Source organism: Enterobacter sp. SORGH_AS_0287 (assembly GCF_031453695.1).
Lineage (GTDB): Bacteria > Pseudomonadota > Gammaproteobacteria > Enterobacterales > Enterobacteriaceae > Enterobacter > Enterobacter ludwigii.
Map to the genome: position 1 here is coordinate 2123591 of NZ_JAVIZW010000001.1, position 57671 is coordinate 2181261.

At 55.0% G+C, this 57671-nt stretch carries 51 protein-coding genes, 5 tRNA genes and 3 pseudogenes (2 of these 59 running past the window's edge); 16 read left to right on the top strand and 43 right to left on the bottom strand.

From position 1 onward, the window contains the following. Positions 1-75 carry the 3' end of an ABC transporter ATP-binding protein gene (locus QE396_RS10080; protein ID WP_014169219.1) on the top strand. The gene continues 648 nt to the left of window position 1, outside the view, so the window shows 75 of its 723 coding nt (coding positions 649-723); its start codon lies beyond the left edge, outside the window; the stop codon is at positions 73-75. On the opposite strand, the gene bioD is transcribed toward QE396_RS10080, so the two are convergent. The 4 genes from bioD to bioB are packed head-to-tail and all read right to left on the bottom strand — an operon-like array spanning position 38 to position 3665. After that, complete coding sequence (gene bioD / locus QE396_RS10085; protein WP_032670604.1) at positions 38-739, bottom strand: dethiobiotin synthase; 702 nt, start codon at positions 737-739, stop codon at positions 38-40. The two genes, QE396_RS10080 and bioD, sit on opposite strands and share 38 nt — an antisense overlap. Beyond that, positions 732-1487, bottom strand: a complete 756-nt coding sequence (bioC, locus tag QE396_RS10090) for a malonyl-ACP O-methyltransferase BioC (protein WP_047357125.1) — start codon at positions 1485-1487, stop codon at positions 732-734. The genes bioD and bioC overlap by 8 nt, the downstream gene beginning before the upstream one ends. Next, a complete protein-coding gene (gene bioF, locus QE396_RS10095; RefSeq protein ID WP_279256756.1) occupies positions 1471-2628 on the bottom strand; it encodes an 8-amino-7-oxononanoate synthase in 1158 nt (385 codons plus the stop codon). The genes bioC and bioF overlap by 17 nt, the downstream gene beginning before the upstream one ends. Next, positions 2625-3665: a biotin synthase BioB gene (gene bioB, locus QE396_RS10100; protein WP_014169215.1), complete on the bottom strand. Its 1041-nt coding sequence runs from the start codon at positions 3663-3665 to the stop codon at positions 2625-2627. Before bioB ends, bioF begins: the two co-directional genes overlap by 4 nt. Before the next feature lie 86 nt (positions 3666-3751). Between bioB and bioA the strand changes: the two genes are divergently transcribed. Both bioA and QE396_RS10110 read left to right on the top strand, forming a co-directional pair. Continuing rightward, the gene (bioA, locus tag QE396_RS10105) at positions 3752-5041 is read left to right on the top strand and encodes an adenosylmethionine--8-amino-7-oxononanoate transaminase (protein ID WP_032677717.1); all 1290 of its coding nucleotides are present in this window, start codon (positions 3752-3754) and stop codon (positions 5039-5041) included. A gap of 72 nt (positions 5042-5113) precedes the next feature. Then, complete coding sequence (locus tag QE396_RS10110; RefSeq protein WP_014169213.1) at positions 5114-5590, top strand: kinase inhibitor; 477 nt, start codon at positions 5114-5116, stop codon at positions 5588-5590. Between the two features lie 42 nt (positions 5591-5632). Here QE396_RS10110 and hutH read toward each other — a convergent pair whose 3' ends face one another. The 5 genes from hutH to hutI all read right to left on the bottom strand — a co-directional run bounded on the left by hutH (position 5633) and on the right by hutI (position 11887). Beyond that, entirely contained in the window at positions 5633-7153 is a 1521-nt protein-coding gene (hutH, locus tag QE396_RS10115; RefSeq protein ID WP_041162502.1) for a histidine ammonia-lyase, read from the bottom strand. Further along, positions 7153-8838 carry a urocanate hydratase gene (hutU, locus tag QE396_RS10120; protein ID WP_044866435.1) on the bottom strand — a complete coding sequence of 562 codons (1686 nt, stop codon included), beginning with the start codon at positions 8836-8838 and terminating at the stop codon, positions 7153-7155. The genes hutH and hutU overlap by 1 nt, the downstream gene beginning before the upstream one ends. 136 nt (positions 8839-8974) lie before the next feature. Further along, positions 8975-9709, bottom strand: a complete 735-nt coding sequence (locus tag QE396_RS10125; protein WP_014169210.1) for a histidine utilization repressor — start codon at positions 9707-9709, stop codon at positions 8975-8977. Positions 9710-9728: 19 nt separating this feature from the next. Beyond that, positions 9729-10667: a formimidoylglutamase gene (gene hutG, locus QE396_RS10130; protein ID WP_279256755.1), complete on the bottom strand. Its 939-nt coding sequence runs from the start codon at positions 10665-10667 to the stop codon at positions 9729-9731. Beyond that, positions 10664-11887 (bottom strand): imidazolonepropionase, encoded by a 1224-nt coding sequence (hutI, locus tag QE396_RS10135; RefSeq protein ID WP_279256944.1) that lies wholly within the window; start codon positions 11885-11887, stop codon positions 10664-10666. Before hutI ends, hutG begins: the two co-directional genes overlap by 4 nt. A 224-nt stretch (positions 11888-12111) precedes the next feature. On the opposite strand from hutI, the gene QE396_RS10140 reads away from it, so the two are divergent. After that, on the top strand, positions 12112-13395 hold the full coding sequence (locus tag QE396_RS10140; RefSeq protein WP_014169207.1) for a putative acyl-CoA thioester hydrolase: 1284 nt from the start codon (positions 12112-12114) through the stop codon (positions 13393-13395). A gap of 91 nt (positions 13396-13486) precedes the next feature. Here QE396_RS10140 and pgl read toward each other — a convergent pair whose 3' ends face one another. Then, entirely contained in the window at positions 13487-14482 is a 996-nt protein-coding gene (gene pgl / locus QE396_RS10145) for a 6-phosphogluconolactonase (protein ID WP_014169206.1), read from the bottom strand. 140 nt (positions 14483-14622) lie between these two features. On the opposite strand from pgl, the gene QE396_RS10150 reads away from it, so the two are divergent. Continuing rightward, on the top strand, positions 14623-15441 hold the full coding sequence (locus QE396_RS10150; RefSeq protein WP_025204641.1) for a pyridoxal phosphatase: 819 nt from the start codon (positions 14623-14625) through the stop codon (positions 15439-15441). Here the strand turns inward: QE396_RS10150 and modC are convergent, their stop codons facing one another. The 4 genes from modC to QE396_RS10170 all read right to left on the bottom strand — a co-directional run bounded on the left by modC (position 15442) and on the right by QE396_RS10170 (position 18294). Next, positions 15442-16500 (bottom strand): molybdenum ABC transporter ATP-binding protein ModC, encoded by a 1059-nt coding sequence (gene modC, locus QE396_RS10155; protein ID WP_059305887.1) that lies wholly within the window; start codon positions 16498-16500, stop codon positions 15442-15444. It lies immediately after the preceding gene. A gap of 2 nt (positions 16501-16502) precedes the next feature. Next, positions 16503-17192, bottom strand: coding sequence for a molybdate ABC transporter permease subunit (gene modB, locus QE396_RS10160; protein ID WP_014169203.1), 690 nt, complete (start codon positions 17190-17192; stop codon positions 16503-16505). Continuing rightward, on the bottom strand, positions 17192-17965 hold the full coding sequence (modA, locus tag QE396_RS10165) for a molybdate ABC transporter substrate-binding protein (protein ID WP_279256754.1): 774 nt from the start codon (positions 17963-17965) through the stop codon (positions 17192-17194). The genes modB and modA overlap by 1 nt, the downstream gene beginning before the upstream one ends. 179 nt (positions 17966-18144) lie before the next feature. After that, positions 18145-18294: an AcrZ family multidrug efflux pump-associated protein gene (locus QE396_RS10170; protein WP_020884948.1), complete on the bottom strand. Its 150-nt coding sequence runs from the start codon at positions 18292-18294 to the stop codon at positions 18145-18147. Between the two features lie 127 nt (positions 18295-18421). Between QE396_RS10170 and modE the strand changes: the two genes are divergently transcribed. The 7 genes from modE to gpmA all read left to right on the top strand — a co-directional run bounded on the left by modE (position 18422) and on the right by gpmA (position 26173). Next, positions 18422-19210, top strand: a complete 789-nt coding sequence (modE, locus tag QE396_RS10175; RefSeq protein ID WP_025204643.1) for a molybdenum-dependent transcriptional regulator — start codon at positions 18422-18424, stop codon at positions 19208-19210. Between the two features lie 67 nt (positions 19211-19277). After that, entirely contained in the window at positions 19278-20750 is a 1473-nt protein-coding gene (gene modF, locus QE396_RS10180) for a molybdate ABC transporter ATP-binding protein ModF (protein ID WP_032677710.1), read from the top strand. A gap of 202 nt (positions 20751-20952) precedes the next feature. After that, entirely contained in the window at positions 20953-21969 is a 1017-nt protein-coding gene (gene galE, locus QE396_RS10185) for a UDP-glucose 4-epimerase GalE (protein WP_020884951.1), read from the top strand. A 9-nt stretch (positions 21970-21978) separates the two neighbouring features. Continuing rightward, positions 21979-23025, top strand: a complete 1047-nt coding sequence (gene galT, locus QE396_RS10190; protein ID WP_014169198.1) for a galactose-1-phosphate uridylyltransferase — start codon at positions 21979-21981, stop codon at positions 23023-23025. A 3-nt stretch (positions 23026-23028) separates the two neighbouring features. Beyond that, positions 23029-24177 carry a galactokinase gene (galK, locus tag QE396_RS10195; RefSeq protein ID WP_025204645.1) on the top strand — a complete coding sequence of 383 codons (1149 nt, stop codon included), beginning with the start codon at positions 23029-23031 and terminating at the stop codon, positions 24175-24177. Beyond that, positions 24171-25214, top strand: coding sequence for a galactose-1-epimerase (gene galM / locus QE396_RS10200; RefSeq protein ID WP_032677707.1), 1044 nt, complete (start codon positions 24171-24173; stop codon positions 25212-25214). Before galK ends, galM begins: the two co-directional genes overlap by 7 nt. 206 nt (positions 25215-25420) lie before the next feature. Next, positions 25421-26173: a 2,3-diphosphoglycerate-dependent phosphoglycerate mutase gene (gene gpmA / locus QE396_RS10205; protein WP_020884954.1), complete on the top strand. Its 753-nt coding sequence runs from the start codon at positions 25421-25423 to the stop codon at positions 26171-26173. 61 nt (positions 26174-26234) lie between these two features. Here the strand turns inward: gpmA and aroG are convergent, their stop codons facing one another. Continuing rightward, entirely contained in the window at positions 26235-27287 is a 1053-nt protein-coding gene (aroG, locus tag QE396_RS10210; protein ID WP_014169194.1) for a 3-deoxy-7-phosphoheptulonate synthase AroG, read from the bottom strand. A 304-nt stretch (positions 27288-27591) separates the two neighbouring features. On the opposite strand from aroG, the gene QE396_RS10215 reads away from it, so the two are divergent. Together QE396_RS10215 and zitB are read left to right on the top strand one after the other, a co-directional pair. Next, entirely contained in the window at positions 27592-27972 is a 381-nt protein-coding gene (locus QE396_RS10215) for a YbgS-like family protein (RefSeq protein ID WP_025204646.1), read from the top strand. Positions 27973-28078: 106 nt separating this feature from the next. Further along, positions 28079-29017 carry a CDF family zinc transporter ZitB gene (gene zitB, locus QE396_RS10220; protein ID WP_020884956.1) on the top strand — a complete coding sequence of 313 codons (939 nt, stop codon included), beginning with the start codon at positions 28079-28081 and terminating at the stop codon, positions 29015-29017. Here the strand turns inward: zitB and pnuC are convergent. The 20 genes from pnuC to mngA form a co-directional block, all read right to left on the bottom strand. Beyond that, positions 29014-29733 (bottom strand): nicotinamide riboside transporter PnuC, encoded by a 720-nt coding sequence (gene pnuC / locus QE396_RS10225; RefSeq protein WP_020884957.1) that lies wholly within the window; start codon positions 29731-29733, stop codon positions 29014-29016. The genes zitB and pnuC overlap by 4 nt on opposite strands. Positions 29734-29755: 22 nt before the next feature. After that, positions 29756-30799 carry a quinolinate synthase NadA gene (gene nadA / locus QE396_RS10230; RefSeq protein ID WP_020884958.1) on the bottom strand — a complete coding sequence of 348 codons (1044 nt, stop codon included), beginning with the start codon at positions 30797-30799 and terminating at the stop codon, positions 29756-29758. A gap of 235 nt (positions 30800-31034) precedes the next feature. After that, positions 31035-31110, bottom strand: a tRNA-Lys gene (locus QE396_RS10235). Between the two features lie 31 nt (positions 31111-31141). Further along, positions 31142-31217: transfer RNA gene (locus tag QE396_RS10240), tRNA-Lys, on the bottom strand. Positions 31218-31356: 139 nt separating this feature from the next. After that, positions 31357-31432: transfer RNA gene (locus QE396_RS10245), tRNA-Lys, on the bottom strand. 4 nt (positions 31433-31436) lie between these two features. Next, positions 31437-31512, bottom strand: a tRNA-Val gene (locus QE396_RS10250). A gap of 27 nt (positions 31513-31539) precedes the next feature. Further along, positions 31540-31615, bottom strand: a tRNA-Lys gene (locus tag QE396_RS10255). A gap of 161 nt (positions 31616-31776) precedes the next feature. Beyond that, positions 31777-32571, bottom strand: a complete 795-nt coding sequence (gene cpoB / locus QE396_RS10260) for a cell division protein CpoB (protein WP_068795095.1) — start codon at positions 32569-32571, stop codon at positions 31777-31779. Between the two features lie 9 nt (positions 32572-32580). Beyond that, on the bottom strand, positions 32581-33102 hold the full coding sequence (gene pal, locus QE396_RS10265) for a peptidoglycan-associated lipoprotein Pal (protein ID WP_003858578.1): 522 nt from the start codon (positions 33100-33102) through the stop codon (positions 32581-32583). A 35-nt stretch (positions 33103-33137) separates the two neighbouring features. Then, positions 33138-34430, bottom strand: a complete 1293-nt coding sequence (tolB, locus tag QE396_RS10270) for a Tol-Pal system beta propeller repeat protein TolB (RefSeq protein ID WP_025204648.1) — start codon at positions 34428-34430, stop codon at positions 33138-33140. A 130-nt stretch (positions 34431-34560) separates the two neighbouring features. Beyond that, positions 34561-35850, bottom strand: coding sequence for a cell envelope integrity protein TolA (gene tolA, locus QE396_RS10275; RefSeq protein WP_020884960.1), 1290 nt, complete (start codon positions 35848-35850; stop codon positions 34561-34563). A gap of 28 nt (positions 35851-35878) precedes the next feature. Beyond that, a complete protein-coding gene (gene tolR / locus QE396_RS10280; RefSeq protein WP_014169185.1) occupies positions 35879-36307 on the bottom strand; it encodes a colicin uptake protein TolR in 429 nt (142 codons plus the stop codon). Between the two features lie 3 nt (positions 36308-36310). Next, positions 36311-37003 (bottom strand): Tol-Pal system protein TolQ, encoded by a 693-nt coding sequence (gene tolQ, locus QE396_RS10285; protein WP_014169184.1) that lies wholly within the window; start codon positions 37001-37003, stop codon positions 36311-36313. Further along, positions 37000-37404 (bottom strand): tol-pal system-associated acyl-CoA thioesterase, encoded by a 405-nt coding sequence (gene ybgC, locus QE396_RS10290; protein ID WP_014169183.1) that lies wholly within the window; start codon positions 37402-37404, stop codon positions 37000-37002. The genes tolQ and ybgC overlap by 4 nt, the downstream gene beginning before the upstream one ends. A 148-nt stretch (positions 37405-37552) precedes the next feature. After that, the gene (gene ybgE / locus QE396_RS10295) at positions 37553-37843 is read right to left on the bottom strand and encodes a cyd operon protein YbgE (protein ID WP_020884961.1); all 291 of its coding nucleotides are present in this window, start codon (positions 37841-37843) and stop codon (positions 37553-37555) included. Beyond that, positions 37843-37956 (bottom strand): cytochrome bd-I oxidase subunit CydX, encoded by a 114-nt coding sequence (cydX, locus tag QE396_RS10300; RefSeq protein ID WP_014169181.1) that lies wholly within the window; start codon positions 37954-37956, stop codon positions 37843-37845. The genes ybgE and cydX overlap by 1 nt, the downstream gene beginning before the upstream one ends. 14 nt (positions 37957-37970) lie before the next feature. Next, positions 37971-39110 carry a cytochrome d ubiquinol oxidase subunit II gene (gene cydB, locus QE396_RS10305; protein WP_014169180.1) on the bottom strand — a complete coding sequence of 380 codons (1140 nt, stop codon included), beginning with the start codon at positions 39108-39110 and terminating at the stop codon, positions 37971-37973. Positions 39111-39125: 15 nt separating this feature from the next. Continuing rightward, positions 39126-40694 (bottom strand): cytochrome ubiquinol oxidase subunit I, encoded by a 1569-nt coding sequence (cydA, locus tag QE396_RS10310; RefSeq protein ID WP_020884962.1) that lies wholly within the window; start codon positions 40692-40694, stop codon positions 39126-39128. Positions 40695-41372: 678 nt separating this feature from the next. Next, a complete protein-coding gene (mngB, locus tag QE396_RS10315; protein ID WP_309950933.1) occupies positions 41373-44009 on the bottom strand; it encodes a mannosylglycerate hydrolase in 2637 nt (878 codons plus the stop codon). A 21-nt stretch (positions 44010-44030) separates the two neighbouring features. Beyond that, on the bottom strand, positions 44031-45947 hold the full coding sequence (mngA, locus tag QE396_RS10320) for a PTS 2-O-a-mannosyl-D-glycerate transporter subunit IIABC (RefSeq protein WP_309950935.1): 1917 nt from the start codon (positions 45945-45947) through the stop codon (positions 44031-44033). Positions 45948-46116: 169 nt separating this feature from the next. On the opposite strand from mngA, the gene QE396_RS10325 reads away from it, so the two are divergent. Then, positions 46117-46833, top strand: a complete 717-nt coding sequence (locus tag QE396_RS10325) for a GntR family transcriptional regulator (RefSeq protein ID WP_032681408.1) — start codon at positions 46117-46119, stop codon at positions 46831-46833. An 83-nt stretch (positions 46834-46916) separates the two neighbouring features. Here QE396_RS10325 and sucD read toward each other — a convergent pair whose 3' ends face one another. From sucD to sdhC, 8 genes and pseudogenes are all read right to left on the bottom strand, one after another. Beyond that, positions 46917-47786, bottom strand: a complete 870-nt coding sequence (sucD, locus tag QE396_RS10330) for a succinate--CoA ligase subunit alpha (RefSeq protein ID WP_014169173.1) — start codon at positions 47784-47786, stop codon at positions 46917-46919. Beyond that, positions 47786-48953: pseudogene (gene sucC, locus QE396_RS10335) on the bottom strand (ADP-forming succinate--CoA ligase subunit beta). Before sucC ends, sucD begins: the two are co-directional and overlap by 1 nt. Before the next feature lie 85 nt (positions 48954-49038). Then, positions 49039-50266 (bottom strand): annotated as a pseudogene (odhB, locus tag QE396_RS10340) (2-oxoglutarate dehydrogenase complex dihydrolipoyllysine-residue succinyltransferase). Between the two features lie 14 nt (positions 50267-50280). After that, positions 50281-53088 carry a 2-oxoglutarate dehydrogenase E1 component gene (sucA, locus tag QE396_RS10345; RefSeq protein ID WP_014169171.1) on the bottom strand — a complete coding sequence of 936 codons (2808 nt, stop codon included), beginning with the start codon at positions 53086-53088 and terminating at the stop codon, positions 50281-50283. 226 nt (positions 53089-53314) lie between these two features. Next, positions 53315-54031, bottom strand: coding sequence for a succinate dehydrogenase iron-sulfur subunit SdhB (sdhB, locus tag QE396_RS10350; protein WP_014169170.1), 717 nt, complete (start codon positions 54029-54031; stop codon positions 53315-53317). Positions 54032-54046: 15 nt separating this feature from the next. Beyond that, positions 54047-55813, bottom strand: coding sequence for a succinate dehydrogenase flavoprotein subunit (gene sdhA / locus QE396_RS10355; protein WP_014883036.1), 1767 nt, complete (start codon positions 55811-55813; stop codon positions 54047-54049). Then, positions 55813-56160, bottom strand: a complete 348-nt coding sequence (gene sdhD, locus QE396_RS10360; protein WP_010428702.1) for a succinate dehydrogenase membrane anchor subunit — start codon at positions 56158-56160, stop codon at positions 55813-55815. Before sdhD ends, sdhA begins: the two co-directional genes overlap by 1 nt. Beyond that, positions 56154-56559: pseudogene (gene sdhC, locus QE396_RS10365) on the bottom strand (succinate dehydrogenase cytochrome b556 subunit). Before sdhC ends, sdhD begins: the two are co-directional and overlap by 7 nt. Positions 56560-57200: 641 nt before the next feature. Here sdhC and QE396_RS10370 point away from each other — a divergent pair. Next, positions 57201-57671 carry the 5' end (the start) of a citrate synthase gene (locus tag QE396_RS10370; protein WP_014169167.1) on the top strand. Its footprint extends 813 nt past the window's final position, so 471 of the gene's 1284 nt are visible here — the first part of the coding sequence; its start codon is at positions 57201-57203; its stop codon lies beyond the right edge, outside the window.

The following is a 57671-nucleotide window of genomic DNA, read 5'->3' on the forward strand; positions in this document are numbered from 1 at the left end:
GTGGCCCAGGGCCACGTTAACGAGCTGGATGACGAGCTTATCGCCCACTGGATGTCGCTGGAGGCAAGACGCTGAGATCGAGGTAATGCCCGGTTTCAGCGCACCCGGCCGTGTCAGCCAGCCACGGGATCTCCCCAAGAAACGGCGCAGGAAGCACCCGCTTCAGCGTTGCCAGATACTCCTGATGTCGCCTGCCCGGCGCAACCACGTCGTTGGCTATCCAGCCGGCCAGGCGCAGCCCGGCCTGCTGAACGGCCTGGGCGGTCAGCATCGCATGGTTGATACAGCCGAGTTTGACCCCTACCACCAGGATTACCGGCAGCTGCTCGATTTGCACCCAGTCAGCAAAGGTCTGGTCCGCCGAAAGTGGCGTAAACCAGCCACCGGCGCCCTCCACCAGTACCCAGTCAGCCTGGCGTTCAAGGGCGCGTAACCCGGCAGAAAGCACGGCAAAATCAATCGGGCGACCTTCATCGGCGCTGATAATATGCGGTGAGGTGGGCTCGGCAAAGGTGTACGGATTCACCGCTGAATAGGCAAGTTCAAGCGTGCTGTTGCGCTGGAGCGCCAGCGCGTCGGTATTGCGTAACCCGTGCGCCGTCATCTCGCTGCCGGAGGCGACAGGTTTATATCCGGCGGTGGTTTTTCCCTGCATGCGCGCCGCCTGCAGCAGCGCTGAGCTGGCAACCGTCTTGCCCACTTCGGTATCTGTTCCGGTGACAAAATAACGTTCAGTCACGTTCAATAATCCCATGAAAAAGTTGATATGAGAGCGGGAACTGCCCCCGCTGCTGCGGCCACGCCAGCTCCAGACGCTGCAACTGGCCGCGGGTAAGAGGCTTCTTTTCACGCCCCGCATGCAGATGGGTCGCGCCAATGCCCTTCAGGGAGCGCATGGCGCTGAAGGCATCGTCGAAATTCAGCGTAATGGTCTGCTCAGCACAGCGATAGCGCCATCCCGCCAGCGCGTGGATGACCTGCTCGTGCGGCAAAAAACGGTTAGCGTGAGGTTGTTCATCCACCGCTTTCCACGCCTGATTGAGCTCCGGTAAAGAGCTTTCCAGCAGCGTGGTGAAGGCCACGCATCCGCCCGGGCGCGCCACGCGATAAAGCTCGTTTAATGCCTGCGGGAGACTACTGCACCACTGTACCGCCAGATGGCTCCAGACCAGATCAAACCGCGCATCCGGCAGCGGAATGGACTCAATATCGGCAACCAGATAGTGGTGCGCGGCCTGCTGCTGACGGGCCTCCTCGAGCATATCGGGCGACAGATCGATAGCCGTCACCTCGCTGCCGGCCGCACGCCAGTGTCGGCTATTGGCACCCGGCCCACACCCGGCGTCCAGCACCTGAGAGAACCGGGTCTCGTTGAGTAAAGCAAGCAGCCCCTGTGCGCTCTGACGCTGGAGTTCATCGTGCTGCGAATAGCTGCGCGCGGCCCGGCCAAATGCCGCCGCGATCGCCTGTTTATTCACGGGTGTCATGCAGCGCCTCCAGAAGTGCCTCAATATCCTCTGCTTCGTGCGCCGCCGTGAGCGTCAGACGCAGTCGGGCAGTGCCGGGCGGTACGGTTGGTGGACGAATAGCCGTCACCCATATCCCCCGCTCGCGAAGCATCTGCGCCAGCGTGAGAGCCAGACCGTTTTCCCCCACCATCACCGGCTGGATTGCGCTCTGCGAATCGGTGCTCTGGAACGGGAGATGGCGTAACCCCTGGCGAAAACGCCGGATATGTTCCGCCAGACGCGCCCGTCGTTCCGCGCCTTCTGCGCTGCGGATCACCGCCAGTGATGCAGACAGCGCCACGGCCTGTGCGGGCGGCATACTGGTGCTGTAAATGAGATGACGGGCGAACTGCAGCAGATAGTCGGCGACAGACTCGCTGCACAACACGGCCGCCCCGCTCACGCCAAAACCTTTCCCGAAAGTCACCACCAGCAGTTCCGGCTTCACGTTTTGCTGATGGACGCTACCGCGCCCTTCCTCACCCATCACGCCAATACCATGCGCATCATCAACCAGCAGCCAGGCGTTTTGTCGCTGCGCCGTCTCATGCAGCGGACGCAGCGGTGCGCTGTCGCCGTCCATGCTGAACACCCCTTCTGTGACCACCAGCTGCTGTCCGGTGCAGGGCTTATCGAGCAGACCAGCAAGCTGAGCCGCATCGTTATGGGCAAAGCGGCGGAGCTGCGCAGGGCTTAAACTTGCCGCTTCCAGCAGCGAGGCGTGACTTAAGCGGTCGGCAACAATGCGGTCGTCCTTGCCCATTAGCGCGGTGATGACCGCCTGGTTGGCGGCAAAACCTGAAATGAACAGCAACGCACGCGGATACCCCAGCCAGTCGGCAAGGGCCTCCTCCAGCGCCTGATGCGCCGTGGTGTAGCCGCTGACATGCCCCGAGCCGCCGCTGCCGACGCCAAACCGCTCCGCGCCCTGCTGCCAGGCGCGGACGATTGCCGGGTGCTGGCTCAGCCCGAGATAATCATTGCTGGAGAAATTGCAAAACTGCCGGCCCTCGCGGGTGAGAAAACGGCCTGCGCCGTTTTCTACCACGTTGCGAACGCGAAAGGCATCTGCCGCCCGCCGTTCTTCGAGCGCAGAATGGATACGTGCCTGCCAGGTCATACGGTTGCCGCGTTGTAGAACTGGTCAGTATCGGCGTTGAAAATCTGCTGCTCCAGCTGCTGCTGTTGCTCGTTATCCCCCGTCAGGACGTCGGTCTGATGTGGGTTCAGCCCCAGCTTGCGGAACAACTGGACGTCTTTGTCCTCTTCCGGGTTCGGGGTGGTCAGCAGTTTGCAGCCGTAGAAGATGGAGTTGGCCCCGGCCATAAAGCACATCGCCTGCGTCTGCTCGCTCATCTGCTCACGACCCGCCGAGAGGCGCACGTAGGAAGTCGGCATCATGATACGCGCCACCGCAATGGTGCGGATAAAATCAAATGCATCCACGTCTTCGTTATCCGCCAGTGGCGTACCTTTAACTTTCACCAGCATGTTGATCGGCACGCTTTCCGGCGGTGTGGGCAGGTTCGCCAGCTGCAGCAGAAGACCCGCACGGTCTTTCACCGTTTCGCCCAGTCCCACAATCCCGCCTGAACAGACTTTGATGCCGGCGTCACGCACTTTATCCAGCGTGTCGAGACGCTCCTGATAGGTCCGCGTGGTGATGATATTGCCGTAAAATTCAGGGGAGGTGTCGAGGTTGTGGTTGTAGTAATCCAGCCCTGCTGCAGACAGGCGTTGCGCCTGCTCTTCGTTCAGCGTGCCAAGGGTCATGCAGGCTTCCAGCCCCATCTCTTTCACCCCTTTCACCATCTGCTCCAGATACGGCATGTCGCGATCGTGCGGGTTTTTCCATGCCGCGCCCATACAGAATCGGGTTGAGCCTGCATTTTTCGCCTTACGGGCGGAGTCGAGCACCTGCTCCACTTCCATCAGACGTTCAGATTCAAGCCCGGTTTTATAGCGCGCACTCTGCGGGCAGTATTTGCAATCTTCTGGGCATGCGCCGGTCTTGATCGACAGCAGCGTACTGACCTGCACATGGCGTGGATCGAAGTGCTGACGATGCACCTGTTGGGCTTCAAACATCAGCTCAAGGAAAGGTTTATTGAATAATTCAGTAACTTGCGACATCGTCCAGCGTGCGTGGTGAGCCATGGGGCTTCTCCAAAGGGTTTTGTTAATTTTCAGATCGGTTTATACTCGTAAACCTAAAACTTTTCAAAATGGTTTACAAGTCGATTATGACCCAGGACGATCTCGCCTTCGACAAGCAGCATATCTGGCACCCTTACACTTCCACTACCCGCCCCCTCCCCGTTTACCCGGTCGCCTCGGCTCACGGGTGCGAACTGACCCTGAGCAGCGGTGAGTCGCTTGTGGACGGCATGTCATCCTGGTGGGCGGCTATTCACGGGTATAACCACCCGCGTCTGAATGCGGCGATGAAAGCGCAGATTGACCAGATGTCGCACGTGATGTTTGGCGGTATCACCCATCAGCCTGCGGTTGACCTGTGCCGGCGTCTGGTCGCGATGACCCCGGCCCCGCTGGAGTGCGTTTTCCTTGCAGATTCCGGCTCTGTTGCCGTGGAAGTGGCGATGAAAATGGCGCTGCAGTACTGGCACGCCAGAGGTGAGACCCGCCAGCGGTTCCTCACCTTCCGCAACGGCTATCACGGCGACACGTTCGGCGCGATGTCAGTGTGCGATCCGGATAACTCCATGCACAGCCTGTGGAAGGGCTATCTGCCAGAGAACCTCTTTGCCCCGGCACCGCAAAGCCGTTTTGACGGGGAGTGGGATGAAATGGACATGGTCGGTTTTGCGCGGCTGATGGCTGCCCACCGCCATGAGATTGCCGCCGTTATTCTTGAGCCGGTTGTGCAGGGTGCAGGCGGGATGCGGATGTACCACCCGGCGTGGCTGACGCGCATTCGTAAGATGTGCGATCGCGAGGGCATTCTGCTGATTGCCGATGAGATCGCCACCGGCTTTGGCCGCACCGGCAAGCTGTTCGCCTGCGAGCATGCGGGGATCGCACCGGATATTCTGTGTCTGGGTAAAGCGCTGACCGGCGGCACCATGACGTTGTCCGCCACGCTGACAACGCGCCACGTTGCCGACACCATCAGCGACGGCGACGCAGGCTGCTTTATGCACGGCCCGACGTTTATGGGCAACCCGCTGGCCTGCGCGGTGGCGAGCGAAAGCCTGGCCATTCTCGAGAGCGGCGAGTGGCAAACGCAGGTCGCGACGATTGAAGCGCAGCTTCGCCAGGAGCTGAGCGCAGCGTCAGCGGCTGAATTCGTGGCGGATGTGCGCGTGCTGGGTGCCATCGGCGTGATTGAGACCACCCATCCGGTTAACATGGCGGCGCTGCAGCGTTTCTTCGTGGAACGGGGAGTGTGGGTGCGTCCTTTCGGCAAGCTTATCTATCTGATGCCGCCTTATGTTATCTCGCCGGCTCAGCTACGTCAGTTAACGGCTGCGGTAGTTGACGCCGTTAACATTCCCGCACATTTTGCGATTTAACCCTGAGCGTTAACGTCGGTACTCTGTTTATGCATTACACTTTTTGCATAATCGGGTACCGAGGTAAATCGTATGAAAATCATCAGTAAAGATCTGCGCGACGGGGAAAAACTGCCTGAACGCCACGTTTTTAACGGCATGGGTTATCAGGGGGATAATATCTCTCCGCATCTGGCGTGGGACGATGTTCCGGCGGGAACCAAAAGCTTTGTTGTCACCTGCTATGACCCGGATGCCCCTACAGGCTCAGGGTGGTGGCACTGGATAGTGGCGAACCTGCCTGCGGATACGCGCGTTCTGCCGCAAGGTTCCGGCTCTGACCTGGTGGCGCTGCCTGAAGGCGCTATCCAGACCCGAACCGATTTTGGCAAAGCGGGTTACGGTGGCGCCGCGCCGCCAAAAGGGGAAACGCACCGCTATATCTTCACGGTTCACGCGCTGGATGTGGACAAGATTGAGGTGGATGAGGGCGCGAGTGGCGCAATGGTCGGCTTTAACGTCCATTTTCATTCGCTGGGCAGCGCATCGATCACGGCGATGTATTCGTAAAAAAACCGGTGGCCTGTACGTGTCCGGGCCACCGGGCAAATCTTAGAGCACCGAAGGCAGTAAGCCCACCAGGCTTCCCTTCTCCAGCAGCGCGATCGCTTTATCAATATCCGGCGCAAAGAAACGGTCATCATCGTAATGCGCGACCTGTTCACGCAGCAGATGACGCGCCTGTTCCAGCAGCGGGCTGGACTTCAGACCTTCACGCAGATCAACGCCCTGACATGCGGCCAGCCATTCCACCGCCAGCACGCCGCGGGTGTTGGCGGCCATCTCCCACAGACGACGTCCGGCGGCCGGGGCCATCGAGACATGATCCTCCTGGTTCGCTGACGTTGGCAGACTGTCCACGCTGTGCGGATGCGACAGGGCCTTGTTCTCGCTCGCCAGCGCCGCGGCCGTCACCTGGGCAATCATAAATCCGGAGTTGACCCCGCCGTTGCGGACCAGAAACGGCGGCAGCTGGGACATATGTTTATCCATCATCAGCGCGATGCGACGTTCGGATAAGGCCCCCACTTCCGCAATCGCCAGCGCGATATTATCCGCCACCATCGCCACAGGCTCGGCGTGGAAATTTCCCCCGGAGACCACTTCGTTTTCCTGAGCGAACACCAGCGGGTTATCAGACACCGCATTCGCCTCCACCAGCAGCACTTCTGCCGCGTGGCGCAACTGCGTCAGACAGGCTCCCATCACCTGGGGCTGACAACGAAGCGAATAGGGATCCTGTACCTTGTCACAGTTATGGTGAGAGTCTGCAATATCGCTGGTCTCGGTCAGCAGGTGACGGTACATCGCCGCGGCGTCAATCTGCCCGCGCTGGCCGCGCACCTCGTGGATACGGGCGTCAAACGGACGACGTGAGCCAAGCACCGCCTCGGTGGTCAGCGCACCGCACACGACCGCGGAGGCGAAAAGATCCTCGGCTTCAAACAGACCACGCAACGCAAACGCCGTCGAGGCCTGGGTCCCGTTAAGCAGCGCCAGCCCCTCTTTCGCCGCCAGCGTTATCGGGGTTAACCCGGCTTTTTTCAGCGCCTCTTTCGCAGGGAGCCACTCGCCCTTCCAGCGAGCCTGACCTTCACCGAGCAGCAGCAGCGACATATGGGCCAGCGGCGCAAGATCGCCGGATGCACCGACGGAACCTTTTGCCGGGATCCACGGATAGACTTCCGCATTCACCAGCGCCATCAGCGCCTCGATCACGCTGAGGCGAATTCCGGAGAACCCACGTGCCAGACTGTTGATTTTGAGCACCATCATCAGGCGGACAATGTCATCATCCAGCGGTTGACCGACACCCGCCGCATGCGAAAGCACCAGCGAGCGCTGTAAATTTTCCAGATCGTGCGTGGCGATACGCGTCTGCGCCAGCAGACCAAATCCGGTGTTGATGCCGTAGGCGGTACGTCCTTCGGCAATAATGGCTTCAACGCAGGCAACGCTGTCGTTAATCGCGGCGTGGGCGCTTTCATCAAGTGAGAGCGTAACCGGTTGACGCCAGATGTTACGCAGCTGTTTGAGCGTCAGTGAGCCGGGAGTGAGGGTTAAGGCGTTCATTAATGCTTTCCTTGTGTGGCAGGGATCATCGGCAGGTTCAGGCCTTGCTCTTTGGCACATTCAATCGCAATCTCGTAACCGGCATCCGCGTGGCGCATTACGCCGGTTGCCGGGTCGTTATGCAGCACGCGAGCGATACGCGCTGCCGCTTCATCCGTACCATCACACACGATGACCATTCCCGAGTGCTGGGAGAAGCCCATTCCTACGCCACCACCGTGATGCAGCGACACCCAGGTCGCCCCGCTGGCGGTATTCAGTAAGGCATTCAACAGTGGCCAGTCGGACACGGCATCGGAGCCATCGCGCATGGCTTCGGTTTCACGGTTCGGGCTGGCAACAGAGCCCGAGTCGAGATGGTCCCGTCCGATAACAATCGGCGCGGAGACTTCACCGCTGCGCACCATTTCGTTAAAGGCCAGACCCAGTTTTTGTCGCCACTCCAGCCCGACCCAGCAGATCCGCGCCGGCAAGCCCTGGAAGTTAATGCGCTCGCGAGCCATATCCAGCCAGTGGTGCAGATGTTCGTCGTCGGCGACGATCTCCTTCACTTTGGCGTCGGTTTTGTAGATATCTTCCGGGTCGCCGGACAGGGCCACCCAGCGGAACGGACCAATACCGCGACAGAACAGCGGACGAATATAGGCAGGCACAAACCCCGGGAAGTCGAAGGCGTTACTCACGCCCATCTCTTTCGCCATCTGGCGAATATTGTTGCCGTAATCAAATGTCGGAATGCCCATCTGGCTAAAGGCCAGCATGGCGTTCACGTGCTCCGCCATGGAACGTTTAGCGGCGAGCACCGTGCCTTCCGGGTCACTTTCGGCGTTTTGCTGATACGTTTCCCACGTCCAGCCCGATGGCAGATAGCCGTGAAGGGGGTCGTGTGCGCTGGTCTGGTCGGTGACGAGATCCGGGCGTACGCCACGGGCCACCAGTTCAGGGAGAATGTCAGCCGCGTTGCCGCAGAGCGCAATCGACATCGCTTTGCCTTCTGACGTGTATTTTTTGATGCGTGCCAACGCGTCATCCAGGTTTTCAGCCTGTTCATCGACGTAACGGGTACGCAGTCGGAAATCAATGCGGCTCTGCTGACATTCAATGTTCAGGGAGCAGGCACCGGCAAGGGTCGCGGCCAGCGGCTGTGCGCCCCCCATTCCCCCCAGACCGGCGGTCAGTACCCAGCGACCTTTCAGCGAACCGTTATAATGCTGACGACCGGCTTCCACGAAGGTTTCGTAGGTGCCCTGCACAATCCCCTGACTGCCAATGTAGATCCAGCTTCCCGCCGTCATCTGGCCATACATCGCCAGCCCTTTGGCGTCCAGCTCGTTAAAGTGTTCCCAGGTCGCCCAGTGCGGGACAAGGTTAGAGTTGGCGATCAGCACGCGCGGTGCATTCTTGTGGGTTTTGAACACACCGACCGGTTTGCCGGATTGCACCAGCAGGGTTTCGTCATGTTCCAGATGAGTCAGGGATTCAACAATCGCGTCATAGCACTCCCAGTTGCGCGCGGCGCGGCCTATGCCGCCATACACCACCAGCTCGTGGGGGTTTTCCGCGACCTCAGGATCGAGGTTATTCATCAACATGCGCAGCGGGGCTTCGGTGAGCCAGCTTTTGGCAGTAAGTGTGGTGCCGCGCGCGGCGCGGACATCCTGCTGGCGGTATTTACCTGACGACATTGTGTGCTCCTCATACGGGACAGATGATGTATTCAGATATACTTGTATAGACAAGCACACACAAGGTCGGATTTAACAAAAAAGATACAATTTTGTTATATTGCGTTAGCTATCACGCTTTTAAAACGTATGACCCTTACGACATGAAATGGCCCTGCAACCGGTATCGATTTCCCGGGAACAGCAGTCTGGCATGCGACACAATATGCGACGAAGACCAGGTACGGCGACGAATGAGCAGGCAAGGATCGTGCTCTTTGATCCGCAACAGTTCGCACTCCTGCGGCGTAGCGCGAACCGCTTCCACGATGTGCTCCCCTTCCGTCAGCGGCGCGATGAGCGAAAGATAGGCATGCGGCGTGGTCTGGGTGTAATCCTGATCCAGGTACTCGGGCACCCGATCGGCGTTCACGCAGCGATCTTCAATCTGCACCGGGATGTCGTTTTCATAATGCACCATCACGGAATGAAAGATGCGGCTTCCCTCTTTGACATTCAGCTCCACGGCCTGCTCGGCGCTGGCCTGTGTCTCTTCGAGCACCAACACTTCACAGTGGTGCTGATGGTTACGCGAGGCTATCTCATCGGCAATACTTCTGATCTCAAACAGTGCCGATTGCCCTTTCGGCTCCGCGACGAAGGTCCCGACCCCCTGCAGACGCACCAGAAGGCCCTCATCGGTCAGCTCGCGCAGCGCCCGGTTGATGGTCATTCGGCTAAAACCAAACTGTGCGACCAGTTCGGCCTCGGACGGAATGCGATCGTGCGGCCGCCAGACGCCGGTTGCGATTTTTTCGCTGATGGCCTGCTTCACCTTTTCATAGAAAGGCGCGGGAGGGCTGGACTGCGACAGCGGTGAGCGTGAAAACATCCTGACTCCTTAAACGTTGTTATGCCCACCAGTGAGCAATTTGCCAGGCCAGACGGGCGGCAAGCTTTGCCCCCTGTCCGTCCCGATCGTACTGCGGGTTAAATTCTACCAGATCGGCAGCCTGCAGTTTTCCACTGCGGCAGATGTGTTCAATCACCGGCAGAAGATCCAGCGCGGGTACCCCTAACGCCGCGGGCGCTGAGACGGCTGGCATTTCGCCAGCAGGCAAAACATCGAGGTCAATGGTGAGGTAAACGCGGTCGGCCTGGGCCAGAACCTTGTCCAGAGCCGATAACGCATCTCGCCTGAAATGAAGGTCTTCTACCAGCGTGACGTTTAGTCGCTCAGCTTCATCCCACAGCGCCTGCGTGTTCGCCGCCAGGCTGACGCCCAGGCAGGCATACTGAAAATCGCGCGCCTGTTCCGCACAGTAGTGTGCCAGCTGACGAAACGGCGTGCCGGAGGTCGCGTGGTCCGCCTTGCGCAGGTCAAGGTGTGCATCCAGATTTATCACCACCACGCGCGCGTTCGGGAAAGCATCCAGAACCCCGCGGCCATGCGCCCAGGCGGTCTCGTGTCCCCCGCCAAAAACCAGCGTACGCATGCCGGACTGCTGACAGGCCTGCACGGCATCGCTTAACGCCCGCTGAGCCGCTTCCAGATTATCGCCCTCAACATACACCGACCCCATATCCACCAGCCGGTCATGTCCATGATGACTTGCCATGTTCGCCAGCGCTTTGCGAAGCACCTCCGGGGCCTGTACGGCGCCGGGCCTGCCCTGATTGCGTTTTACCCCTTCATCACATTCAAACCCTATCAAAGCGATGCCGGACGACTGAGGGGTAAATACCGGCATCTCTCGCAGGGTCTGAAAAATACGTTTTGCATTGCTGGCCTCGGCGCTGTCGTCACGCCCCTGCCAGACGGTCTCGGCAACCGGCCGCCAGAGTCTCATATGCTCTCCCCACGGAAAATACGTTGATACAACGGATTGCGTCCCGGCTCGTAGACCATTTCGACCGGGTGATGTGCATCCCAGACGACAAAGTCAGCCACGAATCCAGCCTGCAGCTGCCCGTGCGTGGCCCCGCGACCCAGCGCCTGGGCAGCATGTCGCGTCACGCCAGCCCAGGCCTCTTCAGGCGTCAGGCCAAACTGCACGCAGGCCATATTCATCGCGAGATGAATACTCGCGAACGGGCTGGTGCCGGGGTTATAGTCGGTGGCGACAGCCATGGGAACGCCCTCTTTTCTGAGCTGTTCAACCGGCGGACGCTGGCGCTCCTGAAGAAAATAGAATGCCCCCGGCAGTAATACCGCAACCGTGCCGTTGTGCGCCATCGCCTGAACACCGTCATCGTCGAGATATTCAATATGATCGGCGGAAAGCCCCTTAAAGCGGCTGACCAGCGCCGCGCCGCCAAGATTTGAAAGCTGTTCCACGTGTCCTTTGACCGGAATCCCCAGGGCAGTGGCAGCGCGGAAAAGCCGCTCGGTTTGCGCTGGCGTGAAGCCGACATTTTCGCAAAACACATCCACGGCTTCGAATAAGCCTTTTTGCCACAGCGTGGGCATCATCTGCTCGCACACCGTGGTGAGATACGCGTTCGCGTCATGGCGGTATTCCGCCGGAACCGCATGCGCAGCCAGAAGCGTTGGGCTGATCTCTACCGGATTGTTCTGGCCCAGCTGGCGGGCGACCTGCAGCATCTTCTCTTCCGCTTCGGCGTTGAGACCATATCCCGACTTGATTTCAACCGTGGTCACCCCTTCATCGATCAGCCGCTGCAGACGCTGTTGCGCCAGCCTGAGCAGGGTCTCGGGCGAACTGCTCCGCGTCGCCGTCACGGTCGCGTTAATCCCGCCCCCCTGCGCGCTGATGGTTTGATAAGAGACGCCGTTCAGACGCTGCTCCCACTCTGCCGCACGATCGCCACCGAACACCAGGTGGGTATGGCAGTCAATCAGCCCGGGGGTGACCAGACGACCGTGCAGATCGACACAGTGACGGTGGCCGGAAGGGATGTCGGATTCGGGAATAACGGCCAGAATCGTCTGGCCGCGCACCACCAGGGCGTGCTGCGCTTTCAGGCCATAAGGCGTGCTGTCGTCCGGGATCATTGTCGCCAGTCGCGCATTGCGCCATATTACATCGTCGGGATGAAGCTGCTGCATGGGCATTCCACTTGTCATGGGTTGTATAGACATTTATTTTCATCTGCCCCCTGCTGTCAACCGCTCTGGCGGAAAATGTTATTTATTTGTGATGACTTTCCCGCCTCCCGCGGGTAAAAAATGCATCTTTTACCCTTTTTATCTTCCCGTTTCGCTCAACTTAGTATAAAAAAGCAGGCTATTTCGTCTATCCCGTTAAGACTTGCATACCCAGGAGCTTTACCTTGAACATTTCCAGGATTTCCCGTCTGGCGTTAGCGCTCGCCTTTGGCGTGACATTATCCGCATGCAGTTCTACCCCACCGGACCAGCAGCCTTCTGAGCAGGTTGCACCGGGTACCGCCTCTCGCCCGATTTTGTCCGCTGATGAAGCGAAGAACTTTGACCGTGCACACTACTTCTCGGCGATGGACCCTAACGCTGCGCCGTGGACACCGTCTTCTATTAACCTGCCGAAACAACCTGACTTCGTTGTCGGTCCGGCAGGTACGCAGGGCGTGACGCACACGACGATTCAGGCTGCGGTTGACGCGGCTATCACCAAACACAGCGCCTCTCGCCAGTACATCGCGATCCTGCCTGGGGAATATGAAGGCACCGTTTACGTTCCGGCAGCACCGGGCAGCATCACCCTTTACGGGACAGGCGAGAAAGCGGTCGACGTGAAAATTGGTCTGGCGATTGATTCTGAAATCGACAGCAACACCTGGCGTCGCCTGGTCAACCCGGCGGGTAAATACATGCCAGGCAAACCGGCGTGGTATATGTTTGACAACTGCCAGAGCAAGCGTGCAGCTACCATCGGCGTGATGTGTTCTGCGGTCGTCTGGTCTCAGAATAATGGCCTGCAGCTGCAGAACCTGACCATTCAGAATACCCTGGGCGATAGCGTTGATGCCGGTAACCACCAGGCCGTTGCACTGCGTAGCGATGGCGATAAAGTGCAGATCAACAACGTGAATATTCTCGGCCGTCAGAACACCTTCTTTGTGACAAACAGCGGTGTTCAGAACACGCTGCAGAATAACCGTCTGACCCGTACGCTGGTCACTAACAGCTACGTTGAAGGTGACGTGGATCTGGTCTCCGGTCGCGGCGCGGTGGTGTTTGAGAACACCGATTTCCGCGTGGTGAATTCACGCACTCAGCAGGAAGGTTATGTGTTTGCCCCGGCCACGCAATCTAACCTGTTCTACGGCTTCCTGGCCGTTAACAGCCGCTTTAACGCGTCCGGTGACGGCGTCGCGCAGCTGGGCCGCTCGCTGGATGTGGACTCTGCCACCAACGGTCAGGTTGTTATTCGTGACAGCGTGATCAACGAAGGTTTCAACATGGCTAAGCCATGGGCCGATGCCGCTATCTCCAAACGTCCTTTCTCCGGCAATACCGGTAGCGTGGATGATAAAGGTAACGTGCAGCGCAACCTGAATGACGCGAACTTCAACCGCATGTGGGAATACAACAACCGCGGTCTGGGTAGCAAAGTGGTTGCTGAGCCTAAGCAATAAAAGAATGCGTTGATGTCTTTTGCTGTACTCGCCCGGTGCCCACCGGGCATAAAAAAACCTCGCATTTGCGAGGTTTTTTGTTTTAAGCCTTTTAGTGTGCGTTTACCACCACCCACATTGGCCCCTGGCCGACGGCGTAACGCCCTTTCTCTTCCAGCAGCCCCTGCGCACCTTTGATTTCGTACAGCGCGATGTGGTGAGATTTTTGCCCCGCCGCAATCAGGTATTTACCGCTGTGATCGATATTAAACCCGCGTGGCTGGGTTTCGGTAGGCTGGAAACCTTCAATCGCCAGCACGCTACCGTCTTCAGAAACGCTGAATACCGTAATCAGGCTGGAGGTACGGTCGCAGGCATACAGATGACGCCCATCCGGTGTGATGTGAATATCAGCCGCCCAGCGGGTGTCAGAGAAGTCAGACGGCATCATATCCAGCGTCTGCACGCACTCAATCTTGCCGTTAGGATCTTTCAGTTCCCATACGTCCACAGAACTGTTCAGCTCGTTCACCACATAGGCGTACTGCTGGTTCGGGTGGAACACCAGATGGCGCGGGCCCGCGCCCTCAACGGTGGTCACTTCTGCAGGATTCTGCGCCACCAGGTGACCGTCATCGCTCAGGGTAAACAGGCAGATACGATCCTGTTTCAGCGCAGGGACCCACAGCGTACGGTTATCCGGAGAAATATTCGCCGAGTGGCAACCTTCCAGCCCGTCAACCACCTCCACGGTTTCAACCGGTAGGCCCGCTTCCAGGCGCGTTACGCTGACACAGCCGGCATTGTAAGAGCCGCTGAAGATGAAGTTGCCTTTGCGATCGGTGGAGATATGCGTTGGGCTGCCCGGTAAAGGTGCTTCCGCAGTGTAAGTCAGTGCGCCGTCGTCCGGCGAGATGCGGTAGGCCAGCACGCGAAACTCCGGGCGCACACCCACGTACAAGAAACGTTTATCCGGGCTGATAACCATCGGCTGCACCTGACCTGGCACATCAACAACCTGAACCAGCGTGAGGGTACCCTCGGTATTTAAACGCCAGACGTGGATCTGCTGGCTTTCAGGACTGGCGGTATAAACGGTTTGTTTCATGAATATTCACTCCTCACTGCGCATGAAAGTAGTTAACTTTTGACGGTGAATGCTGAATTGTCATCGGGAATTTTGAAGCCTTTGCCTCTCGGTGTACCATCCCTTCAGAACGTAAATTCAATATTAACCCGGAAAAACAAATGACCTCGCGTGTAATTGCTCTGGATTTAGACGGTACCTTACTTACTCCGCAGAAAACCCTTCTCCCCTCTTCCCTTGAAGCACTCAAACGCGCGCAGGAAGTGGGATATCAACTCCTTATCGTAACGGGTCGACATCACGTTGCCATTCATCCTTTTTATCAGGCACTGGCGTTAGATACACCTGCAATTTGTTGTAATGGCACTTATTTGTATGATTATCAGGCAAAAAAGGTTTTAGAATCCGATCCGCTGCCCGTGCCTCAGGCGCTGCAATTGATTGATCTGCTTGATGAGCATGCCATTCACGGCCTGATGTATGTGGATAACGCAATGGTGTATGAACGTCCGACAGGCCACGTGATCCGCACCAGCAACTGGGCATTGTCTCTGCCTGAAGCGCAGCGTCCGGTCTTTACCCAGGTTTCCTCCCTGCGCCAGGCGGCTCAGGATGTCGATGCTATCTGGAAATTTGCGCTGACGGATGAAGATACCACCAAACTGAATGCCTTCGCGACGCACGTTGAACAAACGCTGGGTCTGGAGTGCGAGTGGTCCTGGCACGACCAGGTCGATATCGCCCGCAAAGGCAACAGCAAAGGCAAACGTCTGACACAGTTCGTGGAGTCTCAGGGCGGGTCAATGCAGGATGTGATTGCCTTTGGCGATAACTACAACGACATCAGCATGCTGGAGGCCGCCGGTACAGGCGTGGCAATGGGCAACGCCGACGATGCGGTAAAAGCGCGTGCTAACGTCGTGATTGGTGATAACACCACCGACAGCATCGCGCAGTATATTTATACCCACCTGCTGTAATCAGGTGGTGATGGAGACGCTCTTGATTTGCGCGTAAAGCCACAGGCCAGGCTTGATCCCTAACTCATCTCTGGCCCACGGACTGATGCGCGCCCAGAGCGTCTTGCTGCCCACCTCGAGTTTTACCTCAACCTGTCCGTTATCATCAAAACACTCCGCCACTTTCGCGCGCAGGATATTGCGAATACTGGTCTGTAGCGGCGCTTGCAGCACCAGAGAGACATCTGAAGCCTGAATGCGTATACGCAACGCAGACTGCAGCGGTTTGTCGATTTTGTTGACCCACAGATGCTGGTCGCCCAGCGCCAGTGCGGTCATCGCATAATGCGGGTGATGTTCCAGCACGCTCACCTTAAGGATGCTGCTCTGCTGTTCCTTCGGTAACCACGGGTGCATCACGCTGCTGCCCCACACCTCTTCCAGATTACCGAATGCCTTAACGCTGCCCTCTTCCAGTACCAGCACTTTATCGGCCAGATGCAGGATCTCATCCAGCGAGTGGCTGACGTAGAGCATCGGGATATTGATTTCACGCGCAAGGCGCTGAAGATAGGGCAGCAGTTCACGTTTTCGCGGAATATCCAGCGAGGCCAGCGGTTCGTCGAGCAACAGCAGTTCTGGCGCGGTGAGCAACGCGCGGCCTATCGCCACGCGCTGTTTTTCGCCACCAGAAAGCGATGAAGGGAGCCGGTCCAGCAGTGACTCAATGCCCAGCAGCGCCACCAGCTTATCAAATTGCGCGGCCATGCTTTTGGCCATGCCGTAGCGAAGATTACCGCGCACGCTGTAATGCGGAAATAATCGCGCATCCTGAAAAACATAACCAATTCGCCGCTTATCCGGTGCCAGGTAAATTTTGTTCTCAACGTCGTTTAAGACGCGATCGTTGAGCACAATCCGTCCGGACTGCGGCCGCGTTAGTCCGCTGATGGCATTGATCAATGAGGTTTTCCCTGCACCTGATACGCCAAAGATGGCGGTAATGCCGCTCGCAGGCAGCATCTCGTTAAGGGTCAGGGTATGATTTCCCAGCGTCTGGGTGAACTGAAGTTCGAGCATGACTATTTCCCCATCCGCTCGCGACTGAGTCGCGCCAGCCATTCCGAAACCAGCAGCGAGACCAGCGCCAGCACAATTGAGATGATGCACAGCCGCGCCGCGGCACCTTCTCCACCCGGCGTCTGGATCAGGGTGTACATTGCTGACGGGATCGTTCGCGTCTCACCGGGGATATTCGACACAAAGGTAATCGTGGCACCAAACTCACCCAGCGAGCGGGCGAACGCCAGTACCGTGCCGACAATAATGCCCGGCAGCGTAAGCGGGAGCGTGATGGTGAAAAAGACGCGCCAGCGCCCGGCACCCAGCGTGCGGGCAGCCTGTTCCAGTTTGATATCAACCCCTTCCAGCGCCAGGCGAATGGCCCTGACCATCAGCGGGAATGACATCACCGCCGCCGCCAGTACCGCCCCTCGCCAGCTAAACGCAAACGTCAGCCCAAACCAGTCATATAACCATTCGCCAATAAAACCGCGCCGCCCCATCGACACCAGCAGCAGGTAGCCAACCACCACCGGTGGCAACACGAGGGGAAGATGAAGAACGCTATCCAGCAGGGCTTTGCCGGGAAACTTACAGCGAACCAGTAACCAGGCAAAGAAGATCCCAAAGGGCAAACTCAGCGCAACCGCCAGGGAAGAGACTTTCAGGCTCAGCAGGACAGCCTGCCATTCAGGATCGGTCAATATCATTAGTGAGTCGTAAATCCGTAACGTTTAAAGATTGCGGACGCTTCGGGTCCCTTCAGGTATTCGCTGAAGGCCGTCACGGTCGCATTTTTATGTCCATCAACAATCGCAACAGGATATTCCACTTTCTTGTGGGAGTCTTCCGGGAACGTACCAACCACTTTCACCCCTTTACTGGCGACGGCGTCCGACCCGTAGACTATCCCCAACGGCGCTTCATTACGTTCAACCAGCGCCAGAGCACCGCGCACATCTTCAGCCGGAGCCAGTGTGGGCGATAACGTCTCCCAGGCACCCAGTTTTTGCAATGCTTCTTTGGCGTAGATCCCCGCCGGTACATGCTCCGGATCGCCAACGGCCAGGCGTCCTCCGTTCAGCAACCGGGTCCAGGAGGTCTCGTTGTTGATAGTGATTTCGCCTTGCTGACTGGCTTTCGGCGCCACCACGACGAGGCTATTCCCCAGCAATGTTTCGCGGGTAGTCGCATCAATCGATTTCTTTTCAGCCGCGTAATCCATCCACTTCTGGTCTGCAGAGATGAACAAATCGGCCGGCGCTCCCGCTTCAATCTGACGTGCCAGCGTCGATGAAGAAGCAAAAGAGGAGACCACCTCGACGTTCTTCTCTTTTTTATACGCTGTCGCAATATCCTGCATCGCGTTGGTCAACGACGCCGCCGCAAAGACGGTAATTTTACCCTCGTTAGCCAGCGCGTGTCCGCTCAGCGAAAGTGTCAGCGTTGCCCCTGCGAAAAGGCGTACCCATGTACGTGCCATTTGTAGCTCCTGTGAGTATCGTTATATACACATTAATATAACGGTAACTCCGGGGAGATCCCAGCGTTAAATCGTACCGCTCAAGGGGTACAGCAAGCTGATGCTTTAAATAATATCGGCGAGAAAGGGAAATACTTGAGAGCAAAACGCCCGGGCAAGCCGGGCGTTTCGGGGGGAAATTAATGCTGCTTTTTAGCCTGGTCTCTGTGACCAATGTTCGAAAATACGTTGAACACTTCACCCAGGCCGTAGATGGCACCGAGGATAACGGCCATCACTACTGGTACCATGATCACGGCGAATACCAGACTTTTCAACAATTCCAACATGGTTTTCTCCAGATATTGTGAATGGCTTATTCTACCCTGAAAAGTGAGAAAAACATCCCCTTTTGTGCGGTGCCCTTTGCGACCTTCGCCATTTGGGTCACAATGCACTTTTTGCCAGGACAGTGTTATGCAGGCCGAAATTCTCCTCACTCTACGACTACAGCAGAAGCTTTTCGCCGATCCGCGACGTATCGCCCTGCTTAAACAAATAGAACAAACCGGTTCAATAAGCCAGGGGGCTAAGAACGCTGGCATTAGCTATAAAAGCGCCTGGGATGCCATCAACGACATGAACACCCTGAGCGAGCAAACGCTGGTTGACCGGGCCACGGGCGGCAAAGGCGGTGGAGGTGCGATCCTGACACGTTACGGCCAGCGCCTGGTTCAACTGTATGATCTGCTGGCGCAGATCCAGCAAAAAGCATTTGATGTGTTAAGTGACGACGATAATCTCCCGCTGGACAGCCTGCTGGCTGCCATTTCCCGCTTTTCGCTGCAAACCAGCGCCCGTAACCAGTGGTTTGGTACGGTGATGGCGGGCGATAACGCCCAGGTGCAGCGTCATATTGAGATCCTGCTTGCCGATGGAACAACCCGTCTGAAAGCCGCGATTACCGCACAAAGCGCAGACCGACTGGCGCTGAATGAAGGTAAAGAGGTGCTGGTGTTACTGAAAGCGCCATGGGTGAATATCACTGCCGATGCCGAAAAAGCAAAAGCCGCTGATAACCAGCTACGCGGTGCCATCCGCCACGTTGAACGCGGTGAAGAGCAGTGTGAAGTACTGATGACCCTGCCGGACGGGCAAGAACTCTGCGCAACCCTTCCCCTCAGCGACGCCGCAGAATTAGAAGAAGGTGCTGTGGTGACCGCATATTTCAACGCCGACCGGGTGATTATCGCCACATTGTGCTGAGCACATTGACAAGCGTGTCGACAGTGAGTATCCCTGACATCTGTTGCTGCAAAAAATGGGATAAGTCATGTCATCATTGCATATTTCGCAAGGCACGTTTCGTCTTAGCGACACCCGAACGCTGACGATTTCTGATTTAACAATACGCGCCGGTGAAAGCTGGGCGTTTGTCGGTACAAACGGAAGCGGGAAATCAGCGCTGGCCCGTGCGCTGAGCGGAGAGCTCGCGCATCTTAAAGGTGAATACCAGTGTAACTTTACGCGCCTGACGCGCCTGTCATTCGAGCAACTACAAAAGCTGGTGAGCGATGAATGGCAGCGCAATAACACCGATTTACTCAGCCCGGGCGAAGAGGATACGGGCCGCACAACGGCAGACATTATTCAGGATGAGGTCAACAATCCTGCCCGTTGTGCGTATCTGGCAGAACAGTTTGGCATCACCTCCCTGCTGAACCGGCGCTTTAAATACCTCTCGACCGGTGAAACCCGAAAAACGCTGCTGTGTCAGGCGCTGATGAGCGAGCCGGAACTGTTGATTCTGGATGAACCGTTCGACGGTCTCGACGTGCAGTCCCGCGCACAGCTGGCCACCCTGCTCGGCTCGCTTAACCAGCAGGGCTATACGCTGGTACTAGTGCTTAACCGTTTTGATGAAATTCCTGAGTTTATTCAGAACGCCGGCGTGCTCGCTGACTGCAACCTGACTGAAACCGGCGAAAAATCGGCGTTACTTAAGCAGGCGTTAATTGCCCAACTGGCGCACAGTGAAAACCTGGACGGCATTACGCTGCCGGAACCGGACGCACCTTCTGCCCGCCACGCGTTAGATCCCCACCAGCCGCGCATCGTGCTGCGTGATGGCGTGGTAGCGTATGACGATCGGCCGATCCTTAATCATCTCAGCTGGACGGTCAACCCGGGTGAACACTGGCAAATTGTGGGCCCCAACGGCGCGGGAAAATCAACGCTGCTGAGCCTGATCACCGGCGATCACCCTCAGGGCTACAGTAACGATCTCACCCTGTTTGGCCGCCGCCGCGGAAGCGGTGAAACGATCTGGGATATCAAAAAGCATATCGGCTATGTCAGCAGCAGCCTGCATCTGGATTACCGGGTCAGCACCACGGTGCGCAATGTGATCCTGTCCGGGTATTTTGATTCCATCGGCATTTATCAGGCGGTCTCGGACAAACAGCATAAGCTGGCCCAGCAGTGGCTGGACATTCTGGGGATGGATAACCGGGTCGCTGACGCGCCGTTTCATAGCCTTTCATGGGGACAGCAGCGTCTGGCGCTGATCGTTCGCGCGCTGGTGAAACACCCGACCCTTCTGATCCTCGACGAACCGCTACAGGGGCTGGACCCATTAAACCGCCAGCTGATCCGCCGTTTTGTGGATGTCCTGATTAGCGAAGGCGAAACGCAGCTGCTGTTCGTTTCCCATCATGCCGAAGATGCCCCGTCCTGCATTACGCATCGCCTCGAGTTTGTGCCCGACGGTGAACGCTATCAGTACCTGCTGAGTAAAATCGATTAACCCCGGAGGGCTCTGCCCCTCCGTTTTTTCGGATAACCTGCACAAAGACTTCCCTATCCCTTTGATCTACAATGTCGCATTGCCGCCAAAAAACGGATTTTAAAAGCAGTGTAAACGATTCCACTATTTTATCCCATGTCACACTTTTCGCGTCTCTGTTATGCTATGGTTATTACATACCATAAGCCCAATGGAGCGAAATATGCGAGTTCTGGTAACAGGTGGTAGCGGTTACATTGGTAGTCATACCTGCGTGCAGCTGCTGCAAAATGGTCATGATGTCATCATCCTCGACAACCTGTGCAATAGTAAGCGCAGCGTGCTGCCTGTGATTGAACGTCTTGGCGGTAAACAACCGACCTTCGTGGAAGGCGACATCCGCAATGAAGCGTTGATGACCGAGATCCTTCACGACCATGCCATTGAGACGGTGATCCATTTCGCCGGCCTGAAAGCGGTGGGTGAATCCGTCGCGAAACCGCTGGAGTATTACGACAACAACGTCAACGGTACCCTGCGTTTGATCTCCGCCATGCGCGCAGCGAACGTCAAAAACTTTATCTTCAGCTCTTCCGCAACCGTCTACGGCGATCAGCCAAAAATCCCTTACGTTGAAAGCTTCCCGACCGGTACGCCGCAAAGCCCGTATGGCAAAAGCAAACTGATGGTGGAGCAGATCCTCACCGATCTGCAAAAAGCACAGCCTGAATGGAGCATCGCCTTGCTGCGCTACTTCAACCCGGTTGGCGCCCATCCGTCAGGCGATATGGGTGAAGATCCACAGGGCATCCCGAATAACCTGATGCCGTACATCGCCCAGGTGGCCGTTGGCCGCCGTGAGTCTCTGGCTATTTTCGGTAATGATTATCCAACCGAAGACGGTACCGGTGTGCGTGATTATATCCACGTCATGGATCTGGCCGACGGCCACGTGGCGGCAATGCAGCAGCTGGCCGATAAGCCAGGCGTGCATATTTATAACCTCGGCGCCGGGATCGGCAGCAGCGTGCTGGACGTCGTGAATGCCTTCAGTAAGGCCTGCGGTAAGCCTGTGAATTATCACTTCGCACCGCGCCGTGAAGGCGACCTCCCGGCTTACTGGGCCGATGCCTCCAAAGCCGATAAAGAGCTTAACTGGCGTGTCACCCGCACGCTTGATGAAATGGCACAGGATACCTGGCACTGGCAGTCTCGCCATCCACAAGGTTATCCGGACTAAGGATCCGTCATGACTTCGTTCAATCCCGTCGATCATCCGCATCGTCGTTTTAACCCGCTAAGCGGGCAATGGATTTTGGTTTCTCCGCATCGCGCCAAGCGCCCCTGGCAGGGGGCGCAAGAGACGCCTGCAAAACAGACGCTTCCCCAGCACGACCCGGACTGCTTCCTGTGTCCGGGCAACACGCGTGTGACGGGCGATAAAAACCCGGACTACAAAGGCACCTTCGTTTTCACCAACGATTTTGCCGCCCTGATGACCGACACGCCCGACGCGCCGGATAGCCAGGACCCGCTGATGCGCTGTGAAAGCGCACGCGGCACCAGCCGTGTTATCTGTTTCTCACCCGACCACAGCAAAACGCTGCCGGAGCTGAGTGTTGACGCGCTGAAAGAGGTCGTCAGCACCTGGCAGACGCAAACTGCTGAACTGGGCCAGACCTACCCGTGGGTACAAGTGTTCGAAAACAAGGGCGCGGCAATGGGCTGCTCTAACCCGCACCCGCACGGTCAGATCTGGGCCAACAGTTTCCTGCCAAACGAAGCCGAGCGTGAAGACCGTCTGCAAAAAGCCTATTTCGCGGAAAACGGATCGCCGATGCTGGTGGATTACACCCGTCGTGAACTGGCTGATGGCAGCCGAACGGTGGTGGAAACCGAGCATTGGCTGGCCGTCGTACCTTACTGGGCAGCATGGCCATTTGAGACGCTGCTTCTGCCAAAAGCACAGGTTCTGCGCATCACCGATCTGAGCGACGCACAGCGCGATGACCTCGCCCTGGCACTGAAGAAACTGACCAGCCGTTATGACAACCTGTTCCAGTGCTCCTTCCCCTACTCAATGGGCTGGCATGGCGCTCCGTTTAACGGTGAAGAGAATCAACACTGGCAGTTGCATGCCCATTTCTATCCGCCGCTGCTGCGCTCTGCGACGGTACGTAAATTCATGGTGGGCTATGAAATGCTGGCAGAAACCCAGCGTGACCTGACGGCAGAACAGGCTGCAGAACGCCTGCGTGCTGTGAGTGACGTCCATTATCGCGAATCAGGAGTCTAAAAAATGAGTCTGAAAGATAAAACACAATCCCTGTTTGCTGAGAAATTTGGCTACCCTGCCACCCATGTCATTCAGGCGCCTGGCCGCGTGAACCTGATTGGTGAACATACCGACTATAACGATGGTTTCGTTCTGCCGTGCGCCATTGATTACCAGACGGTCATTAGCTGCGCTAAGCGCGATGACCGTAAAGTCCGCGTTATTGCAGCGGATTACAATAATGAGACGGATGAGTTTTCCCTCGATGCACCCATCGTTACCCACGACAGCCAGCAATGGTCTAACTACGTACGCGGCGTGGTAAAACACCTGCAGAAACGTAATAAAAACGTGGGTGGCGCTGATCTGGTCATCAGCGGAAACGTGCCTCAGGGCGCCGGATTAAGCTCATCCGCGTCGCTGGAAGTCGCCGTGGGTACCGTCTTCCAGCAGCTTTATCATCTGCCGCTGGACGGGGCACAAATCGCCCTGAATGGTCAGGAAGCGGAAAACCAGTTTGTGGGCTGTAACTGCGGCATCATGGACCAGCTGATCTCTGCGCTGGGTAAAAAAGAGCATGCCTTGCTTATCGACTGCCGCTCTCTGGGCACCAAAGCCGTTCCCTTGCCAAAAGGCGCAGCTGTGGTAATTATTAACAGCAACTTTAAACGCACGCTGGTGGGCAGCGAGTACAACACCCGCCGCGAGCAGTGTGAGACCGGCGCACGCTTCTTCCAGCAACCTGCGCTGCGTGACGTTTCGCTCAACGAGTTCAATAAAGTGGCGCACGAACTGGATCCGGTAGTGGCGAAACGTGTTCGTCATGTGCTGACGGAAAATGCCCGTACCGTTGAAGCGGCGTCCGCGCTGGCGAAAGGTGACCTGAAACGTATGGGTGAACTGATGGCAGAATCTCACGCCTCCATGCGCGACGATTTTGAAATCACCGTTCCGCAAATCGATACCCTGGTGGACATCGTCAAAGCCACGATTGGCGATAAAGGCGGCGTGCGCATGACCGGCGGCGGCTTCGGTGGCTGCATTGTTGCCCTGATGCCGGAAGAGCTCGTCCCTGCCGTCCAGCAGGCGGTGGAAAAACAGTACGAAGCGAAAACAGGTATTAAAGAAACTTTCTACGTGTGTAAAGCATCACAAGGAGCAGGACAGTGCTAAACGAAACGCCAACCCTTGCCCCGGATGGCCTGCCGTATCGCCTGTTAACCCTGCGCAACAGCGCAGGAATGGTGGTTACGTTAATGGACTGGGGTGCCACTTTGCTATCCGCTCGCGTACCAATGCCTGATGGCAGCGTACGTGAAACCCTGCTTGGCTGCGCGTCGCCTGAGCAGTATGTCAATCAGTCCGCCTATCTTGGCGCGTCTGTCGGCCGTTATGCTAACCGCATCGCGAAAAGCGCTTTCGAACTTGATGGCGAGCGTTACTCGCTGCTTTCCAGTCAGGGCGAAAACCAGTTACACGGTGGACCTGAAGGGTTCGATAAGCGCCGCTGGAAAATCGTTCAGCAAAACGACCGCGAAGTGCTGTTCTCACTGGACTCGCGTGACGGTGACCAGGGATTCCCCGGTAACCTCACCGCGTTCGCGCATTTCACGCTGGCTGACGATAACCGTATCGCCATTGAATATCGCGCGAAAGTTGATAAGCCGTGCCCGGTCAATCTGACCAACCACGCTTATTTCAACCTGGACGGCAACCAGTGCGACGTGCGTAATCACACGCTCCAGATCCTGGCCGATGCCTATCTGCCGGTGGATGAAATGGGGATCCCGTATCAGGGACTCAAGGCCGTCAGCGGTACCAGCTTTGATTTCCGCAGCGGAAAAACCATCGCGCAGGATTTCCTGAGCGATGACGATCAGCGCAAGGTAAAAGGCTATGACCACGCGTTCCTGCTGCAGGCGAAAGGCGATGTGACTCAGCCTGCCGCACAGGTCTGGTCTGCAGATGAGAAACTGCAGATGACGGTCTACACCACGGCCCCTGCCCTGCAATTCTATTCAGGCAACTACCTTGGCGGTACCACGGCACGCGAACATGAAGAGTACAGCGACTGGCAAGGTCTGGCGCTGGAAAGCGAGTTCCTGCCGGACAGCCCGAACCATCCAGAATGGCCACAGCCGGACTGTGTGCTGCGCCCGGGTGAAGAGTACGTTAGCGTGACAGAATATCATTTCATCCCGCATTCATAATTCCCAGCCCTCCTTGCGGAGGGCTTTTTCTCTCCGTCTTGCTGAAAATAGCGCCGATCGCAGACAAAATCATAACCCTGGATTCACAAGCATCTTACACTCAGAGACTATTTTCGCTATGGTTAGGGTTAAGCGTTGCTGCTGGCACTGTCACGGCAATATAATGAGAATTGTTATCATTCAATAAAGCTTATGAGGAGTACGATATGGCTGTAACTAAGCTGGTCCTGGTGCGTCATGGCGAAAGCCAGTGGAACAACGAAAACCGCTTTACCGGTTGGTACGACGTTGATCTGTCAGAAAAAGGCGTAAGCGAAGCAAAAGCAGCAGGTAAACTGCTGAAGGCTGAAGGCTTCAGCTTTGATTTTGCTTACACCTCTGTGCTGAAACGTGCCATCCATACTCTGTGGAACGTTCTGGACGAACTGGATCAGGCCTGGCTGCCGGTTGAGAAATCCTGGAAACTGAACGAGCGTCACTACGGTGCGCTGCAGGGTCTGAACAAAGCGGAAACCGCTGAAAAATACGGTGACGAGCAGGTTAAACAGTGGCGTCGCGGCTTCGCGGTAACCCCACCAGAGCTGACCAAAGATGACGAGCGCTACCCGGGCCACGACCCGCGTTACGCGAAACTGACGGATGCTGAGCTGCCAACGACCGAGAGCCTGGCGCTGACCATCGACCGCGTTGTGCCTTACTGGAACGAAACCATTCTGCCACGCCTGAAAAGCGGCGAGCGCGTGATCATCGCAGCTCACGGTAACTCCCTGCGTGCGCTGGTGAAATACCTGGACAACATGGGTGAAGACGAGATCCTCGAACTGAACATCCCAACTGGCGTTCCGCTGGTGTATGAGTTCGACGAAAACTTCAAACCAATCAAACATTACTATCTGGGCAACGCTGATGAGATCGCTGCAAAAGCCGCGGCTGTAGCGAACCAGGGTAAAGCGAAATAATTTTCGCTGGACATAAAAAAAGCGTGGAGCAATCCACGCTTTTTTATTTGGCTCCTGAAACTCAGCCGCGACGCGCTTTTACCGCATTCGCCAGCTGACGCAGAAGGGCATCCGTATCGTCCCAGCCGATGCAGGCGTCCGTGACGCTCTTGCCGTAGACCAGCGGCTCGCTGCCTTCCAGATTCTGGTTACCTTCCACCAGATGGCTTTCGATCATCACGCCAATGATCGCGTTCTCGCCGCCGGCAATCTGCTGACAAACATCGGCGCCGACTTCCATCTGCTTTTTAAACTGCTTGCTGGAGTTGGCATGGCTGAAGTCGATCATCACCTGTTGTGGCAGACCCGCTTTTTCCAGCCCGACCTTCACGTCTGCGACATGTTTTGCGCTGTAGTTCGGCTCTTTACCGCCACGCAGAATAATATGACAGTCACCGTTACCGCTGGTATTCACAATGGCGGAGTGACCCCATTTGGTGACGGACAGGAAGCAGTGCGGTGCCCCGGCGGCATTGATGGCGTCAATTGCCACCTTAATGGTGCCATCGGTACCGTTTTTAAAACCAACCGGACACGAGAGACCTGACGCCAGTTCGCGGTGAACCTGAGATTCTGTAGTACGCGCACCGATTGCGCCCCAGCTCATCAGATCCGCCAGATATTGCGGCGTAATCATGTCGAGGAACTCACCGGCAGCCGGCAAACCGCTGTCGTTGATCTCCAGCAGCAGTTTGCGCGCAATACGCAGACCGTCGTTGATCTGGAAACTGTTATCCATATGCGGGTCGTTAATGAGCCCTTTCCAGCCAACGGTCGTACGCGGCTTTTCAAAGTAAACACGCATGACAATTTCCAGCTCGCCTTGCAGTTCTTCGCGAAGCTGGAGCAACCTTGCTGCGTACTCTTTGGCCGCAGCAGGATCGTGAATTGAGCAAGGGCCAATCACCACCAGAAGACGATCGTCATTACCTTTCAGGATCTTATGGATCGCTTTACGAGCATGAGACACCGTGTTTGCGGCATTTTCAGTGGCGGGGAATTTCTCAAGGAGTGCTACAGGAGGTAATAACTCATTGATCTCTTTAATACGTAAATCGTCGTTCTGATAATTCATTTTCTTTCCAGCTCTGCCATATCTTTAGTAATGAAAGCAATCCTTTCAATCTAACTTGCCGACCAGAAAGTGTAAACACGGTTTTACACTTCACGCAGATAATTCCTGGAATTCACCTAAAAATCGCCACAAAATAGCGAAAAACGAGATCTAACCTAAGCTTTTTAACTGTAACAACCACTTTTGTTTGATTAAACGCGATTCCATACTGACGTAAGTCCGTATGACGGAATCTTTCGCCTCTGAAAAAGATGCACTGTTGGAAAATGTTATCCAGCGTAACGACAAGAACAGGAGCACCAAGATGAAAATGACGAAACTGGCAACCCTCTTCCTCACAGCCTCCCTCACCCTGGCAAGCGGCAGCGTCCTTGCTGCTGAGACGGGCTCAACAGATAACAACGGTGACGCGAATGCCGCGGCGGCGGCGGGACAGGTCGCCCCTGATGCAAAACAGAATATCGCCCCGAATAATGTCGATAACAGCCAGATCAATACCGGGAACACCAATACCGGAGGCACGATGTTGCATCCGGACAGTAGCGGCTCTGGCACCATGAATCATGACACGATGAGTACCGATGAGATGCATAAGAACACCATGTGCAAAGACGGTAAGTGTCCGAATTCGAATGACAAAGTGGGCGACGATGCCAATACCAAAACGGATGGCACAACCCAATAATCCGTGACGGATGTAAACGTAAAAGGAGAGCTCTGGCTCTCCTTTCTTTTTGGAGTAAGCCATTAAAAACGCTACACTAAAAACAATAACAAAAAGGAAAGCTGATATGGCGCACACGCATTCACACACCCCGTCTCCTGGCGATGACAACGCTAAACGCCTTATGCTGGCCTTCGGCGTCACGGCAACGTTTATGGTTATCGAGGTCATTGGTGGCCTGGTATCCGGCTCTCTGGCGCTTCTGGCGGATGCCGGACATATGCTTACCGATGCCGCCGCCCTGCTCTTTGCCCTGTTGGCCGTGCAGTTTGCCCGTCGTCCGCCTAACGCGCGTCATACCTTTGGCTGGCTGCGACTGACCACCCTGGCGGCGTTTGTTAACGCTATTGCTCTGGTGGTTATCACCCTTCTTATCGTCTGGGAAGCCATACAGCGCTTTCGTCACCCTCAGCCAGTTGCCGGAGCGACAATGATGGTTATCGCCGTAGCAGGTCTGCTGGCGAATCTTCTGGCGTTCTGGATTTTGCATCGCGGCAGCGGGGAAAAGAACCTCAACGTGCGCGCTGCGGCTCTGCATGTTATGGGCGATTTACTGGGTTCCGTCGGCGCTATTGTGGCCGCGCTGGTGATCCTTTATACCGGCTGGACGCCCGTCGACCCGATTCTGTCCGTGCTGGTATCGTGTCTGGTATTGCGCAGTGCCTGGCGGCTGCTGAAGGAGAGCGTGAATGAACTGCTTGAAGGGGCGCCGGCATCCGTGGACATTGCCGAGCTTAAACGCAACCTGCGTCGTTCCGTGCCCGAGGTGCGCAATGTGCATCATGTTCACGTCTGGCTGGTGGGTGAGAAACCGGTCATGACATTGCACGTCCAGGTGATCCCTACCCATGACCATGATGGCCTGCTTGAGCGCATCCAGCACTTTCTCGAACATCACTATGAGATTGGTCACGCCACCATCCAGATGGAGTACCAGCCCTGTAACGGCCCGGACTGCCACCTGAACGAGGCGCAGTCCGGCCATTCACATCATCACCATCATTAGTTCGAAAGCGCGCGAGAGCCTCGCTCACGCGCGCTGTTAATCCACATCCGGCTCCCGTTCAGGGCAATGAAGGTCAGCAGCAGATACTCCAGCGACATCGCATAGACGCCCTGAAGTGCAAAAATAACCACGCTTATGACGTTAATGACGACCCAGAGCAACCAGTTCTCAACGTATTTACGGGTCATCAGGATCATCGCAGCAATCGACAGCACCATCATGCAGGAGTCCCAGAACGGGAAAGCATCCGGCTGGAGTGATGGCATAGCGACATTCAGCCCGAGGCCAGACATGACCGACACCGCGACACGGGTCAGGAATGCAAACACCGGGTTGATATAGACGGTCATTAAACCAATGGCGACAACGCAGGCGACAAACCAGGCGATGGCTTTCGGTAAGGGCAGCCAGCGGATTTGCAGCTCTGCCTCCTGCTGGCTGTTCTGCCGCGACCACGCGTACCAACCGTAAATGTTCGCCGCAAAGAAGAACAACTGCAAAAGCAGGCTGGCGTACAGCTGGATCTGGAAGAAGATAATCGCAAAGAGCGTAACGTTAATTAACCCGAACGCGTAGTTGCTGATCTTCTCCAGGCTTGCCAGCCAGATACACAATAACCCAGCCAGCGTACCCACGGCCTCAATCCATGACAGGTCATAGCCACCTGCACCAATCGGTATATGAACCAGAATGTTCTGTGTGCTAAAAAAATCCATCTTTTCCCCAGGGCGTATTGAATTAAGTACGTAGTGTAGCCGCAAAATCCAGCATGCGGTTAAGCGGAATTAACGCACCTTCACGCAGAGCAGCATCCACATGGATTTCATGCGTTGCTCCGCCTTTCTCCAGCCCCTCAGCGATAGCTTTCAGGCCGTTCATCGCCATCCACGGGCAGTGCGCGCAGCTACGACACGTCGCCCCCTCGCCCGCCGTTGGTGCTTCAAGCAGCTCTTTCTCAGGCACGGCCTGCTGCATCTTATAGAAGATACCGCGGTCGGTTGCCACGATGAGCTGCTTGTGCGGCAGCGTCCTGGCAGCATTGATAAGCTGGCTTGTGGATCCCACGGCATCCGCCATGTCGACAATGGACTGCGGTGATTCCGGGTGAACAAGGATCGCAGCGTGCGGGTAAAGCGCCTTCATGCGCGAGAGCGCCTGCGTCTTAAATTCGTCATGAACAATACAGGCACCCTGCCAGCAAAGCACGTCAGCGCCGGTCTGCTTCTGCACGTAATTGCCGAGATGGCGGTCAGGCGCCCAGATGATTTTCTCGCCCAGACTGTCCAGATGCTCAATCAGTTCAACGGCGATGCTTGACGTCACGACCCAGTCTGCCCGCGCTTTCACTGCGGCAGAGGTGTTGGCATAGACCACCACGGTACGGTCCGGATGGGCATCGCAGAAGGCCGAGAACGCATCAATCGGACAGCCGAGGTCGAGTGAACACTCCGCATGTAGCGTTGGCATCAGAATGGTTTTTTCAGGGCTGAGAATCTTTGCGGTTTCCCCCATAAAGCGAACGCCTGCGACCAGTAACGTGGAAGCAGGATGTCTGGCACCAAAGCGTGCCATCTCCAGAGAGTCAGAGATGCAGCCCCCGGTCTCTTCCGCCAGTTGCTGGATTTCCGGGTCGGTGTAGTAATGTGCAACCATCACTGCATCTCGCTCTTTGAGAAGACGTTTGATCTTCTCACGGTAAAACTGCTTCTCATCCTGACTCAGCGGGACAGGCTTTGGCGGGAAGGGATAGATTGCGGCTTCTGGATCAAACATCACGCTCATTATGGCTTCTCGTTTTACTGGCTTAACATTATTGCCTTTCTTTTGCATGACATAGCAAAACGGACGGCAAATGTGTTTTGTATACTAAACAAGATAGCGAATTTGCGAGAAAAAGTCACCGGAAATAGGTGTGCGTAGCACGCAGCGGATGGCAACTTCGCCGGAGCCGACCTGCAAGGTCAAAATATGCGGAATACAGATAGCAAAAAAGCGCCTTTAGGGCGCTTTTTTACATTGGTGGGTCGTGCAGGATTCGAACCTGCGACCAATTGATTAAAAGTCAACTGCTCTACCAACTGAGCTAACGACCCATTGCGGGATGTACTGCAAATCTATTCAGGCTGGTGGGTCGTGCAGGATTCGAACCTGCGACCAATTGATTAAAAGTCAACTGCTCTACCAACTGAGCTAACGACCCGCTTGGGTGTTGCCTGAATTTTTACTCATACCAATAACCTGGTGGGTCGTGCAGGATGACTCGGCTTCGCCTCGCCCTACGGGCTGCTGCTGTTGCAACGTTATCCTTCACGTTTAACATCTGAGTAAGACATTAAAATTGGTGGGTCGTGCAGGATTCGAACCTGCGACCAATTGATTAAAAGTCAACTGCTCTACCAACTGAGCTAACGACCCGGAGTGGTGGGTGATGACGGGCTCGAACCGCCGACCCCCTCCGTGTAAAGGAGATGCTCTACCAACTGAGCTAATCACCCACTCTGTACTACCGGAACTGCTTTAAGTGGTGGGTCGTGCAGGATTCGAACCTGCGACCAATTGATTAAAAGTCAACTGCTCTACCAACTGAGCTAACGACCCACTTTTACGCTGTTTTCACGTTGTTTGATATCCCGTGGCAACGGCGGCATATATTACTGATTTAAGAATTCAGCGCAACAAAAATTTCGATGAAGATCACTTAACTGCTTACGAATCATGCTGCATGACCAGAAATAACGCGATTTCTGGTCATGCGATAATCATCCCATCGAATTCAGACGTTTTTGCGCCTGCTTTGCACCTTCGGTGCCAGGGAATTTAGCAACCACCTGCTGATAAACCGCTTTCGCTTTCGCAGTGTCACCTTTGTCCTGCATGATGACGCCGACTTTAAACATCGCATCAGGCGCTTTTGGCGATTTCGGGTAATTTTTCACCACTGAGGCAAAATAAAACGCCGCATCGTCCTTTTTACCCTTGTTGTAATTCAGCTGACCCAGCCAATAATTTGCATTTGGCAGATAAGTAGAATCAGGGTATTTCTTCACAAAGTTCTGAAACGCAACGATAGCGTCATCCTGACGAGATTGATCCTGTACCAGGGCAATGGCCGCGTTGTAGTCCGTATTCGCGTCACCGCTCTGAACAGGCGCTCCCGTCGAGGCCGAAGCATCTGCCGCAGGAGCAGGGGCCGACGTCGCCGCACCGCTCTGATCGCCTGCTGCTGGCTGCGCAGCTGCGCCACCGCTGCTGAGACTATCCATCTGCAGCAAGATTTGCTTCTGACGTTCCACAACCTGGTTAAGCTGATACTGGCTTTCCTGAATCTGACCACGGAGAGAATCAATATCGTTTTGGTTGTCGGAAAGTTGTTGCTGGAGTTGGGTTAAAAGCTGACTGTGAGCGTTAGAAATACGCTCGAGTTGAGTGACCCGGTCTTCTACCGAGCCTGAGCCGACACTACTGATTGGTGCCTGAGCAAAAGCGGCCCAGGGGGCCGCTATTCCAACCAGTAACGACAGACTCAACAGATGATGTCTGAAGTTACTGCTCATGCAATTCTCTTAGTAAACCAGTACGGCACGACGGTTTTTGGAGTAAGCCGCTTCGTCGTGACCCAGTACTGCAGGTTTTTCTTTACCGTAAGAAACGATGGAGATCTGGTCAGCAGAAACGCCTTTACCCTGCAGGTACATTTTAACGGCGTTAGCACGACGTTCACCCAGGGAGATGTTGTACTCTGGAGTACCACGTTCGTCCGCGTGACCTTCTACGGTGACTTTGTAAGACGGGTTGCTACGCAGGAAGTTAGCGTGAGCATCCAGCATCGCAGCGAAGTCAGAACGGATGTCGTATTTATCCAGATCGAAGTAAACGATGTTGTTCTGCTGCAGCTGCTGCATCTGAAGACGCGCTTGCTCTTCAGAAGACATGTTGCCATTGCCATTCGCGTCCATACCGGTACCGGCACCCATCATGCCTTCGCCGCTCTGGTCATTGCTTGCATTCTTGTTAGAAGAACACGCTGCGATTGCCATTACAGGCAGAGCGATCATCAGCCCCTTCAGCACTTTGTTCAGTTGCATTTCTATGATTCCTTTAGTAATCAATTAATTATTATTTACAGATACGGCGACCAGGCAGGTGATTTTACCTGTCCATCAGTTGCCGGAATACGCGCTTTGAAACGCCCATCTGTAGAAACCAGATTCAGCACAGATCCCATCCCCTGAGAAGAGCTGTAGATTACCATAGTGCCGTTAGGTGCCAGACTTGGCGTTTCATCCAGGAACGTTGACGACAGAACTTGAACGCCACCCGCTACCAGATCTTGTTTGGCAATGTGCTGCTGCCCACCGTTGGAGCTGACCATTACCATAAATTTACCGTCGCTGCTCACGTCCGCGTTTTGGTTCTGCGAACCTTCCCAGGTAATACGCTGTGGAGCACCGCCGTTGACGTTCACTTTATAGATTTGTGGACGACCTGCCTGGTCAGACGTAAATGCCAGGTTCTGGCTGTCCGGGAACCAGGACGGTTCGGTGTTGTTGCTGCGACCATCGGTCACCTGGCGAATTTGACCAGAGCCAATGTCCATCACGTACAGGTTCAGGCTACCGGTTTTAGAGAGCGCAAACGCCAGTTTGGTACCGTCCGGAGAGAACGAAGGCGCACCGTTGTGACGAGGGAACGACGCAACCTGACGAACAGCACCGTTAGCCAGCGTCTGGATAACCAGCGCTGAACGACCGCTTTCGAAGGTAACATAAGCCAGTTTAGAACCGTCTGGAGACCAGGCTGGAGACATCAGCGGCTGAGAAGAACGTTTCACCAGGAACTGATTGTAACCATCGTAGTCAGATACGCGCAGCTCATACGGGAACTGACCGCCATTGGTCTGTACCACATAAGCAATACGGGTACGGAACGCACCTTTAATGCCGGTCAGTTTTTCAAATACCGCATCGCTGGCAGCGTGTGCCGCGTAGCGCAGGTACTGTTTAGTGACCTTGTAAGAGTTCTGTGCCAGAACGGTACCCGGTGCACCGCCGGTATCAACCAGCTGCCATGCAACGTTGTAAGAGCCGTCCGGGTTAGGTGTAACCTGACCAACAACGACAGCATCGATACCGAGTGCAGACCATGCGGCAGGCTGTACTTCCTGCGCGCTGCCCGGCTGCTGAGGCAGACGAGAACGATCTAATGGGTTGAATTTACCGCTGTTACGCAGGTCAGCCGCAACGATGCCACCGGCATCTTCAGGCGCAGCGCCAGGGCCGGCCCACTGGAACGGAACAACACCGATTGGGCGTGCCGAATCCACCCCCTGGGTGATCTCGATACGTACTTCTGCGTGCAGTACTGCTGCCCACAGCATTAAAAAACCAAATGCTACACGTAATGCCTGCTTCATCATATCTCCCTTATCCGGGTAACCTTACCCACGATAATTTAGCAGAATGTTAACAAACCCAAATAGACAAAACTACTAAACACTCGTTAGGACAATAGACTGTTTTTCATACTTCCGTAAGGACAGTCGATTACAGTTTAAAGTCCAGTTTGGCATCTTTTATCCGTTCATAAACAGCCTCACTAGGCGGTTTAGGAATGTTCGCCGACCTTGCAGCGGCCAATGCTGCCTGACAAAGCGCAGGATCGCCCCCTTCAGAGGTCACGCTTTTCAACCTACCATCTGGCGCAAGGTTGATATGCAGTACACATTGTTTGCCCTGATAGATGCTTGCATCAAACAGGCGGTTCTGAATCGCAACCTGGATTTGCTTAACATAAGCGCTGATATCAGCACCCGTCGCCCCACCATTGGCACCAGAAGTACCACTGTCTTTAGAGGGCTGACCACTGCCTTTCGCACCACCGCCCGCTTTCGGCGCATTCTTACCAGAACTCAGGTCGCCCAGGAGATCGTCAACGCCAGCGGCATCCGCGGCTTTCTCAGCGGCGGCCGCTTTTTTGGCGGCGGCTTTCTCTGCAGCAGCTTTCTTATCGGCAGCGGCTTTTTCTGCTGCAGCTTTTTTGTCAGCAGCCGCTTTCTCGGCGGCGGCTTTCTTCTCTGCTGCGGCTTTTTCAGCAGCGGCCGCTTTTTCTGCTGCAGCCTTCTCGGCAGCAGCCGCTTTCTTCGCAGCATCGGCAGCAGCTTTCTTCTCTGCTTCCTGAGCGGCTTTCTTCGCGGCTTCCGCTTCAGCTTTTTTCTGAGCATCAGCAGCAGCTTTTTTTGCCGCTTCCGCTTCAGCTTTCTTCTGAGCATCAGCAGCGGCTTTCTTCGCCGCTTCGGCTTCAGCTTTCTTCTGAGCATCGGCTGCGGCTTTCTTCGCCGCTTCCGCCGCTAATTTTGCCTGGGCATCAGCTTGTGCTTTCGCGTCCGCCGCGGCTTTGGCTGCCGCCTCTTCCGCCTGCTTCTGCTGTTCCTGAGCTTTCTTCGCGGCCTCTTCAGCTTGCTTCTGCTGTTCCGCCTGCTCTTTCGCCGCTTCCTGCGCCTGCAAACGTTCTTTCTCAAGCTGCTTCAGTCGCTCCTGCTCAGCGGCCTGCTTTTCACGCAGTTCTTCCGCTTGCTGTTGCGCCTGTTTTTCACGCTGCTCTTCAGCCCGTTTTGCACTCGCCTTCTGCTGTTGCTCGCGGTTATAGTTCTGCACTACCGCACCGGGATCCACCATGACGGCGTCAATGGAAGAGCCTCCACCGCCGCCCGATGATGCATCAATGTGCTCGTCGAACGAACTCCAGATCAGCACTGCAAAAAGAATAACGTGCAGCACTGCGGAGACGATTATCGCTCGCTTAAGCTTGTCGTTCTGTTCGGTTGCCTTTGACACTATCGGTTCCCAAAAACTACGCAGATGATCAAATAGGCTGAGTCATTAAGCCAACTGACTTAACGCCCGCGCTATGTAGCAAGTTCAGCGCTTTAATAATTTCATCGTATGGTACGTCTTTCGCGCCACCGATTAAGAAGACCGTTTTCGGATTTGACTCCAGGCGTCGCTGCGCTTCAGCAATAACCTGCTCAGGTGGCAGTTGATCCATACGATCTTTTTCTACCACTACGCTGTATTGCCCTACACCGGAAACCTCAATGATGACCGGAGGATCGTCATTGGTGCTTACCGCCTGTGATTCTGTCGCATCCGGCAGATCAACCTCCACGCTCTGGGTAATGATGGGTGCTGTCGCCATGAAGATCAGCAGCAGTACCAACAGAACGTCCAGCAGTGGAACGATATTGATTTCGGACTTGAGCTCGCGACGATTTCGTCCACGCGATCTGGCCATGGTTTACCCCTTGTTACTCTCGGTACTGGTAAACGCCTGACGGTGCAGAATCGCGGTGAACTCTTCCATAAAGTTGTCGTAGTTCAGTTCCAGTTTATTCACGCGCTGGTTCAGACGGTTGTAAGCCATAACCGCCGGGATCGCCGCAAACAGACCGATAGCGGTCGCAATCAGTGCTTCTGCAATACCCGGGGCAACCATCTGCAACGTCGCCTGCTTCACCGCCCCCAGGGCGATAAAGGCGTGCATAATCCCCCAGACCGTACCAAACAGACCGATATACGGGCTGATGGAACCAACGGTTCCCAGGAAAGGAATATGCGTTTCAAGGTTTTCCAGCTCGCGATTCATGGAGATACGCATCGCACGCGAGGCACCTTCCACAACCGCTTCAGGCGCGTGGCTGTTTGCGCGATGCAAACGAGCAAACTCTTTGAATCCGCTATAGAAAATCTGTTCGGAGCCTACGAGGTTATCACGGCGTCCCTGGCTTTCCTGATACAGACGAGAAAGCTCAATACCCGACCAGAACTTATCTTCAAACGCTTCTGCTTCACGGCCAGCCGCATTGAGGATACGCGTTCTCTGGATGATGATGGCCCAGGATGCGATTGAAAAACCAATCAAAATCAACATGATAAGTTTAACCAGAAGGCTTGCCTTCAGGAACAAATCAAGGATATTCATGTCAGTCACTGCTTAAACTCCGCGACAATAGACTTAGGAAGCGCACGAGGCTTCATTATGGTTGGATCAACACAGACGATCAGGACTTCAGCTGAGTTCAGTACCGTATTTTCTGCATTGACTATCCGCTGCGTGAAAACCATTGAGGTTCCGCGCATTGATGTAATTTCAGTTTGGACTTCGAGCATATCGTCGAGTCTGGCAGGCGCAAAATACTCAAGCGTCATCTTGCGAACCACGAAGGCAACTCGCTCAGCCAACAGCTCCTGTTGACTAAAGTGATGATGGCGCAGCATCTCTGTGCGTGCCCGTTCATAAAAAGCAACGTAGCTGGCGTGGTAAACCACACCCCCGGCATCGGTATCTTCGTAATAGACACGAACCGGCCATCGAAACAGCGTTGTATTCACTTTACATCCCGGTAATGCAACAAAAGTTAGAGCTTTTAAACTTCGCTACTATACGCGCGGGAAAGATGGTTTGGAATGGGAGAAAGTAAACGGAGAGTAAATTTTTATGGGCCAGGGTAAGCCCATATCATTAACGGACATTTCTTATTCAGAAGAAGAAGAAAATCAAGCCAGCGAGAAGCACCAGATCGGCGATGAGTGGGCAGAAAATCCCCTGCCAGTGCAGCGCTTTCGGACGAAAGCCTACGCCGTGGATCACACCTGCGCACACCGCCCACATAATGAGGAAGCCGTGCCAGATCTCAAGCTCGCTGGTCTTCGCTGCAAAGCGCGAAGGGTCCCAGAAGATACAACCTGCCAGCAGTAATGCCATCACTAAAGAAAGCGCCCTTAACGGGCGCTTATCCATTACCGCGTAAAGCGTCGCGATAATGTTCATTAGTGTTTGTCTTCACCTGCTTTAGACGCTTCGACGTGCTCAAGCGCCAGGGCAGTAATGACACCAAATGCACAGGCAAGAAGCGTCCCTAAAATCCATGCGAAATACCACATATTCAGCTCCTTACTTAGTACAGAGAATGAGTGTTGCTTTCAATATCTTCTTTCGTGATACGACCGAACATTTTCCAGTAACACCAGGCGGTGTACAGCAGGATAATCGGTACGAACACGCAAGCAACATACGTCATCAGGTTAAGCGTCAGCTGGCTGGACGTTGCATCCCACATGGTCAGGCTTGCATTCATCATCGTGCTGGACGGCATGACGAATGGGAACATCGCGATACCCGCAGTCAGAATAATGCACGCCAGCGTGAGTGAGGAAAATACAAATGCCAGGGCACCTTTTTCCAGACGTGACGTCAGTATCGTCAGCAGCGGCAGCAACACACCCAGTGCCGGAATAGCCCACAGAACAGGCATATTGTTGAAGTTCACCAGCCACGCGCCAGCCTGACGTGCCACTTCTTTCGTCAGCGGGTTAGACGGTGCCGTGTGGTTAATTGCAGACGTAATGACATAACCGTCGATACCGTACATCACCCATACGCCGGCCAGTGCGAAGCACACCAGGGTAATAAGCGCAGCAACCTGCGCCGTTGCACGAGAGCGAAGATGCAATTCACCTACGGTACGCATCTGCAGATAGGTCGCACCCTGAGTAATGATCATTGCCACACTCACCACGCCTGCCAGCAGACCAAACGGATTCAGCAGCTGGAAGAAGTTACCGGTGTAGTAAAGACGCATGTATTCATCGATGTGGAACGGTACACCCTGCAGCAGGTTACCGAACGCCACGCCAATCACCAGCGGTGGAACGAAGCTACCAATGAAGATGCCCCAGTCCCACATGTTGCGCCAGCGGGTGTCTTCAATCTTGGAACGGTAGTCGAAACCAACCGGACGGAAGAATAAAGAAGCCAGCACCAGAATCATCGCCACATAGAAACCGGAGAACGCAGCCGCGTAGACCATCGGCCAGGCAGCGAACAGCGCGCCGCCTGCGGTGATCAGCCACACCTGGTTACCGTCCCAGTGCGGGGCGATGGAGTTAATCATGATTCGACGCTCGGTGTCATTACGACCGAGGAAACGGGTGAGCATCCCCACCCCCATGTCGAAACCGTCAGTGACTGCGAAACCGATCAGCAGAATACCGACCAGCAGCCACCAGATAAAACGCAATACTTCATAATCGATCATTTGATGACTCCTGTCTTAGCGTGCCGGCTGAGTAGTCGCACCGGACTGCTCGTAGTGATAGCGACCGGTTTTCAGGCTGCTTGGGCCAAGGCGCGCGAACTTGAACATCAGGAACAGTTCAGCCACCAGGAACAGGGTGTACAGACCACAAATCAGCAGCATGGAGAAGATCAGATCGCCTGCAGTCAGAGAGGAGTTCGCTACCGCCGTTGGCAGCACCTCACCGATCGCCCATGGCTGACGGCCATATTCCGCAACAAACCAGCCGGATTCGATAGCAATCCACGGCAGTGGGATACCATACAGCGCGGTACGCAGCAGCCATTTTTTCTCACCGATGCGGTTACGAATCACGGACCAGAAGGACGCCGCAATGATAAGCAGCATGATGATGCCGCAGCCCACCATGATACGGAATGCGAAGTACAGTGGCGCCACGCGTGGAATGGAGTCTTTGGTCGCCATCTGGATCTGCGCTTCCGTCGCGTCGGAGACGTTCGGGGTATAGCGTTTCAGCAGCAGACCGTAACCCAGATCTTTCTTCACATCGTTGAACTGGTCACGCACGGCCTGGTCGGTAGAACCCGCACGCAGCTGCTCCAGCAGCGCGTAGGCTTTCATACCGTTACGGATACGGCCTTCATGCTGCACCATCAACTCTTTCAGACCCGTCACCTGCTTGTCGACGGAGCGGGTAGCAATGATGCCGAGCGCGTAAGGAATTTGAATGGCGAAGCGGTTTTCCTGTGCATCCTGGTCGGGAACACCGAACAGAGTAAAGGCAGCAGGCGCGGGTTGGGTTTCCCATTCGGCTTCGATAGCGGCCAGCTTGGTTTTCTGCACGTCACCCATTTCGTAACCGGATTCATCACCCAGCACGATAACAGAAAGGATTGCAGCCATACCGAAGCTTGCAGCGATAGCAAAGGAGCGCTTAGCAAACGCGAAGTCACGACCACGCAGCATGTAGTAAGAGCTGATGCCCAGTACAAACATCGCGCCGCACACATAGCCAGACGCCACGGTGTGAACGAATTTAACCTGTGCGACCGGGTTCAGCACCAGCTCGGCAAAGCTGACCATCTCCATACGCATGGTTTCGAAGTTGAAATCAGACGCGATAGGGTTCTGCATCCAGCCGTTCGCGACCAGGATCCACAGTGCGGACAGGTTCGAACCGAGTGCCACCAGCCAGGTCACCGCCATATGCTGGACTTTGCCCAGACGGTCCCAACCGAAGAAGAACAGACCTACAAAGGTGGATTCGAGGAAGAAGGCCATCAGACCTTCAATGGCCAGCGGCGCACCGAAGATATCCCCAACGTAGTGAGAATAGTAAGACCAGTTAGTCCCGAACTGGAACTCCATGGTCAAACCGGTAGCCACGCCCAGTGCAAAGTTGATACCAAACAACTTGCCCCAGAACTTGGTCATATCTTTATAAATCTGTTTGCCGGAGAGGACGTAGACCGTTTCCATGATGGCCAGCAGGAACGCCATACCGAGCGTTAGTGGCACAAACAGGAAGTGGTACATCGCGGTCAAGGCAAACTGTAAGCGCGACAGTTCGACTATATCTAACATCATGACTCCTTGCTCATCGCATGAAGACTCCGAGAGTGAACCCCGTTAGAAAAGGATTCACACACATGCCCCAATACAAATTATTCGCATCCATGTCGTCGCGCTTAGCCTGAGAAAGGATAAAAGCAATGACGATAGGTTACAAATACGTTAATAAAAAACTCAAATTGATCCCGCAAATATAATACGCTGCAAAACCCTTACAATAAACAGGTTTTTATTGAATCACATTTACGTTTTTCGACGGCGATCAATTTATAGCAAAATTACCACTTTTCAGCCATTTTGATCGGGGACAATTTACCGCCTTTCGACACCTTTTTCCAAGGATTAAACTTTGATTTAAATCAAAAAGCACCGTTTCTGTTAACCATGTTTAAATGTGGTGAGAATGGTAAAAACCTTGTTAATGCTATGTGTACGACGAGATATTTGGAGTTATCAAAAGCAAGAAAGAATATAAACAGACGTGATTTATTTTAACGCTGAAGAACAACGCATCTTTACATTCGCGTTAACGTATAAAGGTAGTCGTCAGCGCGTTTTTTTTCCATTGTGCGACGACAGCCGCAGATAATTACATTTATTTTACCTGCGACACGCTTAAAATTAACACCACAATGTGACTATTCAATAAAAAAGGCTGCCCTGCGCGCAGCCTTTTGTTCACTTCAGACGCTACCTTTCCGTTTTCAGGCTAAAAGTCCGCGATTGCCCAGGCCTGAACAGGCCCGTAATGCCCTTTTCTTCTCCCCTACCTGCCAGTACCTGTTCATTTAAATTCGTCTCGCAACAGCCTTTAAACGCCTGATTCCACGATAAAGAGGCATCACAGGACACAGATTCCGACGGATTGAACAGACGAAGGATAAGCGCGTCCCGATCCTCCGCCTTTTTTATCGCGCTCATAACACAGCCTGTCGGCGAAAGGGTCAGCAGGCTGTATCTGTCCGGCGTGCTGAACGGCGCACGGTTAAGTTTCATGGCATCCCAGGGGATTTTGTTATAACACTGGACGGGGGTAAGCCACGCTTTCGCCTGCTGAGCAACGCCGGCGTTCTCGGGAGAGCCGCTAAAACTCAGAAGGCTAAAACGGCAATCGAGACTGCCCCGAAGCTGCGAGTCCGGAACGGCCATTTTTATGCCGGACGGTCGGCCCGGGCGCAACAGCAAATCTTCCTTTCCCAGCACGCCCACACCGCGTAAAAGGGTCAGAGCAAACGCTTTTTCCGCCTCCCCCACCACTTCAAATTCGCGTAACCCTTCGGTGAACAGGGCAAGCCCGTTTCGATCCTGTTGAAGCACGGCGTAGTTAAGTAAATTCCAGACGGGAACCGGTGCCTCTTTCCAGCCCTCTTCTTGCCAGTTAGCCATCGCGTCATCGCGAACCGGGCGCGTTATGGAGCCAAACTGCGTATCTGACAGTACCTGCTCCGTCATAAACGGCGTCGGGATAAGCACGCGGACCCGGTGATCGTCAGCCTGATTATCCAGACGCGCCACAACATCTACACGCCTGCTGTTATGGCTGAGAGTGACCTCAAATTCCACCGCAAGAGCGCCATTGCGCAGGCGGGCCGACCGCTCGGCCAGGTTTGCCGGAACGGCGATGCGATGCTGGATCACCGCCCTGCTCTGCCAGGCTTCCTGTATCACCTCAACATGATGCTGCCCGTGCGCTGAAGTGAGCCGCCACTCTTCCCGGGAAGGCGAGTAGTCGTACTCATCGCCATCATCCGACCCCTCTTCAATTTCCAGTACGCGGTCATAAATAAGTCCGGATTCTTTATCACGCAGGCGCAGCGTGCCACCGTCATTTATATCAATTTGCCAGAAGGCATTTTCCAGCAGAGCATCCGTTTTTGCCCTCGCGGGAAGCCTCTTTTCAGGAGCCTGGGGCTCGATGTAAAGCGTACGGTATCCCATCGCGGGCAGGATCTGACAGATTTGGATATCAAACTCCATAAACGGATCGTAATTACCATAGTGCACGATTTGCCGGTCAATCAGCCCCGGGTCAATTTCCCGGGCTCTACAAATAAAACAGGGGATCTCATTGCCTTTATCATCCCGCAACCGGAACTGGCTCGCGCGCAGACGAAGGGTGGTGTTAATCACCTCTTCACGGGGCCAGGGCATCAGATTGAACATCACCAGCTTGTCGGCCTCGCTTTGCGGCATATTGTCGACAATCTTGCGCATCGAGAAGCGCGTGAGGTTATCGGCCATGTCTTCAGCGAGCGCAAACCGGGCCATAATCTCACGATGCACTTTGTCGCTGCAGCAGCAGCCAATGCTGTCGTGCGCATGATTCTTGAGGATCTCTTTCCACATTTTCTCCAGCAAACCGTGGTGATACTCGAAGCCCAGCATCCAGGCGAGCGCCGCCAGCGGTTCGAGGATATTCACGATTTTGTTTTCAATGCGGGCGTGGGCAATTTTGATGTCCATCCGTGTGGAGCCTATTGTCCGGTGTACACGCATGTATTTGCCGTCGATAAACTCCCCTTTCAGCGTCGCCAGTTCGTCACGGTGCGCTTCAGTATGTTCAAAGACCTCCTCGAACCGGCTCATCACAAATTTCCGCTGCGGGTACATCTTTCGAAGGGTATCCATCACCGCGAAAATGTTCTGCTGGAGGGGCATCTGGTCGTGACCGTTAGGCAGCAGAATCTCTTTCGTCACGGAAGCGTTCTCCAGCAATGTAAGCCAGGTATCGAGCCGTTTACGCAGCCCCGCTTCATCCTCCGGTAAGTACTTACCAATCGCGTAGCCCAGCGGTAGTACCTGCGCCGTAACTTCGCTGCCATCTGCGCTCTGCCATAAAAATTCTGTTTTATCGGTGCCGTGACGCTCAGAACATCCGCGCCAGAACAGCGTGCGGGTGATACCAAAGCCGTTATAGATATGCGGAAGTTGCCCGGACATGCCAAACGAATCCGGCAGATACCCTATTTTCATCGGCTCACCGAATTCCATGCAGTCGCGCATCCCGTACATCAGGTTGCGAACGATCGATTCGCCGCTGACTATCGTGGTGTCGGTCTGGGTATACCACGGCCCGATAATCAGCTTTCCGCGCTCAACCAGCGCTTTTACCCGGGGCCGGTTGTCCGGCACGACGGCGAAGTAATCCTCCAGTACCGCGGTCTGTCCATCGAGAACGTAGTATTTATACTCTTCGTCCTGCTCCAGACGGGTCAGGATCTCCTCCATGTTATTGACCAAAAGGATCCGCGACGCTTCGGTGGTGAAATACCACTCACGGTCCCAGTGCATATGTGGCGTGATATGAACGCGAGATAAAGCTTTCATCTTCGTTTCCTGTAAATGAATTTATGGCGTGACGTCTTCCGTCAGGTATTTGCCTTTTTTTACGCCCTGACGTCGCCAGAACAGTAAGATGAGCGTAGAGAGCGTCGTTCCCCCCAGCGCTGCGCCAAACCAGCCTGCCGCCGCGATCGCGCCACCCATCCCCGCGTCATGCAGTAAAAAGAGAGAGAAGATGCCCGCCCCTGGCGTAGACAACCCGATGCCCATTGCACCGATAATCGCCCCTGTTGCCATCGAGCCAACAACAAACGAGCCAATCACCCGCAGCGGATCTTCAATAGCCATCGGAATTGCCCCTTCGGTGATGCCCGCAAGGCCCAGTAGCCACGTCGACTTGCCGGTTTCGATTTCAAACGGTTTAAAGAGATGCGGTGCCAGCATGGTTGAAGCCGTGACGGTAAAAGCCGAGACCATTTTGACGGAAGCAAAAATGGCATACGGCCCGTAAACGCCGTTGGCCATCGCCCCCAGACAGAACGCATAGGCCGCTTTGTTGACCGGTCCCCCCAAATCGAACGAGCACATAAAACCGAGCAGAGTGCCCAGTAGCAGCGCATTGGCACCGGAGAGCCCGTTAAGCCATGCCGTGAGGGAGGTGTTGATCCACGCGACCGGCTCGCCGATCACGAACAGCATCAGGCTGCCCGCGCCCAGCACGCCAATCACCGGGTAGAGGTAATAGGTTAAAAAGCCGTTATAACGCTGACTCAGACGGATATGGTTTTTCACCCAGCGCATCAGATAGCCGGCAATCAGGCCACCTGCAATCGCCCCTAAAAAACCTGAACCGATCATATTAGCGGCAAGACCGGCCGCAAAACCCGGCGCCAGAGCAGGTTTATCTGCCAGCGAGTAGGCGGTATACGCGGCCAGTACCGGCACCATTAACGTGCCTAACATCCCCCCGCCGAGTTTGCGATACATCCACAGCCATGAGTTCTCTTGCTCAAACAGATGCTGTAATCCCAACATCTGTGCCAGCAATACCGCGACGGCCAGCACCGTGCCTCCCGCCACAATCAGCGGCACGGCAAAGGAAATACCGCTGAGCAGGGCCTGCTTAAGCTCCGTTTTAAGGCTCTTGCTCACATCATTGCCGGTGTGCACCTGGCGATGCGTTCCCGTGGGGGGTAAGGCCAACGCACGCTTAATAAGTGCTTCGGCATGGCGAAGCGGTTCCGCAACCGGCACGTACAGCGTCGGAATGCCCTGAAAACGCTCGCTCTCTTTGAGGGCCACTTCTGCGGCAATGATACAGGCCTGCGCAGTGCGTAACTGCTGCGCGGTCAACCGCCCTTCGATACCGTTCGCCCCCTGCTTTTCCACCACCACGTTTACGCCAAGCTTACGCCCCGCTTTTTCCAGATACTCAGCTGCCATATAGGTATGCGCAATGCCGGCGGGGCATGCAGTTACACAAACGATGGTTGGCGCATCCACGAACGCGACAACGCCATCTTCCTGTGGCACGTCGTCCAGCGCGGCGAGTAGCGCTGCTGCCGTGGTAGCCGCCATGACGCGCGCCCGAAGAGTTTCATCCGCCAGACGAGAAGTAAGTTCCGTCAGCACCTGGATATGGGTTGAGCCAGCTTCAGCCGGCGGAATGGCAAGCAGGAAAATCAGCTCGACATTTTCCGGGCCATCCACGCCTTCCCAGCTCAGCGGTTCACATAGGGTGGCTACGGCAAAAGCCGCCTCTTTCACCACCGCTGATTTACCATGCGGGACTGCCAGCCCTTCGCCGAGCGCGGTAGGGCCTAGCGATTCCCGATGAAAGACTTCGGTTAAAAACGCATTGCCGTCGGTAATTTTGCCGAGCGTCACCAGCCGCATCGTGAGCTGGCGTATTGCTTCATCACGACTGGTGTACTGCGCCTGCACGCAGACAGCGTCGGGATGGGTCAGGGTCGTCAGGTTCATCAGGATCCTCACACTCAAGGGTAATTGTTCAGAATCGATTGTGACAGACAGACTGATACCTTTATGTGATCATTTTCACTAACACCGACAATTTGTATTTAATTTGTATTATTTACAAATTCTGTGCTGGAGGCATAATTCCGTGAAAAGGTATTAGAAGGCAGACGACATGGGCAATAAACCGATGTACCGGCAGATAGCGGATGCGCTTCGCGAGAAAATTACCGCCGGTGAGTTAAAACCCGGTGATGCGTTACCGACGGAATCCAGCCTGCAGGAGACATTTAGCGTCAGTCGCGTCACGGTGAGGCAGGCACTGAAGCTCCTCACTGAAGAGCAGATTATCGAGAGCATTCAGGGCAGCGGCTCCTATGTGAGAGAGGAGCGCGTCAATTACGACATTTATCAGCTTACCGGCTTTTATGAAAAACTGGCGGACCGAAACGTCGATACCCACAGCGACGTAAAAACATTCGAAGTGATCAAAGCGGATGTGAAACTGGCTGAGACGCTTAACATTCGCCCGGATGACAAAGTGTGGCATGTCAAACGGGTGCGCTTTATTAAGCAAAAACCGGTGAATCTGGAAGAGACGTGGATGCCGCTGGCGATGTTCGCCGACCTCACCTGGGAGGTGATGGAAAATTCCAAATATCACTACATCGAACAGATCAAGAAGATGGTTATCGATCGCAGTGAACAGGAACTGGTTCCGATCATGCCCTCTCAGGAGGCGATCGACGCGCTGGCGCTGGATCCGGCAAAACCGATACTGGAAAAGGTGTCACGCGGCTTTCTGAAGGATGGGCGGGTGTTTGAATACAGCCGTAACGTGTTTAACAGCGACGATTACAAATTCACGCTGGTCGCAAAACGCAGGCATTAAAAAAGGCCGCTTTACAGCGGCCAACCATGTCGAAACGGACACTTATTACTTCAACGCTCCCTTTTACAGGGAGCAGAGAGGATTTACTTAATGATGGATTTCAGTGCTTCGCCGATATCCGCCAGGCTGCGAACGGTTTTCACACCTGCGGCTTCCAGCGCGGCGAATTTCTCATCAGCCGTACCTTTACCGCCTGCGATAATCGCGCCTGCGTGACCCATACGCTTACCTTTCGGCGCTGTCACACCTGCGATATAACCGACGACCGGCTTGGTCACATGTTCTTTGATATACGCAGCCGCTTCTTCTTCTGCGCTACCGCCGATCTCACCGATCATCACGATCGCTTCGGTCTGCGGATCTTCCTGGAACATTTTCAGGATATCAATGAAGTTAGAACCTGGGATGGGGTCACCACCGATGCCCACACAGGTGGACTGGCCGAAACCGTAGTCGGTAGTCTGCTTAACCGCTTCATAGGTCAGCGTACCGGAACGGGAGACGATACCCACTTTACCCGGTTTGTGAATGTGACCCGGCATGATGCCGATTTTACATTCGCCTGGGGTGATAACGCCCGGGCAGTTCGGGCCGATCATACGCACGCCAGCTTCATCCAGCTTCACTTTCACGGTCAGCATATCCAGCGTCGGGATACCTTCGGTGATGGTGATGATGAGCTTGATGCCCGCGTCAATCGCTTCCAGAATCGAGTCTTTGCAGAACGGAGCCGGAACGTAGATAACGGTCGCGGTCGCGCCCGTCGCTTCAACCGCTTCGCGCACGGTGTTGAATACCGGCAGGCCCAGGTGCGTGGTGCCGCCTTTACCTGGCGTTACGCCGCCAACCATCTGCGTGCCGTAGGCAATCGCCTGTTCGGAGTGGAAAGTCCCCTGGCTACCGGTGAAGCCCTGGCAGATAACCTTGGTATCTTTATTAATTAAAACTGACATTATTTCCCCTCCACTGCGGCAACAACCTGCTGAGCTGCATCCGTCAGACTTTTCGCTGCAATAATATTCAGGCCGCTGTCAGCCAGTTTTTTCGCGCCGAGTTCAGCGTTGTTACCTTCCAGACGCACCACAACCGGGACGTTAACACCCACTTCTTCTACCGCACCGATGATACCGTCTGCGATCAGGTCGCAACGCACGATACCGCCGAAGATGTTAACCAGCACGGCTTTGACGTTGTCATCAGAGAGGATGATTTTGAACGCTTCGGTTACACGCTCTTTGGTTGCGCCACCGCCCACGTCGAGGAAGTTTGCAGGCTCACCGCCGTGCAGCTTAACGATGTCCATGGTGCCCATCGCCAGGCCTGCGCCGTTAACCATGCAGCCGATGTTGCCATCCAGCGCCACGTAGTTCAGTTCCCACTGTGCAGCCTGCGCTTCACGCGGGTCTTCCTGAGACTGGTCGCGCATTTCACGCAGATCCGGCTGGCGGAACAGTGCGTTGCCGTCAGCGCCCAGTTTGCCGTCGAGGCAGATCAGGTCGCCCTGAGTGGTGATGACCAGCGGGTTGATCTCGATCAGCGCCAGGTCGCGCTCCAGGAAGATGGTGGCCAGACCCATGAAGATCTTGGTGAACTGCTGAACCAGCTTGCCTTCCAGACCCAGTTTGAACGCCAGCTCACGGCCCTGGTAAGGCATTGGGCCTGCCAGCGGATCGATCGCCACTTTGTGGATCAGGTGTGGCGTCTCTTCTGCCACTTTCTCGATTTCCACGCCGCCTTCGGTAGACGCCATGAACACCACACGACGGGAGCTACGGTCAACAACCGCGCCCAGGTACAGTTCTTTCGCGATGTCAGTTGCAGCTTCAACCAGGATCTGGTTGACAGGCTGACCGTTCGCATCTGTCTGGTACGTTACCAGACGCTTGCCGAGCCAATGTTCAGCAAACGCACGAATCTCTTCTTTACTCTTAACAACCTTCACACCGGCCCGCTTTACCACGGCCACCAGCGTGAACCTGACACTTAACTACCCAAGGGCCGGAACCGATTTTAGATGCGGCTTCTTCTGCTTCACGCGGGGTAGTACAGGCATAACCCACCGGAGCCGGTAAGCCATACCGGGCAAACAGCTGTTTGGCCTGATATTCATGTAAGTTCATGTGTTCTATCCATCCTTCAGGTAATCGTTAGGTAGTGCTTTTGTAGGCCCGGCAGACAACGCGCCGCCGGGCAAGACTGCTAAAACTAGACGTCCAGCAGCAGACGCGTTGGATCTTCCAGCAGCTCTTTAATGGCAACCAGGAAGCCCACGGACTCGCGGCCGTCGATCAGACGGTGATCGTAAGAGAGTGCCAGATACATCATTGGCAGGATCTCAACTTTGCCGTCTACCGCCATTGGACGATCTTTAATGGCATGCATACCCAGGATCGCGCTCTGCGGCGGGTTGATGATCGGGGTAGACATCAGTGAACCGAAAACGCCGCCCGTTGGTAATGGTGAAGTTACCACCGGTCAGATCGTCTACGGTCAGCTTGCCGTCGCGACCTTTTACAGCCAGCTCTTTAATCTTTTTCTCGATGTCAGCCATACCCAGAGTATCGACATCACGCAGAACCGGGGTAACCAGACCGCGTGGCGTAGAGACTGCCATGCTGACGTCGAAGTAGTTGTGGTAAACCACGTCATCGCCATCGATAGAGGCGTTAACTTCCGGGTAGCGTTTCAGCGCTTCAACAACCGCTTTCACGTAGAAGGACATAAAGCCCAGACGGATACCGTGACGTTTTTCAAACGCGTCACCGTACTGCTTACGCAGGTCCATGATTGGCTTCATATTCACTTCGTTGAAGGTGGTCAGCATCGCGGTGGAGTTTTTCGCTTCCAGCAGACGCTCAGCCACACGCTTACGCAGGCGAGTCATCGGCACGCGTTTTTCGCTACGGGCACCCAGCGCAGGCTGTGCTGCCGGCGCCGCTGCCGCTGCTGGCGCTTTAGCTTCTGCCTGAGCAGGGGCTTTCGCCAGGTGCTTCTCGATATCTTCACGGGTCAGACGACCACCGACACCGGTGCCTTTAATGGCAGCCGCATCCAGGTTGTGCTCGGCCAGCAGGCGACGGATCGCCGGGCTGAGCGCGTCGTTAGTTTGCTCTTCCAGAGAGGCCTGCTGACGCTGGGCTGGGGTAGACGCTTTTTCGTCAGACTTCGCGCTGGACTCTTTGCCCGCGCTGTTGCCTTCACGCAGGCGACCCAGGATCTGACGGGAGGTTACGGTTGTCCCTTCGTCTTCCAGGACTGCATCCAGAATGCCATCCGCTGAAGCCGGTACTTCCAGTACCACTTTGTCAGTTTCGATTTCTACCAGCACTTCATCGCGCTTAACGCTATCGCCCGGTTTTTTGTGCCAGGTGGCGACGGTCGCATCTGCTACGGACTCAGGCAGGTCGGGAACAAGAATATCTACGCTACTCATTATGTATCCTTTAATTAATCGACGTTCAGCGCGTCATTGACCAGATCTTGTTGCTGCTTCTGGTGAACGGACATATACCCTACCGCCGGAGAGGCGGAGGCCGGGCGACCTGCATAACGCAGGGCAGACCCAAATGGAATGACTTCACGGAAATGATGCTGACTGCAGTACCAGGCGCCCTGGTTGAGCGGCTCTTCCTGGCACCAGACAAAATCATGCACGTGAGCATACGGTTTCAACGCTTCCTGCACCGCCTGGTGCGGGAATGGATAAAGCTGTTCGATACGCACGATGGCGACATCTTTCTGGTCGTTCTTACGGCGCTGTTCCAGCAGGTCGTAATAAACCTTACCAGAACACATCACAACACGCTTAACGGCCTGCGGATCCAGTTCGTCAACCTCACCGATGGCAGGCAGGAAGGTGCCGTTCGCCAGTTCGTCCAGGCTGGACACCGCCAGCGGGTGGCGCAGCAGGGATTTTGGCGACATGACCACCAGCGGACGGCGCATACCACGCAGCGCCTGACGACGCAGCATGTGGTAGACCTGAGCCGGGGTGGACGGCACGCAGACCTGCATGTTCTGCTCAGCGCAGAGCTGCAGATAACGTTCCAGACGAGCGGAGGAGTGCTCCGGACCCTGACCTTCGTAACCGTGTGGCAGCAGCATCACCAGGCCACACATACGGCCCCATTTCTGCTCGCCGGAGGAGATGAACTGGTCGATAACGACCTGGGCACCGTTGGCGAAGTCACCGAACTGCGCTTCCCAGATAGTCAGGGTGCGCGGTTCCGCGGTGGCGTAGCCGTATTCGAATGCCAGTACCGCTTCTTCAGACAGAACGGAGTCCCATACCTTGAACTGACCCTGACCGTTATGGACATGCTGCAGCGGAGTATAGGTTGAACCGTTAGTCTGGTTGTGAACTACCGCGTGACGGTGGAAGAAGGTGCCACGGCCCGCATCTTCACCGGACAGACGAACAGGAATACCTTCATCAACCAGCGTTGCGTAAGCCAGTGTTTCCGCCCCGCCCCAGTCGAACAGCTTCTCGCCCGCCGCCATTGATTGACGGTCAGCATAAATTTTCGCTACGCGAGACTGCATCTCGATAGCGTCTGGTACGGTGCTGATACGTTTAGCCAGCTCCTGCAGGCGCTTCATCTCTACCTTGTTCGGGTAGCTCTCATCCCACTCGTGGTTGAGGTACGGCGACCAGGTAAAGGAGTGCATGTTCATCGGGCGCAGCTCTTTCACTACGCATTCACCCGCATCCAGCGCGTCGCGGTAGAGGTTGACCATTTCGGTCGCATCTTCCAGCGTCGTCACGTTGTCGCCTTCCAGCTTGTCAGCATAGATTTTGCGTGGCGTCGGGTGTTTTTTGATTTTCTGATACATCAGCGGCTGCGTTGCACTTGGCTCGTCAGCTTCGTTGTGGCCATGACGGCGGTAGCAGAACAGGTCGATGAACACATCGCGTTTGAAGGTGTTACGGTAGTCCAGCGCCAGACGGGTAACGAACGCCACGGCTTCAGGGTCATCCGCGTTAACGTGGAAGATTGGCGCCTGAACCATCTTACCGATGTCGGTGCAGTACGGGGTAGAACGCGCATCCAGTGGGTTAGAGGTCGTGAAGCCCACCTGGTTGTTGATAACAATGCGAACGGTACCGCCCACTTCGTAACCACGCGCCTTGGACATGTTCAGCGTTTCCTGAACCACGCCCTGCCCTGTGACCGCCGCGTCACCGTGAATGGTGATTGGCAGGACTTTGTTGCTGCTCGGCTCGTCCAGACGATCCAGACGCGCACGTACAGAACCGATAACCACCGGGCTCACGATTTCCAGGTGTGACGGGTTAAACGCCAGCGCCAGGTGAACCAGACCGCCTTCGGTTTCGATATCAGACGAGAAGCCCATGTGGTACTTCACGTCACCGGTGCCGAGGTGTTCTTTATGTTTGCCCGCGAATTCGTCGAACAGGTCCTGCGGTTTTTTACCCAGCACGTTGACCAGTACGTTCAGACGACCGCGGTGCGCCATACCCAGCACCACTTCACGGGTACCGCTTTTGCCCGCGTGACGAATCAGCTCTTTCAGCATAGGTACCAGCGCGTCGCCGCCTTCCAGCGAGAAGCGTTTCGCACCCGGGAATTTCGCGCCCAGATAGCGCTCAAGGCCTTCTGCTGCGGTCAGTTCGCTGAGGAAGCGTTTTTTCTCTTCAGCAGAGAAATTCGCGTGACCCGCCACAGATTCGATGCGCTGCTGGATCCAGCGTTTCTCTTCTGTAGAGGTGATGTGCATATATTCCGCGCCGATGGAGCCGCAGTAGGTTTGCTTGAGCGCGTCAATCAGCTCGCCCAACTTCATCGTGTCTTTGCCGATGGCAAAGGAACCTACGTTAAAGCTTTCCTGGAAATCGGCCTCGGTCAGATCGTGATACGCCGGATCGAGATCCGCCACACGATCTTGTTTCCACAGTCCCAGCGGATCGAGATTCGCATGCTGGTGACCACGGAAGCGATAAGCGTTGATAAGCTGCAGGACTTTAACCTGCTTCGCATTGGTGTCAGGGTCGGAAATCGCAGAAGAGTAACGTGAGGCATCCTTCGCCAGACGACGGAAATAATCACGTGTTTTGGAATGGAATTGATCCGGTTTGACTCCAGTGCCAGGTAACTGCTGGAACATGGAACGCCAGTTTGCGTCCACTGAGTCAGGATCGGTTAAGAAGTCTTCATAGAGCTGTTCTATCCAGCTCTGGTTTGAACCAGAGAGGTAAGAAGAGTCCAGCCAGGCTTTCATTGCGCCGTTCTGCATCGTGATCCCTTAAGCATTTTTATGCTTACTTTCGCCGTAGAAACTACCACGTACAACACGTACGTGCCGGGGTTCACCTGCGAGCTCTTATGTTGTCTTGGGCTCGCGAAGGAACCTTTAAAAACTGTCTGCACCTCGGGGCAGTTTTTAGAGGTTTCCTACATTTTATCCCCTCTCCTGTCAGGAGAGGGTCAGGGTGAGGGGAACAACGCTCCCCTCCTGTTACTTATGCACTGCGCTGCAGCAGCATCGACTTAATATGGCCGATGGCGCGCGTCGGGTTCAGTCCCTTAGGACATACACTGACGCAGTTCATGATGCTATGGCAGCGGAATACGCTGAAAGCATCACTCAGTCCTTCCAGACGACTGTCGGTTTCGGTGTCGCGGCTATCGATCAGGAAGCGATAGGCAGCCAGCAGACCGGCCGGGCCGATAAACTTGTCCGGGTTCCACCAGAACGACGGGCAAGAGGTCGAGCAACATGCACAGAGAATACACTCGTACAAACCATCGAGTTTTTCACGCTGCTCAGGAGACTGTAAGTGCTCACGAGCCGGTGGATTTTGCCCATTATTCAATAAGTAAGGCTTAATCTTCTCATATTGTGCATAGAATTGCCCCATGTCTACCACCAAATCACGAACGACTGGCAGACCTGGCAAAGGACGGATAACAATTTTCTGGCCCGCGCGCTGCAACGCTGAAATTGGCGTGATGCAGGCCAGACCATTTTTACCGTTCATGTTCACACCGTCAGAGCCACAAACGCCTTCACGGCATGAGCGACGGAACGACAGTGTCGGATCTTTTTCTTTCAGCTGGATTAAGGCATCCAGCAGCATCATGTCACGGCCTTCTTCCGCTTCCAGGGTGTAATCCTGCATACGCGGAGCATCATCTACATCCGGGTTATAACGATAAACTGAGAATTCGAGTTTCATTATCCTGTCTCCGCATTAGTAAGTACGAATCTTCGGCGGGAACGCCGGACGCAGTTTCGGTTCCATATTGACGCTACGACGCGTCATGGATTCCGACTCTGGCAGATACAGGGAATGGCACAGCCAGTTTTCATCGTCACGATCCGGGAAGTCGAAGCGGCTATGCGCGCCACGGCTCTCGGTACGGAAGTTTGCCGACATCGCGGTAGCGAACGCCGTTTCCATCAGGTTATCCAGCTCCAGACACTCAACGCGCTGGGTATTGAACTCGCTGGACGTGTCGTCCAGACGGGCATTTTTCAGACGCTCGCGGATCGCTTTCAGCTGCTCAAGACCTTTGGCCATCGCATCCCCTTCACGGAATACCGAGAAGTTGTGCTGCATACATTCCTGCAGCGCTTTGCGGATTTCCACCGGATCTTCACCATTACGGTTGCCGTTCCAGCGGTTCAGACGCTCAAGCGACGCATCAATTTCATCGTCGGTGGCATCACGCAGCGCACCCTGCTCGGCAATAGACTCTTGCAGATGCAGACCTACCGCACGACCAAATACCACCAGGTCAAGCAGGGAGTTCCCGCCCAGACGGTTTGCACCGTGTACGGATACGCAGGCAATTTCACCGACGGCAAACAGGCCCGGGATAACAACGTCTTCACCCTGCTCGTTCACGGTCAGCGCCTGGCCGGTCACTTTGGTCGGAATACCGCCCATCATGTAGTGACAGGTTGGGATTACCGGGATAGGCTCTTTCACTGGATCGACGTGCGCGAAGGTACGAGACAGCTCCAGAATGCCTGGCAGACGCGATTCCAGAACCTCTTTACCCAGATGGTCGAGTTTCAGCTTCGCGTGTGGACCCCATGGGCCGTCACAGCCGCGGCCTTCACGGATTTCGATCATGATGGAACGCGCCACCACGTCACGACCCGCCAGGTCTTTCGCATTCGGGGCATAACGCTCCATGAAGCGCTCGCCGTGTTTGTTCAGCAGGTAACCCCCTTCACCACGGCAGCCTTCTGTTACCAGCACGCCGGCACCGGCGATGCCGGTTGGGTGGAACTGCCACATTTCCATATCCTGCACCGGTACGCCGGCGCGGATAGCCATACCTACGCCGTCACCGGTGTTGATGTGGGCGTTAGTGGTAGATTGATAAATACGGCCTGCACCGCCGGTCGCCAGCACGGTAGCACGCGCTTTGAAGTAGACCACTTCACCGGTTTCAATACACAGGGCAGTACACCCCACAACGGCGCCATCGGCGTTTTTCACCAGATCCAGCGCGTACCACTCGGAGAAAATAGTTGTGTGGTTTTTCAGGTTCTGTTGATACAGCGTGTGCAGCAGTGCGTGACCGGTACGGTCAGCCGCAGCTGCGGTACGTGCCGCCTGCTCGCCGCCGAAGTTTTTCGACTGGCCGCCAAACGGACGCTGATAAATGGTGCCATTTTCCAGACGGGAGAACGGCAGCCCCATGTGGTCCAGCTCCAGAATCGCTTCCGGGCCAGTCTTACACATATATTCGATAGCATCCTGGTCGCCGATGTAGTCGGAACCTTTGACCGTGTCATACATGTGCCATTCCCAGTTATCTTCATGGGAATTGCCCAGCGCAACGGTAATACCGCCCTGCGCGGAGACAGTGTGGGAACGGGTCGGGAAGACTTTAGAGAGCAGCGCACAGGTCTGGCCGCTCTGGGAAATTTGCAGTGCTGCGCGCATACCTGCGCCACCAGCACCAATCACAACAGCATCAAATTCTCTGACTGGCAGTTTCATTACACACCCCACACCACAACGAATCCATAAATAACGTAAACCACCAGTGCAACGACAATGACCAGCTGCAGAGGAAGGCGAATCGCCAGTGGTTTAACGTAATCGGTCAACACCTGCCACATACCAATCCAGGCATGAATAAGGATGGAGAACAGAGCCAGCAGGGTGAACACTTTGGTGAAGGCAGATCCGAAGAACCCACTCCAGATTTCCCACGTCAGCGTGCCGCTGGTCGCGAAGAAACCAATCATATAGATGATATAAAGGGTGAGAACGATGGCGGTAGCACGGACCAGAATGAAGTCATGTACGCCGTTGCGTCCTAATGCGGAGGCGTTGCTTACCATACGAGAACTCCTGCGAGAAGTGAAAGCACGACAGTCAATACAAATGAAATATTAGCGGAGCGTTTACCGGCTTCGAAAGTCTCTTCCAGGTAGCCAAAGTCCATCAGCATATGGCGAATGCCCCACGACAACGTGGTACGCCAGCGCAGTCAGAATGCCCCACATGATAAATTTCACGAAGAAGCTGTTCATGATGGCAGAGGCCTGGAGGAATCCTTCAGGAGAAGAGAGGCTGGTACCCAGTAACCACAGCAGAATGCCGACCGCCACAAACGTAATCACACCAGAAACGCGGTGCAGAATGGACGCTATTGCTGTTACAGGGAACCGGATCGTTTTGAGATCCAGATTGACAGGTCTTTGTTTTTTCACATTTCTTATCATGAATAACGCCCACATGCTGTTCTTATTGTTTCCTTCCTCCGGACTGCGATGCGGGTCAGACAGCGTTCCTTTTCTATAACTGCGCGTCATGCAAAACATTGCTTCCAAATGCTAAAACGACACGTTACAACGCTGGGTGGCTCGGGATTGCAGGGTGTTCCGGAGACCTGGCGGCAGTATAGGCCGTTCACAAAATCATTACAATTAACCTACATACAGTTTGTCGGGTTTTCTCTGGAACAGTGATCAGGGTCACGATAACAACATCTTTTTAATTTTTAATCATCTGATTTGACAAATGTTAAACAATATTGTTACAAACGTCATCAGAAAAGGCATATAATGCGCAAAAGTTATGAGGTCTCACTTTCACCTGACAAATAGTTATGTAACAGTGTGATGGTATTGACCGAAGTTATCAGGACAGTTATTAGTGATATACAGGTTTGAATAATTCGGACTGCGAAGACACTGATTTGCTGTTGTTTCACTGATTTTTCATGTTTTTACCTGCAAGGCGCCATAGCTCTGTACCCTGGTTTCTCCTCGTGAGCTGAGCGGTAAGCCAAATAACAAACTGGTAACGGTGAGAAATCAGCAGAATGCAAATCCGGTAATTGGCAGTCTTAAGCAATAAGGCGCTAAGGAGACCGTAAATGGCTGATACAAAGGCAACGCTCACCCTAAATGGTGACACTGCTGTTGAACTGGATGTGCTAAAAGGCACGCTCGGTCAGGATGTTATTGATATCCGTACGCTGGGTTCTAAAGGTGTATTCACCTTCGACCCTGGATTTACCTCTACCGCATCTTGCGAATCCAAAATCACCTTCATTGATGGTGACGAAGGTATCCTGCTCCATCGCGGCTTCCCCATCGATCAGTTAGCCACCGAATCCAACTATCTGGAAGTGTGCTACATCCTGCTGAACGGCGAAAAACCGACGCAGGCACAATACGATGAATTCAAAACCACCGTGACCCGTCACACCATGATTCATGAGCAGATTACCCGTCTGTTCCATGCTTTCCGTCGTGATTCTCACCCAATGGCGGTGATGTGCGGTATTACCGGTGCGCTGGCAGCGTTCTACCACGACTCGCTGGACGTGAATAATCCACGTCAC

What these genes read in the sequence shown, in the direction of transcription:
- sdhA (WP_014883036.1), bottom strand. Translation starts at nt 55,813, where the DNA reads ATGAAACTGCCAGTCAGAGAATTTGATGCTGTTGTGATTGGTGCTGGT.
- mngA (WP_309950935.1), bottom strand. Translation starts at nt 45,947, where the DNA reads ATGAACCTGACGACCCTGACCCATCCCGACGCTGTCTGCGTGCAGGCG.
- mngB (WP_309950933.1), bottom strand. Translation starts at nt 44,009, where the DNA reads ATGAAAGCTTTATCTCGCGTTCATATCACGCCACATATGCACTGGGAC.
- QE396_RS10150 (WP_025204641.1), top strand. Translation starts at nt 14,623, where the DNA reads ATGACCTCGCGTGTAATTGCTCTGGATTTAGACGGTACCTTACTTACT.
- sdhD (WP_010428702.1), bottom strand. Translation starts at nt 56,160, where the DNA reads ATGGTAAGCAACGCCTCCGCATTAGGACGCAACGGCGTACATGACTTC.
- aroG (WP_014169194.1), bottom strand. Translation starts at nt 27,287, where the DNA reads ATGAATTATCAGAACGACGATTTACGTATTAAAGAGATCAATGAGTTA.
- nadA (WP_020884958.1), bottom strand. Translation starts at nt 30,799, where the DNA reads ATGAGCGTGATGTTTGATCCAGAAGCCGCAATCTATCCCTTCCCGCCA.
- hutI (WP_279256944.1), bottom strand. Translation starts at nt 11,887, where the DNA reads ATGCAGCAGCTTCATCCCGACGATGTAATATGGCGCAATGCGCGACTG.
- modB (WP_014169203.1), bottom strand. Translation starts at nt 17,192, where the DNA reads ATGATATTGACCGATCCTGAATGGCAGGCTGTCCTGCTGAGCCTGAAA.
- QE396_RS10110 (WP_014169213.1), top strand. Translation starts at nt 5,114, where the DNA reads ATGAAAATCATCAGTAAAGATCTGCGCGACGGGGAAAAACTGCCTGAA.
- ybgE (WP_020884961.1), bottom strand. Translation starts at nt 37,843, where the DNA reads ATGAACATTATCGCGACGCTTTACGCGGTAATGGATAAGCGCCCGTTA.
- pal (WP_003858578.1), bottom strand. Translation starts at nt 33,102, where the DNA reads ATGCAACTGAACAAAGTGCTGAAGGGGCTGATGATCGCTCTGCCTGTA.
- pnuC (WP_020884957.1), bottom strand. Translation starts at nt 29,733, where the DNA reads ATGGATTTTTTTAGCACACAGAACATTCTGGTTCATATACCGATTGGT.
- cydB (WP_014169180.1), bottom strand. Translation starts at nt 39,110, where the DNA reads ATGATCGATTATGAAGTATTGCGTTTTATCTGGTGGCTGCTGGTCGGT.
- modE (WP_025204643.1), top strand. Translation starts at nt 18,422, where the DNA reads ATGCAGGCCGAAATTCTCCTCACTCTACGACTACAGCAGAAGCTTTTC.
- QE396_RS10325 (WP_032681408.1), top strand. Translation starts at nt 46,117, where the DNA reads ATGGGCAATAAACCGATGTACCGGCAGATAGCGGATGCGCTTCGCGAG.
- cpoB (WP_068795095.1), bottom strand. Translation starts at nt 32,571, where the DNA reads ATGAGCAGTAACTTCAGACATCATCTGTTGAGTCTGTCGTTACTGGTT.
- cydA (WP_020884962.1), bottom strand. Translation starts at nt 40,694, where the DNA reads ATGTTAGATATAGTCGAACTGTCGCGCTTACAGTTTGCCTTGACCGCG.
- galE (WP_020884951.1), top strand. Translation starts at nt 20,953, where the DNA reads ATGCGAGTTCTGGTAACAGGTGGTAGCGGTTACATTGGTAGTCATACC.
- tolR (WP_014169185.1), bottom strand. Translation starts at nt 36,307, where the DNA reads ATGGCCAGATCGCGTGGACGAAATCGTCGCGAGCTCAAGTCCGAAATC.
- tolB (WP_025204648.1), bottom strand. Translation starts at nt 34,430, where the DNA reads ATGAAGCAGGCATTACGTGTAGCATTTGGTTTTTTAATGCTGTGGGCA.
- bioC (WP_047357125.1), bottom strand. Translation starts at nt 1,487, where the DNA reads ATGACACCCGTGAATAAACAGGCGATCGCGGCGGCATTTGGCCGGGCC.
- QE396_RS10215 (WP_025204646.1), top strand. Translation starts at nt 27,592, where the DNA reads ATGAAAATGACGAAACTGGCAACCCTCTTCCTCACAGCCTCCCTCACC.
- sucD (WP_014169173.1), bottom strand. Translation starts at nt 47,786, where the DNA reads ATGTCAGTTTTAATTAATAAAGATACCAAGGTTATCTGCCAGGGCTTC.
- hutG (WP_279256755.1), bottom strand. Translation starts at nt 10,667, where the DNA reads ATGAGACTCTGGCGGCCGGTTGCCGAGACCGTCTGGCAGGGGCGTGAC.
- sdhB (WP_014169170.1), bottom strand. Translation starts at nt 54,031, where the DNA reads ATGAAACTCGAATTCTCAGTTTATCGTTATAACCCGGATGTAGATGAT.
- modF (WP_032677710.1), top strand. Translation starts at nt 19,278, where the DNA reads ATGTCATCATTGCATATTTCGCAAGGCACGTTTCGTCTTAGCGACACC.
- bioB (WP_014169215.1), bottom strand. Translation starts at nt 3,665, where the DNA reads ATGGCTCACCACGCACGCTGGACGATGTCGCAAGTTACTGAATTATTC.
- cydX (WP_014169181.1), bottom strand. Translation starts at nt 37,956, where the DNA reads ATGTGGTATTTCGCATGGATTTTAGGGACGCTTCTTGCCTGTGCATTT.
- zitB (WP_020884956.1), top strand. Translation starts at nt 28,079, where the DNA reads ATGGCGCACACGCATTCACACACCCCGTCTCCTGGCGATGACAACGCT.
- hutH (WP_041162502.1), bottom strand. Translation starts at nt 7,153, where the DNA reads ATGAACGCCTTAACCCTCACTCCCGGCTCACTGACGCTCAAACAGCTG.
- galT (WP_014169198.1), top strand. Translation starts at nt 21,979, where the DNA reads ATGACTTCGTTCAATCCCGTCGATCATCCGCATCGTCGTTTTAACCCG.
- bioF (WP_279256756.1), bottom strand. Translation starts at nt 2,628, where the DNA reads ATGACCTGGCAGGCACGTATCCATTCTGCGCTCGAAGAACGGCGGGCG.
- QE396_RS10170 (WP_020884948.1), bottom strand. Translation starts at nt 18,294, where the DNA reads ATGTTGGAATTGTTGAAAAGTCTGGTATTCGCCGTGATCATGGTACCA.
- gpmA (WP_020884954.1), top strand. Translation starts at nt 25,421, where the DNA reads ATGGCTGTAACTAAGCTGGTCCTGGTGCGTCATGGCGAAAGCCAGTGG.
- bioA (WP_032677717.1), top strand. Translation starts at nt 3,752, where the DNA reads ATGACCCAGGACGATCTCGCCTTCGACAAGCAGCATATCTGGCACCCT.
- QE396_RS10125 (WP_014169210.1), bottom strand. Translation starts at nt 9,709, where the DNA reads ATGTTTTCACGCTCACCGCTGTCGCAGTCCAGCCCTCCCGCGCCTTTC.
- modC (WP_059305887.1), bottom strand. Translation starts at nt 16,500, where the DNA reads ATGCTCGAACTTCAGTTCACCCAGACGCTGGGAAATCATACCCTGACC.
- hutU (WP_044866435.1), bottom strand. Translation starts at nt 8,838, where the DNA reads ATGTCGTCAGGTAAATACCGCCAGCAGGATGTCCGCGCCGCGCGCGGC.
- sucA (WP_014169171.1), bottom strand. Translation starts at nt 53,088, where the DNA reads ATGCAGAACGGCGCAATGAAAGCCTGGCTGGACTCTTCTTACCTCTCT.
- pgl (WP_014169206.1), bottom strand. Translation starts at nt 14,482, where the DNA reads ATGAAACAAACCGTTTATACCGCCAGTCCTGAAAGCCAGCAGATCCAC.
- galK (WP_025204645.1), top strand. Translation starts at nt 23,029, where the DNA reads ATGAGTCTGAAAGATAAAACACAATCCCTGTTTGCTGAGAAATTTGGC.
- modA (WP_279256754.1), bottom strand. Translation starts at nt 17,965, where the DNA reads ATGGCACGTACATGGGTACGCCTTTTCGCAGGGGCAACGCTGACACTT.